Source organism: Mesorhizobium sp. C120A (genome assembly GCF_030323105.1).
Classification (GTDB): Bacteria; Pseudomonadota; Alphaproteobacteria; order Rhizobiales; family Rhizobiaceae; genus Mesorhizobium.
Map to the genome: position 1 here is coordinate 5,372,339 of NZ_CP100476.1, position 55,403 is coordinate 5,427,741.

Sequence of the window (55,403 nt, forward strand, 5' to 3'; positions counted from 1 at the left end):
GTCGCCGAAATGATGATAGAGCGCACCGCGCGTCAGCCCGGCCGAGGCGGTGAAGTCGTCCATCGACGCGTCGGCATAGCCGATCGTGCCGAAAGCGTGGCGGGCCGCCGTGATCAGCTTGGCGCGCGTTTCGGCAATCATCTCCTTGCGGGGTCTGTGCATGGTTCTGGCCTTATTCACATACGCTTCGTATGCCAATTGACATACGTGGCGTATCGACTACCTATATTCATACGCATCGTATGTAATTGTCGAATTGGCCTTTGTCGAGGAACCAGCCATGCAAAACCCATACTCGGAAATCTTTCGTGCCCCTGGAGCCAAGGGGTTTGCCGCCGCGGGCTTCCTCGCGCGGCTGCCGATCGCCATGGCGCCGATCGGCATCGTGGCCATGCTCTCGCAGACGCGTGGCGAATACTGGCTGGCGGGAGCTGTCTCGGCGACGTTCGCGCTGAGCAACGCTTTCGTGGCGCCGCAGATATCACGGCTGGTCGATCGCCTCGGCCAGACGCGGATCGTGATTCCGACCACCATCCTCACCGTGCTCGCCTTCGCGGTGCTGATTGCCGCAGCCAATCAGGACTGGCCGGTGTGGACGCTGTTTGTGTCGGCACTGGCGGCCGCCGCCATGCCCAGCATGCCGGCGATGGTGCGCGCGCGCTGGACCGAGATTTTTCGCGGCCGGCCGCAGATGAACACCGCATTCGCCTTCGAATCGGCGGCGGACGAACTCGTCTACATTGCAGGCGCATCGCTGTCGGTGGGCTTGAGTGCCGCTCTGTTCCCGGAAGCCGGTGTCCTGGTCAGCACGCTATTCCTCGCCCTTGGCTCGGCAGCCTTCATCCTGCAGCGTTCGACCGAACCACAAGTGCGGCCGGTGGACCATGTCTCGAGCGGCTCGGCAATCCGGCTCAGGCCGGTGCAGATCATCACCTTCGCCCTGATCTTCGTCGGCGCCACCTTCGCGACGACGGAAGTGACCACGGTGGCGATCACCAAGGAACTCGGCCAGCCGGGCGCCGCCAGCCTCGTCATCGGCGTCTATGCGCTGGGATCGTTCGTGCTCGGCCTCGTCGTCGGTGCGCTCAACCTGAAAGCGGCGCTGCAGCGCCAGTTGGCCCTCGCGGTCGCCCTCGTCGCGCTCGGCACGCTGCTGCCGCTCACCGCCGACACGGTGCCGCTGCTGGCGCTGACCGTTTTCATCAGCGGCGTGGCGATCTCGCCGACCTTCATCACCGCCTTCGGCCTGATCGAGCGGCACGTGCCGGAAGCGATGCTGACCGAAGGCATCACCTGGGTGATGACCGGCATCGGCATCGGCATGGCGCTCGGGTCGTTTGCCGCCGGCGCGGTGGTGGATGAGTTCGGCGCCAGGAACGGGTTCTGGGTCTCGGTGGCGGCCGGCGTCATCGCATTGGTCACGGTGTTGCTGGGCCAGCGCAGCCTGGCCACCCACACATGCGAGCTGGACGGATGCGACGCTGCCGCCGTTCCCGCGGAGTGAGGATAGGCCTGACGTTGGCTTTGGAGACCACCGCAAACGTTCGGAATTAGGTGAGGCCTCTGGCGTCGTCATCCACGGGCGAAGCGGGAGCGAAGCGGACGCGCAGACCCGAGGAGCCATTCCGTTACCGTAGGGTGCAGCGGAGCAGAATTCTGCACCGTTGCAACGCGTCGAAGTCGCGGCATGGATCCTATGGTCTGCGCCGCGTCGCTTCGCTCCTTGCTTCGCCATAGGATGACGAACGCGTGGAGGCTTCAGCAAATCGCAGAAGCAGGCGACCTGCCCGCGCAATTTTTTCGGCAGCGTCGCTCTTGCGCGACGAACTAGATAATCTCGGTCTTGGCGATATGTATGCCAAAGCCTTCAAGCCCGACATAGTGGCGCTCGCGCGAGGCGATCAGGTTGATCGAGGAAATGCCGAGGTCCTTCAGGATCTGGGCGCCGAGGCCGATTTCTCGCCACTCGTTCTCACGGCGGCGGGCCTCTTCGTGGTCCTCACGGTCGGCACTCATCGGCCGGTTGCGCTCCTGATGGGCGACGCCGACCGAACCCTCCCGGAGATAGACGATGACGCCGCGCTTGCGTTCGCCCATCGCCTTCATAATGGCGTCGAGCCGGTGGCTGGTGCCGAACACGTCGGTCACCACATCCTCCGAATGCAGCCGCACCGGCACGTCCTCGCCGTCACGGATGTCGCCGAAAACGACCGCGACATGGTGCATGGAATCCCAGGGCAGCGTGTAGGTGAAGACCTGTGCCTTGCCGCCGAGTGTGTCGATTTCGGAGCAGGCGACGCGTTCGACCAGCGTTTCCTTGCGCTGCCGGTAGGCGATGAGGTCGGCGACCGAAACCTGCTTGAGGCCATGTTCCTCGGCAAAGCTCGCCACCTGCGGGCCGCGCTTGACGGTGCCGTCGTCATTGACCAACTCCGAGATCACGCCAACCGGCGGCAGGCCGGCAAGTTTGCACAAATCAACCGCGGCTTCGGTATGGCCCGAACGCATCAGCACGCCGCCTTCCCTAGCGATCAGCGGGAAGATGTGGCCGGGCCGGACGAAATCCGAACCGCCGACATTGCCGTTGGCCAGGTTGCGCACGGTCAGCGTGCGGTCCTCGGCCGAAATGCCGGTGGTGGTGCCATGCTTGAAATCGACGCTGACGGTAAAGGCCGTGGTGTGGGCGGAATCATTGTCGGCGACCATCGGCTGCAGATTGAGCCGCTTGGCCTCCTCGCGCGGCATCGGCGTGCAGACGATGCCGGAGGTGTGACGGATGATGAAGGCCATTTTCTCCGGGCTGCAATGCACGGCGGCAACGATCAGGTCGCCCTCGTTCTCACGCCCGTCATCGTCCATGACGACGACGATCTCGCCGCGTTCGAAGGCGCGGATGGCTTCGACGATTTTCTTCTGATCGTATGGCATTGGCTCGCTTCGCTCGCAGGGAATAGGGGTTGGGCAGTAGGAGTTAGGGAAGGAAGGACGGGCTGGCCTATTGCCTAATCCCTACTGCCTAATCCCTGGCCTGTCTGTCCCCGGTGCCGCAGATAATGGTCCGCGATGGCGCAGGCAACCATGGCTTCGCCTATCGGCACGGCACGGATGCCGACGCAGGGATCGTGGCGGCCCTTGGTCATGACGTCGACGTCGTTGCCGTCCTTGTCGATGGATTTGCGCGGCGTCAGGATCGACGAGGTCGGCTTGACGGCGAACCGGGCGACGATCGCCTGGCCGGTCGAGATGCCGCCCAGAATGCCGCCGGCATTGTTGGACAGGAAGACCGGCTTGCCGTCATTGCCGATGCGCATCTCGTCGGCATTCTGTTCGCCGGTGATGCGCGCGGCCTCGAAGCCGTTGCCGATCTCGACGCCCTTGACGGCGTTGATCGACATCAGGCCGGACGCGATGTCCTGGTCGAGCTTGGCATAGATCGGCGCGCCAAGGCCGGCTGGCACGCCGTCGGCGATGATTTCAATAACCGCGCCCACCGAGGAGCCGGATTTGCGGATGCCGTCGAGATAGCTGGTGAAGACCGGAACCGAGGCCGGATCGGGGGTGAAGAACGGGTTTTCGGCGTCACCGATGAAATTCCAGTTCCAGTTGGCGCGGTCGATGGATTTCTCGCCCATCGAGACCAGTGCGCCGCGCACCACCATTCCGGGCACCACCTTGCGCGCCAAGGCGCCGGCCGCCACGCGAGCGGCGGTCTCACGGGCCGAAGAACGGCCGCCGCCGCGATGGTCGCGCAGACCGTATTTGACGTCATAGGTGTAGTCCGCATGGCCGGGGCGGTACTGGCGGGCGATCTCGCCATAGTCCTTGGAGCGCTGGTCGACATTCTCGATCAGCATCGAGACGGGCGTGCCGGTGGTGATCATCGTCTCGCCGTTCTCGTCGAGGATGAAGCCGGACAGCACCTTCACCTCGTCCGGTTCGCGGCGCTGCGTCACAAAACGTGACTGGCCGGGGCGGCGCTTGTCGAGTTCGGCCTGGATTTCGGCCCGTGTGAAGCGGATGCCGGGCGGGCAGCCGTCGACGACACAGCCGAGCGACGGGCCATGGCTTTCGCCCCAGGTGGTGACGCGGAAGAGATGGCCGAACGTGTTGTGAGACATGAATTTTAGCCCTGCCCGGCAGCGGACCGGATCAAAGGTGCGTTCTATTGGCGTTTTCCACAGCGGTCAAACTGTGATCCGGCGGTTTTAGTTTTGACACATTCGGTTGGTTTCTGCTCTCTTCCATCCGCCCGTTGAAAGCTCGCCGCCATCCGTGCAGGCGCAATGACAAAGAGGACGACGATGCGTACCCTGATTGGCGCTGCTGCCGCCATGTTGCTGATTTCCACCGCCGCCTATGCCGGCCAGACCGAAGGCCTGATCAAGAAGGTCGACAAGGACGCGCTGACGCTGACGCTGGAGGACGGCAAGTCCTTCAAGCTCAACGCCGAGACCGATCTCGATTCGCTGAAGCCGGGCATGGATATCGTCATTGCCTATGACGTGACGAATGGCGAGAACGTCGTCACCGATATGGAACTGCCCGACACCGAATAAGACCGACGCCGAACAGGGTCTTGCCGCTCGGCGGAGCCCTGCCCAGATAAACAGGACAGTCGTCCTGTTTATCTGCTCCAACCTAAAGCCAATCCAGACGCCCGTCCTGCAGCCTGAGCACCCGGTCCTGCCGCACTTCCAGGTTTGCCGCTTCGTGTTCGGAAACACCCTTGACCATCCGAAACAGGGTCCGCACGACGCCACCATGCGTGACGCAGACCGTCTGGCGGTCGAGCGCGTCGAACCACGGCTTCACCCGTTCGAGCAGCATCTGGTAGCTTTCGGCGCCCTCGCCCGGCGGCTGGAAATTCCATTTGTTGCGCCGTCGCGCCTTCGCCGAGCCCGGCATTCGCGCATCGAGTTCGGCATAGGTAAAGCCTTGCCAGTCGCCAAAGTGCACCTCGACCAGACGCGGGTCGATGCGGTAGGCATCGGGATCGAGCTGCATCGCCAAGCGCAGCCGCTGCATCGTCTCGCGCGTCCGCTTCATCGGGCTGGCGACAAAGTCGAAATCCTCAGGGTTCTGGATCAGTTCGGCCAGCCGCCGTCCATTGCGGGTCGCCTGCTCGCGGCCGAGCGCGTTGAGATCGGTGTCGGCCTGGCCCTGCAGCCGCGACTCGGCATTCCACTGCGTCTGGCCATGGCGCACGATGTAGACGAGCGGAACCATCAGGTCTTCCGGAAATCAGGACAGGCAGGCGGAAACCGCGGCAGAACTATTCCTTGACGGTCGAAATATCCGGCGCGTCGACCGCCTTCATGCCGACGACGTGATAGCCGGAATCGACATGGTGCACCTCGCCGGTGACGCCACGCGACAGGTCCGACAGGAAATAGACGGCGGAATCGCCGACTTCTTCCTGGGTGACGGTCTGCTTCAGCGGCGAATTGTATTCGTTCCACTTGAGGATGTAGCGGAAGTCGCCGATGCCCGAAGCAGCCAAGGTCTTGATCGGCCCGGCCGAGATGGCGTTGACGCGGATCTTCTTGCCGCCGAGGTCGACGGCGAGATAGCGCACGCTGGCTTCGAGCGCGGCCTTGGCGACACCCATGACGTTGTAATGCGGCATGACCTTTTCGGCGCCGTAATAGGTCAGCGTCAGCAGCGAGCCGCCGTCGGTCATCAGCGCTTCGGCGCGCTTGGCGATGGTGGTGAAGGAATAGACCGAAATGTCCATGGTGCGCAGGAAATTGTCGCGCGTCGTCTCGACATAGCGTCCGGTCAGCTCGTCCTTGTCGGAAAAAGCGATGGCATGGACGAGGAAGTCGAGCTTGCCGCCCCAATGCTTGGCGACATTGGCAAACACCTCGTCGAGGCTCGCCGGATCAGTGACATCGCAATGACCGGCGACAAAGGCGCCCAATTCCGCAGCCAGCGGCTCGACGCGCTTCTTGAACGCCTCGCCCTGATAGGTCAGCGCGATCTCGGCGCCATGGTCGACGCAGGCCTTGGCGATGCCGTAGGCAATCGATCTGTTGTTGGCGACGCCCAGTATAAGGCCGCGCTTGCCGGCCATAAGGCCCTGTCCACCCGCCATGTCAGCGCTCTCCGAAAGATTTTCTGCTTTGGAGTGCCTATCGCACAGGCAGAAAGGCGCATCAAGCGCAGACGGGGCGCGCGTTCAATTCAGACACTCGGCGTGACAACGAATGGGGGATAATAAGGTTGTTGTGAGATTTGAACGCCTCACTGCGGCCAGCGCGCCTTGATGGCCCAGGCCCGGCCGACCAGCCGAATCGGCTGGCCGGCAACGCATCGGCCCTATCCAGCCATTTTGCGCCAGGGAATGAGCATTCCCACCTGCTTGCGGTAGCTTCGGTACTGATCGCCGAACATCGCGACGAGATCGCGTTCCTCGAGGAAGATGCCGAGCAGGATGTAGCCGGTGCTGCCCACCGCGAACAGGAGATGGCCCCATGTCATGGACGGCGTCGCCCAGAAGGCCAGGAGGAAGCCGACATAGAGCGGGTGCCGGACCCATTTGTAGAACAGTGGCGTCCTGAACACGGGCGGCGCCGGTTCGTTCTTGCGCAAAGCGGCGAGAACCTGGCGCAGGCCGAACAGTTCGAAATGGTTGATCAGAAAGGTGCTGGTCAACAATACCGCCCAGCCGAGCCAGAACACGCCATGCATGACGGCGACCCAGACCGGGTTCTCGGCCGTCCAGACGAGACCGGGAATCGGCCGCCATTGCCAGTAGAGCAGCAGCAGGATGAGGCTGGCCAAAAGCACATAGGTGCTGCGTTCGGCCGCGTGCGGGACAATCCGTGTCCACCAGCGCTTGAAAACCGGCCGCGCCATGATGCTGTGCTGGGCGGCGAAAAGGCCGAGCAGCAGCGCATTGACGACGACGGCTTCGACCGGACTTCCAGCGACTCCGGAATCGATGGATTTCGGCACGACCAGGTTGCCGACGAAACCGACCGCATAGAGAAACGAACCGAGAAAAATCAGGTATGCGGCAACGCCGTAGATAAGGGTGATTACGCCCGCCATGACTGCCCCTCCATGCAAGCATCAGGATTCGGTCGGTCGACCGAATTCAGTGTCAAAAACCATAAATTCTCTGACGAGTCAACTTGATCGGTCGCTCGACCGAGATAGAGTGGAGGGACGTCCAGCCCCGGACAGGAGAAGCTATGATCCGCCCAGATTGCACCGCTAACAGCGGCAGCCACGCCGCATGACGGACGCTGCCGAAGCCGTTACCCCACCGCAGAACAAGCAAAAGCGCGACACGCGCGCCGAACTGATTTCGGCCGCCGAGTTATGCCTCCATCAAGGCGGTTATGCCGATCTGTCGACGCGCCGCGTTGCCGAGATCGCCGGCGTTCCGCTCAGCCAGATCCATTACCATTTCGGCTCCAAGGAACGGCTGTTCCTGGCCCTGCTCGACCATCTGAACGAGGGCCTGCTGAAACGCCAGGCGGAGACTTTTGCGGCACCGATGCCGCTGTGGCAGCGCTGGGAGCGCGCTTGCGATTTCCTCGACGATGATCTGGCGTCCGGCTATGTCCGGATCCTGCACGAGATGATCGCGGCAAGCCTGTCGAGCCCCGAAATCGCCAAGGCGGTGCGCCGCGACCTGCGCGGCTGGTTCGAACTGCTGGACGGACTGGCGCAAGAGGCGGAGCGTCGGTTCGGCGGCCTCGGGCCATTCTCCGCCGCCGAAGTGACCAGCCTGGTCAGCGCCGCATTCCTCGGCAGCGAGACGATGATCCTGCTGGAGATCGAGAGCCCGCATGTCCCGGTGCGGCAGGCGTTGCGCCGCTTCGGCGAGACCATCCGGCGGATGGAGGAAGCGGCGCCCGGCAGCTAGCCAGCCAAGTCGGGCCGCATCAGCCCTTGCGGCTGCGCATCAGCGCTTCGAGTTCGCTGTCGCCGCCTTCCGGCAGCATGATGCGGACATGGGCGTAGAGATCGCCATGGCCGCCGGCCTTTTCCGGCAAGCCCCTGCCCTTCAGGCGCAGCACCTTATCGGAGCTCGACCAGGCCGGAATGTTGACCGCCAGCCTGCCGGTCGGCGTGTCGACCGGTACCTTGGCGCCCAGCACCGCGTCGGCCAACGCTACCTCCAGATCGGCATGCAGGTCACGGCCCTCGATGCGGTAGCGCGGGTGCCTGCGGATACGGATCTTGACCAGTGCATCGCCCGGCTGTCCCGGCCCCTGCTCGCCCTGGCCCTTCAGCCGGATGGTCTGGCCATCCTCGACATAGACCGGCAGCTTGACCGCGATCTTGCGGCCGTCGGGGAACATCGCCGTCACCTTTTCGGCGGTCGCTATCTCCTCGATGGTGACGTCGAGCGTGACGTTGAGATCGGCGGCTGTCGCCTGCTGGCGGCGGTCGCCGGCGCCAGCGCCGCGCGCACCGGAAAAAGCGTCGCCAAAGATCTGGCTGAAGATGTCGCTGTTGCCGTCGAAAGGATCGCCGCCCGGGCGGCCCGAACGGAATTCGAAGCGCGAGCCGCCGGCGCCCTGCTGGCGGCGGAAGCCACCGAACGGATCGCCGCCACCGGCCGCGCCCTCGAAGCCCTGGAATTTCGGCTTGCCGTCGGCGTCGATCTCGCCGCGGTCGAAGGCCGCACGGTTCTTCTCGTCGCCGACGACCTCATAGGCCTGATTGGCGGCGGCAAAACGGTCCTTGGCCTTTGGATCATTCGGATTCTGGTCCGGATGATACTTCTTGGCGAGCTTGCGGTAGGCCGATTTTATGTCCTTGGCCGATGCGTTCTTGGCCACGCCCAGCACCTCATAGGGGTCGCGCATGCGTCCTGCCCTGGAAAATGAGTTAAATCCACGTTGGCCCTTATATGCGCTCCCATAGGAAGAAATTCCAGTGGCGCGCAGGCTTATCGAGGGTTGAAATTGCGGTGCCCGCAAACCTCGAAAATCAGAGCGGTTTGAAGTCCTGCATGTGCCAGCCGCCGGCCGCGGCGATGCACAATTGCCCCTTGAACAAAGCGACGCCGTCGAAGCTTTCGCGCGAGGCGGTAAAGCTGCGGCAGGCCTGGCCGTTGTCCTGCACTTCGGCGAGTTCAGTGATGGAGCCGCGCGAGCCGGTGTCGGCATTCGCCCAGGGCACGGCCTGGCCGCGAAGCTCCTCGATGTCGGCCGAAGACACCGCATTGCCGATCGTGGTCTGGTCGGAAGCGCTGTCGGCGTCCGTCGATGTCACCCTGGCCGGCGCGCTTGAGGTGACGATGGAACGATCGACCTCGGCCTTTTCCAGGCTGAAGCCGCCGGCGCCGCAGGCGGCAAGCGGCAGTGCGATAATCACGATCACGGCTTTCGAACTGGCCGAAGCGATAACGCTCCATTGCCCGCTGTCAAAAGCTTGCGCGATACGCGACAATCGGCAACCTCCTGAAGCTCGATACAATTTGAGAAAAACTATGAGTGACACTGAGTTAACAAGTAGTGACTTTACCGAAGCCGCCGAGCCGTTCCGGCTCTTTGCCGAGTGGCTGGAGGACGCCAAGAAAAGCGAAATCAACGACGCCAACGGCGTAGCACTTGCAACCGTCGATGCCGACGGCATGCCGGATGTGCGGATGGTGCTGCTCAAGGGTTTCGATGAAAGCGGCTTTGTCTTCTACACGAATTTCGAGAGCGCCAAGGGCCGCGAGATTCTTGGCAGCATGAAGGCGGCGATGTGCTTCCACTGGAAATCGCTGCGCCGCCAGGTGCGCATACGCGGTCCGGTGGAGATCGTCAGCGACGCTGAAGCCGACGCCTATTACGCGACGCGGCCGCGCGGCAGCCGGATCGGCGCATGGGCTTCGAAACAGTCGCGGCCGCTGGAAAGCCGCTTTGCCCTGGAGAAGGCGGTGGCCGAATACACGGCGCGCTACCCTATCGGCGAAATCCCGCGGCCAAAGCACTGGTCGGGCTTCCGCATCGTGCCGCAGGCGATCGAGTTCTGGCACGACCGGCCATTCCGGCTGCACGATCGGCTGGTCTTTTCGCGCAACGCCGAAGGCGGCTGGGACAAGACACGGCTTTATCCCTGAGGATAAGTTCAGGCCTTCTTGCGCGTCATGAAGGCCGTCAACGCGGCGCGCGCTTCGTCGGACTTCAGCCGCTCGGAGAAACGCTCGCTCTCCACCTTGATGCGGGCGACAAGCTCGTCGCGCGGGGCGCGCATCAGGTCACGAGCGATCTTCAGCGCCTGCGGCGGCTTGGCGGCGATCGCGCCGGCCGCGGCGAGTGCCGCGGCTTCTAGCCCGTCCTCCTCGACCACCTCATAGATCAGGCCGGCGGCCTTGGCGCGTTCGGCGGAAAAACCTTGGCCGAGTCCAAGCAGCGCAAAGGCGCCCTGCCTGCCGAGGATGAGCGGCGCCAGCAGGCTGGAGCCCGCCTCCGGCACCAGGCCGAGGTCGACGAAGGGTGTGCGGAACACCGTGCGCGGCGTGGCGAAAGTCAGGTCGCAATGCAAATTGAGCGTGGTGCCGATGCCGACCGCAATGCCGTCGACGCCGGAGACCATCGGCTTCTCCGTTTTGGCCAGCGCCATCAGGAAGTCCCAGACCTCGTTGCCGCCCTCACCGCCGGTGGCGATGACCAGGAAATCGGCGAGATCGTTGCCGGAAGAGAAGGCGCCAGGCACACCGAGGAAGACATGGACGCGAACCGCCGGGTCGGCATCGCCATCGGCCAGCGCCTTGGACATTGTCGCGTACATGGCGCGCGTCAGTGCGTTCTTCTTGTCGGGACGGTTCATGCGGATGATCTGGATGGCGCCCTGGCGCTCGACGAGAATATGGTCTGTCACGGTCATTCTTCCCTGGTGAGCGCTCTGGTATTCAGGCCGTTATCAGCGCCTTGCCGGCGGTAGCGAGGCTCTCGGCGCCATCGATGACGCGTTCCTTCAAGGCGCTGACTTCGCCGAGCAGGTTTTCGGCGAAAAAGCGGCAAAGGGCGATGCGGCTCTGCTGGGCAAGTCCGCCACGCGCCAGATAAGCGCCGCCGGCAGCAAGCGAGATCAGCCTGAGATAGGGGGTCGCACCGGCTTGCGCTTCGTCCAGACGGCCGTCGGCCAGCAGCTTCTGCAGGAAGCGCGTCGCCTCGGTGAGATCGTCGAACGCCTGGTCAAGCGCTTCGGCGGTGCGGCCGAAGCCCTGCAGGTTCGAGGTCCGCACCTCGTCGGCGATGGCCTTCAGTTCGGCGATATAGCCATGCACATGCTCGCCGCCGCCAAGCGGCAATTTGCGGGCTACAAGGTCGATCGCCTGGATGCCGTTGGTGCCTTCATAGATCGGCGCAATGCGGGAGTCGCGATAGAGCGCGGCCGCGCCCGTCTCCTCGATGAAGCCCATACCGCCGTGGACCTGGACGCCGAGCGATGCGACATCGACGCCGATATCGGTGGAAAAGGCCTTGGCCAGCGGCGTCAGCAGATTGGCGCGATCGCCCCAATGCGCGGCCTCCTCGCCTGTCGACACACGCGCAAAGTCGATGGCATAGGCGCAGGAATACGAGATGGCGCGGGCGATCTGGGTCAAAGCCTTCATGGTCAAGAGATTGCGCTGCACGTCGGGGTGATGGACGATCGGCGCCATCCCGGCGCCTGAAAAGTCCGATGCCTCGCCCTGGCGGCGCTCATTGGCATAGGCGATCGCCTTCTGCGTCGCGGCTTCGGCCACTGCCACGCCCTGCATGCCGACGCAAAGCCTCGCGTTGTTCATCATGGTGAACATGCAGGCGAGCCCCTTGTTCTCCTCGCCGATCAGCCAACCGACGGCGCCGGGCGCAGCACCCTGGAACCCGTCGCCATAGATCATGGTGCAAGTCGGCGAGGCATGGATGCCGAGCTTGTGCTCGAGGCCGGAACAGAAGACGTCGTTGCGGGCACCGAGCGAGCCGTCATCATTGACCAGGAATTTCGGCACCAAAAACAGCGAGATGCCGCGCGTGCCGGCCGGTGCGTCGGGCAGCCGCGCCAGCACCAGATGGATGATGTTGTCGGTGAAATCATGCTCGCCATAGGTGATGAAGATCTTCTGGCCGAAGATGCGGTAGGTGCCGTCGCCGGCAGGCTCGGCGCGACTGCGCAAGGCGGCGAGATCGGAACCGGCCTGCGGCTCGGTCAGGTTCATCGTCCCCATCCACTCGCCGGAGACGAGCTTTGCCAGATACTTTGCCTTCAGCGCTTCGGAGGCATGCTTGTCCAGCGCCTCGACGGCGCCCATGGTCAGCGTCGGGCCGATGCCGAAGGCCATGGCGGCGGAGTTCCACATTTCGAGCGCGGCAACGCCGAGCATGGTCGGCAGGCCCTGGCCACCGAATTCTTCCGGTCCGGACAGCGCGTTCCAGCCACCGCCGATCCAGCTGCGGTAAAGCGCCCTCCAGCCGGGCGGCATGGTCACGGCTGCATCCTTCAGCACCGCGCCGTGCTCGTCGCCGATCTTGTAGAGCGGCGCCACTTCCTCGCTGGCGAAGCGGCCGGCCTCGGCCAGGATGGCGTCGACAAGGTCTTCGCCGAGGTCGCCGAACGCGCCGCTGTCGAGCGCCGGTTTGAGCCCGGCGACATGCTTGAGCGTGAACGAAATGTCGTCGACCGGGGCCTTGTACATGCCGCTTTCTCCTCCGCTGCTCCGACTGCTCGATCCTAGGACCCAGGCCGATGCAAAACCATCCGCCTCTGGGCGGCCTCCGACCTTCTTTTTACGTAAACGTCAAACTTTGTCACGCGGATTTTCATCGAACTTCGTCGTCCACAGGTGGAGCGGGAGCGTAGCGGATGCCGAGTACCATGTCGCGACCTCGCGCCAGGGGCGCAACGGTGCAGAATTCCGCGCCGTGGCAACGCTTCGAAGTCGCGGAATGCATACTGTGGTCCGCGCCGCGTCGCTTCGCTCCTTGCTTCGCCATAGAATGACGAAATCGCGAGAGCGACAGGACTCCTGCCCGAAAGCACTTCCTTAACCATACCGGTCCACCATCGGTGTTTGGTCAGCGGGGATCCCCTGTTTGAAAACGCCGGCGCATCTTCTTCGCCGCTCAGCGATCGCTCTCGCGGCGATGATGGCGCTGACGTCAGCGGCTACAGCCTCGGACTTTTCCGAGCCTTGGCGGGATGGCGACCGCGCGCTGGTGGTCGACGCCTATGAATACAATTCCATCGACTGGGCGCAGCTTGCCACCGACAAGCGCATTGTCGGCTTCATCAACAAGGCCTCCGACGGGCTGCCGCCGCCCTATTTCTGCTACGGCGACGAGCCTACGGTCAAACTCTGCAAGACATTGTGGAAACGCTTTGCGGTGACGCGCGAGCTGTTTCAGACGCGCAAGGTGGTGGCCAAGGCGCTCGGCCTGAAATGGGGCGCCTATCATCTTGCCCGCCCCGGCAATCCGCTCGAGCAGGCCAACAGTTTCATCGATTTCGCCGAGCCAGCCCCTGACGATCTGCTCGCCCTCGATCTCGAAGGCAACGACCCCTCGCAATGGATGTCGCTCGAGGATGCCGAGGAATTCGTGCGCCAGGTGCACCGGCGGCTCGGCCGTTTCCCGATCCTCTACACCAACGGCAAGACCGCCCAGTACATCGCCGACAACCGCTACCAATACCGTCTGCTGTCGCGGCTGCCGCTCTGGTATGCGCGCTACAAGCCCGACATCGACGTGCATTTTCCGATGGGCAACTGGCAGGGCTATGCGCTGTGGCAGTTCTCGGCGCAGGCCAATTGCGGGCGCCTGCGCTGCCCCTACCGCGTCGCCGGCACGCCCAACGACATCGACGTCAACGTCGCGCCGATGGACGCGGCGGCACTGCGCCAGCAATGGCCCTTCGGCGGCCTGATCGACGTGCCGCCCGACTACCTCGCCTCGATACCGGTGCCGGTGTCGCGCGCGGCCGGGCTCGCCGGCAAAGTCACCATCACATACGCCGATGTGGCGACGCCACCGACGGTCGAGGAAATGGTGGCGGTGCTCGGCGCGCGCTGGCAGACATTCCGCGCCGCCTTCCGCATGCCGGTGGTCAAGACGGTGCCGCGCCGCGCGCGCTTCGGTATTGCCGAGTATGTCGCCTGGAAGCGGACCACGTATCGTTCGGAGGCTCTGCTCGAGGCCGCCTTCTCGCAGGCCGCCGACCCGGTCAGCACCGCTTCGACGGAACTGGTTCGCGAGCGCTGAGGCTTATGTGGCGGCGCTGGCCTTTTCCCGCGCCACCGCCTGCCAGCCTATGTCGCGGCGGCAGAAGCCTTGCGGCCAGTCGATACGGTCGAGCGCGGCGTAAGCGCGGCTTTGCGCTTCGCCCACCGTCTTGCCTGATGCCGTGACGTTCAGCACGCGGCCGCCATTGGCGACCAGCGCGCCGCCATTGATGGCAGTGCCGGCATGGAAAATCTCAACGCCTTCGCCAGCGGCTTCGTCGAGAGCCCGAATGACCGAGCCTTTTTCCGGCGTCCCGGGATAGCCCTGTGCCGCCATCACCACGGTCAGCGCGGCATCGTCGCGCCAGCGGATCGAACTGTGCGCCAACTGGCCGTCGACGGCGGCGTTGAGCAGCACCAGCAGATCGTCCTTCAGCCGCATCATCAGCACCTGACACTCGGGATCGCCGAAGCGGGTATTGTATTCGATCAGCTTCGGCCCCTTGTCGGTGATCATCAGCCCGGCAAACAGAATACCGGCGAACGGCGCGCCAAGCTCGGCCATGCCGCGCATGGTCGGCTCGACGATCTCGCGCATGGTGCGCTCGACAATTTCGGGGCTCATCACCGGCGCCGGCGAATAGGCGCCCATGCCGCCGGTGTTGGGGCCGGTATCGCCATCGCCGACGCGCTTGTGGTCCTGCGCGGTGCCAAAGGGAAGTGCGGTCGTGCCGTCGCACAGGCAGAAGAAACTCGCCTCCTCGCCGGTCATGAATTCCTCGACCACGACCTCAGCGCCGGCGTCACCGAATGCGCCGTCGAAACAAGCATCGAGGGCGGCGCGCGCCTCGTCCAGCGTCATGGCGATGGTGACGCCCTTGCCGGCAGCGAGCCCATCGGCCTTGATGACGATCGGCGCTCCCATCTTTTCGACGTAGGCCTTTGCCGCGGTCAGATCGGTGAAGCGGCCATAGGCAGCGGTCGGGATATCGTATTTGGCGCAGAGGTCCTTGGTAAAACCTTTCGAGCCTTCGAGCCTTGCGGCGCGCTTCGACGGTCCGAAGACGCGGATGCCTTCGCCGCGCAGGTCATCGGCAATGCCGGCGACCAGCGGGCCTTCCGGCCCGACGACGACGAGGTCGATCGCGTTGTCCTTGCAGAAGCTGGCAACAGCGGCATGGTCGGCGATGTCGAGCTTGACCAGTTCGGCCTCGTGGGCGATGCCCGGATTGCCGGGCGCGGCATAGAGCCTGGTCAAAAGCGGCGAGGCCGCGATCTTCCAGGCCAGGGCATGTTCGCGGCCGCCGGAGCCGATCAACAAAACGCGCATGCCGATGTCCCTTGTCATTTCACGACAGGGACTGCGCTATTGCCCCGGGCGGCGCGGGTCAAGAGTTTTACCTTGCGCCATACCGGTTGCGCACGGGAACGTCGCGCCGAGAGCACGGCGTCCCCGGCCGGTATCAGCTCTGGAAGACGACCGGGAACCAGTCCTCGCGCAGTTTCTGGCCGGGCTTCATGTCATGGCCGGGATAGGGCGGCGAGGTACGGCCGGGGCGCTCGACATAGCGCGCATCGTCGCCGACCCAGCGCAGCGACAGCGCCCGGCGACGCGCCGCGGTCGGATTGCCGCGCGCACCATGCGCGGTGCGGAAGTCGAACAGGATGGCGTCGCCCGGCTCCATCTCCCATTCGAGCACCTTCAGCGACGGGTCCTTGTCTGGATCCGGCACGGGCAGATAATCGCCCTCGCCGGCATAGAAATTGCTGTCATCGAGCCAGCGCACCGGCAGGATCATCTTGTCCCATTTGTGCGAGCCGGCGATCAGCCGCAGCGTCGCTTCCTTGACCGGATCGATCGGAATCCAGAAGCTGACGGTCTGGGTGCCATCGACGAAGTAATACGGGATGTCCTGGTGCCAAGGCGTCGGCTTTTGCGTGCCCGGTTCCTTGACCAGCACATGGTCGTGGAAGAACTGGGCGCTGCGCGACTGCATCGCCGCTGCCGCGAGTTCCGCGGCCGGGGAATTGCGCACCACGTCGACGAATTCGGGAATGCGCTCCCAATTGCAGTAATCGTCGAAGAAGCTGCCCTTGCCGTTGGCGATGTCCGACGCCGTGGCGCTGCGGTTTTGCATGTTGCGCTCGATGCCGGCGCCGATGGTGCCGACCCAGTCCTTGAAAGCGCCGCGTATGCAGACCGCGCCGTCGCGCTGGTAGTCGGCAATCGCTGCGGCATCGATATGTCTGGCGGCCATCTCATGTTTTCCCTGTTTCGATGACCGACTATCGCAGCCGCCGTACATCGCGTAAAATAATAACTTCTCATCTCTCTTATAGTTTTAGACTATGAATCTGACCCTCACCCAGCTGCGTTACCTCGTCGCCGTCGCACGGCATGGCAGCGTCACCGCGGCCGCGCGGATGCTGAACGTCTCGCAGCCCTCGATCTCGGTGGCGATCGACAATGTCGAAGCGACGCTCGGCCAGAAACTGTTCGTGCGCCAGCGCGGCAGCGGCATCGCGCTGACCTCGTTCGGCCGCAGCGCGGTGGCGAAGGCAAAGCAGGTGCTGGCCGAAGCGGACGAACTGGTTGGGCTCGGGACGCGCGACGCCGATGTCGGGGGCGAACTTGTGCTCGGCTGTTTCGAGGATCTGGCGCCTTATTTCGCGCCGGCGCTGATCCGCGCTTTTTCGCAACGCTGCCCGGCGGTCACCGTGGTGGTCCGCGACGAGACCTTCGAGACGCTGGGCCGGCGGCTCGGCGATGCGGCAATCGATCTCGGCCTGACCTACGATCTCGGCCTGCCCTCGCACTTCGCCCGCATCCTGCTGCATGAGCTGCGGCCACACGCGCTTCTGCCGCAAGGCCACGCGCTGGCCAGCCAGGCCAGCGTCAGCCTGGCGGAGCTGGCGACCCATCCCTTGATCACCACCGACCAGCCGCACAGCTGGCAGCATATGCTGGACCTGTTCCTCAGCCGCGGCCTGTCGCCGGTCTCGCAATCGACGGCGAGTTCGTTCGAACTGCAGCGCAGCATGGTCGCCAACGGCTTCGGCGTCGCGGTGAGCTACACCAGGCCTTATGGCGACAGGAGTTATGACGGGCTGCCGCTGGTCTGCAAGCCGCTGTCCGATCCGCTGCCGATGCAGCGCATCATCCTCACCCATGACACAAGGCAAAGGCTGTCGAAGGCGGCGCTGGCCTTCACGGAGGTGGCGAAGGAATGGTTTGCCAGCCACGATATTTTCACCGCCTGAGCGACAATGCGGCCGCTTGACGGGGCACGCCGCTGCTGCCACTCCAGCACGATGGAAACCATCCAGTCGAAAGCCGCACAGGGCCGCGTCGCCGACGCGCCGAGCGGCCATTGGGTCTACAAGATATTGCCGCGCTGGCTGTGGCCTTACGCGCAGCTTGCGCGCTGGGACCGGCCGATCGGCTGGCAATTGCTGATGTGGCCCTGCTGGTGGTCGGCAGCGCTTGCGGCCAGCGCCTATCCGCGCGCAAGCGACCCGTTGCTCACATTGCTGCCGTCGCCGTGGTTCCTGTTCCTGTTCTTTGTCGGCGCCGTCGCCATGCGTGGCGCCGGCTGCACCTATAACGACATTGTCGACCAGGACATCGACAACAAGGTCGAGCGCACGCGCTCGCGGCCATTGCCGGCCGGCAAGGTGACGCGCCGCCAAGCCTGGGCGTTCCTGGTCATCCAGGCCTTGCTGGGCCTCGTCGTGCTGCTGCAGTTCAACGACTTCGCCATTCCGCTCGGCATCGTCTCGCTGGTCATCGTTGCCGTCTATCCCTTCATGAAGCGCTTCACCAACTGGCCGCAATTGGTGCTCGGGCTCGCCTTCTCCTGGGGTGCACTGATGGGCTGGGCGGTCGAGTTCGGCGATCTCGATGGCCCGGCCATCATGCTCTATATCGGCTCGATCCTGTGGGTGATCGGCTACGACACCATCTATGCACATCAGGACAAGGAAGACGACGCAATCGTCGGCGTGCGCTCGACGGCGCGGCTGTTCGGCGACAACACCAAGACCTGGCTGGTCGGGCTTTATGGCGGCACGCTGGTCTGCTTCGCCATCGCCTTCGCCTCGGCGCAGGTGCCGGTGGTGGCGCTGGCCGGGCTGATCGCCGCCGGCGCCCATATGGCGCGGCAGATAGCGGTTCTGGATATCGACGATCCCGATCAATGCCTGCGGCTGTTCAAATCCAACAACCAGGTCGGCTGGTTGATCTTCATCGGCCTGATCGGCGGTGCGCTGTGGGTGGCGCTAAAGCCGCTGGTTTAATCTCCTTCTCCCCGTCACTACACGGGGAGAAGGTGCCGGCAGCCGGATGAGGGGCAGCGCCAATCTTTGCAGTTGAGGTGAGATGCACAGCGGCGATATTGCGAGAAATGCCTCGGTCAGCGCCGCCCCTCATCGCCCTGCCGGGCGTTGGTCACTCGAAAAGCCAAGCAATTGGCTTTTCGTCCGCTACGCGGACCGCTCCTCAACCCCGTATAGTGACGGGGAGAAGAAGGCTGTCGTCGGCGGTTTCGCCAATCGCCGGTCAAGCTACTCTCTCGAAATAATCTCCTGGCCGTCGATCACCAGCCTCAGCCCGAGATTGCCGGCCCTGCGGCGGGCGAGGAAGCGCGGGCGGCGCGTGGTCGAGACCCGGCCCTTGCGGCGATCCTTGGCCGGCAGCGCCTTGATGGCGGCGCCGAGCGATTCCTCAAGCGTGCGGGCAATGCCGTCGGATTCGATCAGCAGCATCTGCAGCCGGTAGGCGTCGGCCCAGGCGCGCCAGTCGGCGGCGACGTCGTCGAGATCGTCGGCCACCAGCAGCGGCACCGACAGCATCGGGTCGTTGTGCAGGAGTTCGAGGGTTACCGTGACATTGCCTTGCGCATCCTCCATCGCGCGGGCGGCAACGCCGCGAAACGCGTTGGCGGGCAGCGCGATGATCGCCGGCACGCCGCTCATCTCGAGCGTGCGGCGGATGACGGCGCCGCGCTGGTCGATGGTGAAGGTAACGTCGCCATAGTCGTCGCGCGTGGCATAGCTCACCACTTGCGGCAGGCGGAATGGGTCGAGGCGCATGTTGCGCCCGGCCCAGACGGGCTTCAATACACTGTTCATCTGCTGCCTTCCTGTGTTTCTCCTGAGAGCCGCTTTCACGGATCCCACCGGGCCAGTTTTCCCGGCCTCGTTGTGTGAAACATTAGCGCGAGCTTCTGCCGCGCGGCTTAAGAAAGTCAGTTAAATTTTGCTGATCTCAGGCGATGGTTATCGGAATGAAACCAGCCACAAAATGTTGAAAGGATCAGATAACCTTACCGGGATTCATGATGCCGGCCGGATCGAAGACGGCCTTCACCCGGCGCATCAGTTCGATCGCCATTGGCGGCGCGGTGGCGATCAGTTCGTCGCGCTTCAACTGGCCGATGCCATGCTCGGCCGAGATCGAACCGTGGAAGGAGCGCACGACATCGTGCACGGCATGGTTCATGGCGTGGTAGAGGCCGAGAAACGCTTCGTCGTCACCGCCCTCCGGCCGGGAGATGTTGTAGTGCAGATTGCCGTCGCCCATATGACCGAAGCAGACCACGCGCGCCTGCGGACTGACCGAAGCCACTGCACCGGCCGCCTTTTCGATAAACGCCGGGATGGATGCCACCGGCACCGAAATATCATGCTTGATCGAAGCACCTTCGGGCTTTTGCGAATCCGGCAGCACCTCGCGGAAGTTCCAGAACGCGTCGCCCTGCGCCAGGCTGGCCGCGATCACCGCGTCGCCGACGATGCCTTGCTGGAGGCCTGCCGACAGCACTTCTTCGATCAGCCCCCTGGCGTCCTCGGCTGAACGGCCCGACGACACCTGCATCAACACATACCATGGCCAATCCTGCGCCAGCGGCCGCGTGACGCCCTGCGCATGGCGCAGCGTGAAATCATACGGACGCCGGCCGATCAGCTCGAAGGCGGTGAGTGCCGCCCCTGCCCGGTCCATCGCCAGGCTGAACAGCGAAAGCGCTGCTTCCGGCGACGACAGGCCGGCAAAGGCCACTTCGCGCCCCTTGGGCTTGGGAAACAGTTTCAGCACCGCTGCGGTGATGATGCCGAGCGTGCCTTCGGCGCCGACGAACAGGTTCTTCAGATCGTAGCCGGTGTTGTCCTTCTTCAATTTGCGCAGATCGTCGAAGACCTCGCCGGTCGGCAGCACCACTTCGACGCCGAGGCAGAGTTCGCGCGCATTGCCATAGGCAAGCACGCCGGTGCCGCCGGCATTGGACGAGAGATTGCCGCCGATCTGGCAGGACCCTTGCGCGGCGAGCGACAGCGGAAACAGCCGGTCGGCGGCATCGGCCGCTTCCTGCAGCGTCTGCAGGATAACGCCGGCCTCGACTGTTACCGTGTTGGAGAAGACGTCGATCTCGCGAATGCGGTTCAGCCGCGACAAAGAAAGCACGATCTCGCGGCCGGATGCGTCAGGCACCTGGGCGCCGACCAGCCCGGTGTTGCCGCTTTGCGGCACGACCGGCGTTCCCGTCTCGCTCGCCAGGCGCATGATCCGGCTGATCTCGTCGACGCTGCCGGGGCGCAGCACCAAGGCGGTCCTGCCGTGCCATAGGCCGCGCCGCTCGGTCAGATACGGCGCAATATCGGCCTGGTCGCGCAGCGCATATTTGTCGCCGACGATTGCCGCGAAGCGGGCGATGAGAGCGGGATCGAGGTCGAAGGGTGCGTCGTTCATGGGCGCAAACTATGGCGCTCAATCGAGCTTGTCACGGGGGGCAGCGGCACGAAACAGCCGATCGTTGATCGCCTCGCCGAGCCCATCGAACGGGATCGGCTCGACGGCGATCGTCGCCGCACCGCTGCGGTCGAGTTCCTGCAAATACGCGAACAGATTGCTTGCGGCTTCGCGCAAATCGCCTGACGCGGACAGGTTGCGCAAGGCGGCCGCCGCCTGCCAGCCTTCGGCGCGGTCGCCACCAAAGGCCAGCAAGGCCTCGCCTTCAGCCACACTCTGTGCATCGAGCCGCACCGATGCGCGCGGCGCATAATGCGACGCCAGCATGCCGGGCGCCTCGATGCCGGCTGTCGCGCCGCGCTGCAGCTTAATGCCGGTGACGGCCTCGATATCGGCGGCAGCGATGCCGCCTGGCCTCAGCAGCCGCACGCTGTTGCCTTCGACCTTGACGATGGTCGATTCCAGCCCGACCGGGGTGGCGCCGCCATCGACCACCAGCTGGATTTTGGCGCCGAGATCGGCCGCGACGGCTTGCGCCGTCGTGGCGCTGATCTTGCCCGAAGAGTTCGCGCTGGGCGCGGCCAACGGCCGGCCGAGTCTGGCGATCAGCTCGCCGCCGAACCCCCTCGGCATGCGCAGCGCGATCGTATCGAGCCCGGCGGTGACCAGCGGATGGATGCCGTTGCCGGGTCGGAGCGGCAGCACCAGCGTCAGCGGCCCCGGCCAGAACGCCTCGGCCAGCCGCTTCGAAAGCGGGTCGAAGATCGCAATGCGCTCGGCCATCGCCAGATCGGCGACATGGGCGATCAGCGGGTTGAAGCGCGGCCGGCCCTTGGCTTCGAAAATGCGGGCGACGCCGACGCCATTGGTCGCGTCGCTGGCCAGTCCATAGACGGTCTCCGTCGGGATGGCGACGACGTCGCCGCCCTCAAGCAGCGCCAACGCCTGCTCCATCGCTTCGCCGACGGATAGTATCTCAGCCACTCGCTTCACCTCACAGGCACCGGACCTAAAGCGCGTCGCGCTGAACCGGATTCATGCGACGCGCTTTAGGTCTTTGTTTTGATGCATGTCGTTCTCTCAAAACCGGGGCCACTTTTGAGCGACATGCATTAGAGCGGTTCAGCGGTTCGCTGAAACGCTCTAAGTATTTGTTTTTGCGCAATTCCGGACGGAAAACCGCTACTCACTTTTCCTGGAATTGCTCTAATACGGCAGTGGTTTTCGGGCAAGCCGGCGTTGGCGAATTATCAATGCCTAAAATGCTACGTTTCCCTGCAAGCCGGCATCAATCCACTGGGGTTAAGGCTATTTGCGGTTAGGGCTGGCGGCTTGTCGGGCAAGGGGACGGTTTCGATGTCGATGCGTGTGCTTGGAGCGCTTGGTTTCACCCTGGCGGCGATGACCGGTGGGGCGCACGCCTCGTCGATCGTCTTTCTCGGCGTCTCGACCTCGACGCCATCGGTCATCAAGGTTGGCGGATCCGAACCGGTCAGGATCGCCTCGTCGCCATCGATCGTCGCACTCGGCGATGCCCAGCCCGATGTGACTTATGAAAAGGTCGCGGCGATCCCCGAAAAGCCTAGGCACGGCCAGGACCCGATGATCATTCGCGGCGGCATCGTCGGCGGCGCCTTCGCCGCGCCGGCTCCGGCCAGGGCGAGCGCCGCGGCGCCGGCGACTGAGCCGACGGCAGAGACCGCACCAGCCGGAACTGCAACGGCATCGAACGGCAAGCCCGAGTCGCAACCGGCAGCGCCGCAGCCGGCAGCAACACCGCAGCAGCCGATCGAGGGCGTCGGCAAAGCCGAGTAGGCCATTCAGCCAAAACAGTCGGCCAAGACAGTCGGCCGATCCATGCCGCTTGACGCCGATCGACGCCCCGGCGCAGGATCGGCTTGGCGGCGGCGGCCCCAATTTCGCCAATCGGGTTTGGCATGAGCGCGCCGGGTTCTAGGAGAGCGAGGGGTTATCATGAACATGACGAAATCTTTGACTATTGCCGGCCTGTTGCTGGCGTCACCTATAGGTGTCGGCGGCGCGCAGGCCGGTGACGAGCTAGGGTCCTACGTCGCGCGCATTTCCGATCGCGACCACCATGCCAGCGACGGCTATGAGCTGAGCAGCGCAGCACAGATGGTGCGGCAGGACCGTGCCAACTGGCACAAGTTCCACCGGCGCGATGCCGACGACCAGGGCGATGACTGGTTCCGCAGCAACGATGATCGCGCGTATCTGGAACGCATGCTGAAGCGCGGTGGCGCGATGAGCTCCTCGACACGGAACGCCATCGTCAATGGCGAGCCGCTGATCCAGGTCGACGTCTATTCAGACAGCGTGCATGTCAGCATTTTGGAGGACTGACGGAGTCAGCCTCGGGAGGACTGAAAACAAGACGGGCGGCGTGTGAACGCCGCCCGTGTTCGGGCTTGTCCGTCCCTTAGCCAGCTATTCTGGAAAAATCCGCGACCTGATCGGTGGCCGTGCGGATGCGAGCCAGCAGCGCCAGGCGGTTGGCGCGCACGGCCTGGTCCTCATCATTCACGAGAACGCGTTCAAAGAATGAATCAACCGGTTCACGCAACAAGCTAAGCGCCAGCATGGCGGCGGAAAAGTCTTCGTTTTGAATCGCTTCGCCGGCTTCTCTCTCCGCCTGATTCACCGCCGCAAACAGCGATTTCTCGGCCTCCTCGCGAAACAGCGCCGGCTCAACAGTCGCGGCGACGCGCGTTTTCTTCTTCTCCTCGGCAGCCAGAATGTTGGCCGCGCGCTTGGCGCCGGCGAGCAGGTTCTTGCCGTCCTCGGTGTCGAGGAAGGACCCTAGCGCCTCGACGCGGCGCACGATCTGCAGGAGGTCATCCGAGTGCGATTGGCCGATCTCCCCCCTTGTGAGGGAGATGCCCGGCAGGGCAGAGGGGGGCGCGCCAGAATGAGAGGTCGGCGGGACAGCGCCCCCCTTTGTCGGCTTCGCCGCCCCCACAATGGGGGAGATTGGCGCGCTTCCACCACCTGCCAGCACGGCGTCAATGAGATCATGCCGAGCGCCCTGGTCGCGGAGATAGACTTTCAGGCGGTCGTGGAAGAAGGCGAGGAGGTCGGAGCCAAAGGCCCGTCCAGCCTTAGACGCGAGATAACTCGCCGTTTGATAGGCACTATCGAAGAGCGATCTCAGCGGCAGTGAGATCCCATTCTCGATCAGGATCCTCACCACACCCAGTGCTGCCCTTCTCAGCGCGTAAGGATCCTTCGAGCCCGTCGGCTTTTCATCAATGGCCCAGAAGCCGACCAGCGTATCGATTTTGTCGGCCAGCGCGACGGCAATCGACACCGGATTGGTCGGCACGCTATCCGACGGACCTTGAGGTTTGTAGTGCTCCTCGATCGCCGCAGCCACGGACGGATGCTCGCCCTGCAGCAGCGCGTATTTGCGCCCCATGGCGCCTTGCAGTTCCGGAAACTCGCCCACTGCTTCGGTCGTAAGATCGGCCTTGGCCAGCACCGCGGCGCGGGCCGCGAGCGCGGTAATCTCCCCCCTTGAGGGGGAGATGTCGCCGAAGGCGACAGAGGGGGTCGTCTCGCGTGGAGCGCCAACTCCCTCTTTCTTCGAGAGACCGGACGGCGTCGCGGCAGCCGAAGCGACCCCCTCTGGCCTGCCGGCGATCTCCCCCTCAAGGGGGGAGATCGACTGCGCCACTGTTGGCGCCAGCTCTTCCGCCAGCCGCTTGATCCGCTCCACCCGCTCGCCTTGCGTGCCGAGCTTGGCGTGGAAAGTCACCCCGAGATGGTCGAGGCGGGCCATGCGTTGGTCGAGCGGCTTTTTCAGATCGAGCCCGAACTTTTTTGCCGATGCCTCGAGCTCTCCCAGATCGGGCAGATCGCCCTGGTCGGTCCGCCAGAAGTACAGCGCATCCGACAGGCGCGCGCGCACCACCTTGCCGTTGCCGTGCGCGATCTCCTTGCCGCCATCCTTCGCCTCGATGTTGGCAGTGAGGATGAAGCGGTTGGAAAGGTTTTCGCCGTCGCCTTGCGGACGGGTGACAAAGCATTTCTGATTGGCGCGAATGGTCAGCCGCACCACCTCGGGCGGAATGGCAAGAAAGGCCTGCTCGAATTCGCCCATCAGCACCACCGGCCATTCGACCAGGCCCGACACTTCCTCCAGCAGCCCTTCGTCCTCGACCAGATCGAGCCCGTTGGCGAAGGCGAGGTTGCGGGCGTCGGCAAGGATGATCTCCTTGCGCCGGTCGCCGTCGAGCACGACCTTGGCTGCTTCCAGCTTGGTCACGTAATCGTCGAAGCGACGCACGGTGATTTCACCCGGCGCCATGAAACGATGGCCGTAGGTGATATTGCCCGAGCGGATGCCATCGATCTCGAAATCGACCACCACCGGCTCCTCGGTCTCCGGGCCGAAGGTGCACAGAATCGTCTGCAGCGGCCGCACCCAGCGCAGCGAACCGGGCTTGGCTGAAGCCGGCCCCCAGCGCATCGATGTCGGCCAGGGGAAGCCGCGAATGATGGCCGGCACCAGTTCGGCGATGATTTCTTCCGCCGCCCTGCCCGGCTTCGAAATATGGGCGACGTAGAAATCGCCCTTCTTCGGATCGGAATGAACATGCGCCTCGGCAACCGAGGCAAGGCCTGCCTTGCGCAGAAAACCCTGCACCGCCTGTTCCGGCGCCGTCGTCGACGGCCCCTTGATCTCCTCGTGGATGTCCTTCGAGCGCGCGGTCAGGCCCCTGACATCGAGCGCCAGGCGCCGCGGCGTCCAGTATTCGCGCGCGGCGTCATAGGTCAGACCCGCCTCGACCAGACCGTCGGTCAGCATCTTCCTGAGATCGCCCGCCGCCTTGCGCTGCATGCGGGCGGGGATTTCCTCGGAGCGAAGTTCTAAGAGCAGGTCTGGCATGGTTAAGCTCCCACCCTCCCCTTGATGGGGAGGGTCGGCGCGTAGCGCCGGGGTGGGGTGGCGACCTCTCAGCCGCCGATACCTTCGGCACCATCGCGCAAACGCAGGTGTGATTTTCGTTCTTCCACCGCCGCATAGATCGTATCGAGCACGGAATCCAGTTCGTTTTTGATTTCATGGTTCCAGAAGCGAATGACGCGGTAGCCTTGGCTCTCGAACCATTTCGTTCGACGCTCGTCATGGCGCAGCTGGTCATCGAAGCTGTGATGGGCACCGTCCACCTCAATGATCAGCTTCAGCCGGTGGGAGATGAAATCAGGGAAGTAAACGCCTACCGACGCCTGCCTGCGAAAATGAGTGCCTTCTACTGGAATGCGCCACAGATGCCGCCACAGGATGCGTTCCTCGTCGGTCATCGCCGCGCGAAGCCTTTGCGCAGACTGCAGCTTGAATCGATCGAGTTTTGGCATGGAACGTCGCGCTGTCACCCCCACCCGCCGCTTCGCGGCGACCTCCCCCATCTAGGGGGAGGTAAGAGGGCATGGCAACTCGGCTGACCGCTGTTTCCAGGAATTTTGACCGCCCCTGTCGGGCCGCAACCAGCCCGCCCGTCCTTTGATCAAAGATTTCCATGAACCAAACGCAGCGCTGAAGCGACCAACGCTCAGGCAGGGACCTATTGGCTGAACGACCATGAAAACGGCATCGAGACTTCTCCAGATCATCGCGCTCAGCGCCTGTTTCGCCGCGCAGGTGCATGGCGCCTTCTCGATGCCGGGCGTACGGCAGGCTATGCGGACCATGGCGGGGTCGACTGGCCCGATGTTGGCCCCAATCAACATTTCCCTCGAAATGATGAAGTGAGCCTCAGGCGGCGAGCCCGCCGGCCTGGGTCTGCAAAAATGCCTCGCCGCAGGCTTTCGCCAGATTGCGCACCCGCAGGATGTAGCTCTGCCGCTCGGTCACCGAAATCACGCCGCGCGCGTCGAGCAGGTTGAAGACGTGGCTGGCCTTGATGCACTGGTCATAGGCCGGGAAGACCATGCGGTGCATCGGCAGATTGTCGTTCGAAGCCGGGGCGCCGGCCGCGAGCAGCGCCTTGCATTCGGCTTCGGCGTCCTCGAAATGCCTGAGCAGCATGGCGGTGTTGGCATATTCGAAATTGTGCCTGGAATATTCCTGCTCGGCCTGCAGGAAGACATCGCCATAGGTGACTTTTTCGGCGCCTTCTCGGCCATTGAAGTTGAGGTCGTAGACATTGTCGACGCCCTGCACATACATGGCCAGCCGCTCCAGGCCGTAGGTCAGTTCTCCCGCCACCGGCGCGCATTCGATGCCGCAGACCTGCTGGAAATAGGTGAACTGCGACACTTCCATGCCGTCGCACCAGCACTCCCAGCCGAGCCCCCAGGCGCCAAGCGTCGGGCTTGCCCAGTCGTCCTCGACGAAGCGAATGTCGTGCAGCAACGGATCGACGCCGATCGCCTTGAGCGAGCCGAGATAGAGCTCCTGCAGGTTCGGCGGGTTGGGCTTCAGGATCACCTGGTACTGGTAATAATGCTGCAGCCGGTTGGGGTTTTCGCCGTAGCGGCCGTCCTTGGGCCGGCGCGAGGGCTGGACATAGGCGGCGTTCCAGCCCTTGGGCCCGAGCGCGCGCAGCGTGGTGGCCGGATGGAAGGTGCCGGCGCCGACTTCCATGTCGTAAGGCTGCAGGATGACGCAGCCATAGGCGGCCCAGTAATTGTGCAGGGTCAGGATCAGCCCCTGGAACGAGCGGCTGGGATGTATATGGGCTGGACTGTCTGACGTCACGGCGGCCTCGGAAAGCGCTGAAATGATGCCATTCCCTAGTTGCCGGGCCGGCTAGCGTCAAGGCAGCGCCTATCGCCGCCTTGATGAGAGGTTGAACGCTTTGCTTCGGACTGGCCCATTGCCGGACGGTGCCGGTGGCCGTTTGCTCGCCCAGCTTCAACGACAGAGGTTCAGCCATGCAAGGCCAGCTCACCGTACGCCCCGTCACCCGAGAGGATTACGAGCAATGGCTGCCGCTGTGGGACGGCTACAATGCGTTTTACGGCCGCTCGGGCGAGACCGCCCTGCCCGGTGACATCACTGCAATGACATGGTCGCGCTTCTTCGATGCCTATGAGCCTATGCATGCGCTGGTCGCGGAGAGCGAAGGCAAGCTTCTCGGTCTTGTCCACTATCTCTATCACCGCACCACGACGGCGATTTCGCCGAACTGCTATCTGCAGGACCTCTTCACCAATGAGGCGTCGCGCGGCAAGGGCGTCGGCCGGGCACTGATCGAAGACGTCTATACCAGGGCGCAAACCGCAGGCTCCAGCCGCGTCTACTGGCTGACACACGAAACCAACCACACGGCGATGAAGCTCTACGACAAGATCGGCGATCTCTCGGGCTTCGTCGTCTACCGAAAGCTGTTCTAGAATGAGCGCCAACGCTGGGTCTGCGCCGCGTCGCTTCGCTCCTTGCTCCGCCATAGAATGACGATCGCGATAGGGCGTCTCTATCTCTTTGTTTCTGTCGCAATTCCGAGCGGAAAACCGCGCACACTTTTCCTGGAATTGCTCTAAGACGCCAAGCCGAAACAAAAACGGGGCTCAGCGAGCCCCGTTTCATCAGAAGTATGGCCCGATCACCCCTTCGGCGCTGGCGGGGTGGCCGGCTTGACCTTCGGGGTTTCCTGCGCCGTGTTGGATTCGATCGGCGGCAGGCCCTTCATCAGCTTCTGCTGCAAAATGGCAAGCACATCGGGATCCGGCTTCAGGTCGCGCGCCTGATTCCACTGGAAAGTGGCTTCGAGCTTGCGGCCGACGCGCCAATAGGCATCGCCGAGATGGTCGTTGAGCACCGGATCTTCCGGCTTGAGCGACACGGCGCGCTCCATTTCGCGCACGGCGTCGTCGAACCGGCCCATGCGGAAATAGGCCCAGCCCAGCGAATCGACGATGTAGCCGTCGCTCGGTCTGAGGTCGACGGCCTTCTGGATCATCGCCAGGCCTTCCTTGAGGTTCATGTTCATGTCGACCCAGGAATAGCCGAGATAGTTCAGCACCTGCGGCTGGTCGGGGAACAGTTCCAGCGCCTTGAGGAAGTTCGGTTCGGCCTTGGGCCATTCCTTCAGCCGCTCATAGGCGATGCCGCGCTGATAGTAGATGTTCCAGTTGGCATTGGTCGGCGTCTTCAGCACCGCGACCGCCTTGTCGTAGAGAGTGGCGGCGGAGCGGAAATCCTCCTTCGAGGCATAGACCCCGCCCAGCGCCAGATAGGCGCGCATGTCATCGGGGTGAGCTTCGACGAATGCCTTGAGATGGGCGATCGCCTCGTCGTGACGGTTGAGATCGGCAAGGTTGAGGCCGAGCTGCAGGTCGGAAAGCTCCTTCAGCGGCGAGGAGGCTGGAATGCGGCTATAGAGCGCAATGGCGCCTTCGCCGTCCTTCAGCTGCTCCGCAACGGCGGCAAGCTGCACCAAAGCGGCGTCGCTGTCTGGCTTGAGCGCGAGCGCATATTGCAGATAGAGGCGCACGAACGGCTCGCCGCCGCCGCGATTGAGCGCGATGGCGAGGTCGAGCAGGATTTCAGCGGCGCCTTCGGAGGGACTGGCGACGAAGGGCTCGATCTTGTCGCCCTTGCTGATCCTGTCGCGAAGCGCCTGGATGTCGAGCTTGCCGGGCGCGAACGCCTCGGCCTTGTCGAGCACGTAGAGCGCCTTGTTCTTGTTGCCCTTGCGCGCCAGGAAAGACGCGTAGGCCTGGGCGTTGCGCATCCATGTCTCGGGCGCGGCACCGCCGGCCGTGACGTCGGTCAGGGTCGCGTCATAAAGCGCGTCGGCCTTGTCCGATAGGCCTGCGGCATCGGCGATCAGCGCGCGGTGGAAGGACTTGAACAGGCCGAACCAGTCAGGCCCCTGCAGTTTGTCGATCGAGGCCATCGCCCCGGTGGGGTCGCCGGCGCCCTCTTGTGCCCAGCCGGACATGACGCCGGAAATCAGTCGGTCGAGATCGGATTCGAGCGACAGCTTGAGCCAGTACTGCGCCTTGGTGAAATCCTTCTTGTGGAAGGAATCGACCGCCAGAGCCAGACGCGAGAAGCGCTCGACGTCGGGAACTCCCTTGAGCTTGTCGGCATAGACCAGCGATTCCTCGAAGCGGCCTTGCGCGATCAGCGACAGCATCAGGCTTTGCTGCAGTGAGGTGTCGCCGGGATTGAAGGCGAGCGCCTGCTTGTAATAAGCGATGGCATTGTCGAGGTCGTTGTCGCCTTCGGCGATGCGGGCGGCGAGATAGGCGCCCGAGAAGGAGGTGATCTTGACCGGGTCGGTCGATTCCTTGGCGTAGGCAGGAAGCGGAGAAATCGCCATCCCTGCCACAATTGCCAGCCCCGCGAGCCAGCGCGCACGTCCTTGCCGCATCGTATCCCTTTCAGCCAAGCGCCATCCCGCGTCGGCGCGGAGAAGCCATAGACTCGATGTTTCCTGACAAAGCATGGCCTTTTTGGGGTCAGGCTTCAATCCGGGCCGAATTCACAATCGGGTCACCCGATTAACAAACCATGGCGACGCAGACACTATCGGTTCCGACAATAGCAGATCGGGGTTGGGAGCTACAGCCTGACATCGCGATATCCGCCTGCCGCGACAGTGCTGCACAGGCCGGCCCACTCGCAACCCTGGCAGGCCTCACGCGTCACGCCGGCTGCAAAGGCGGCGCGCAAGCCGGCAAGCGTTGCCGCGTCGAGGCTGAAGCGGACGCCGGCCCGGATCGGCCGGGTCAGCAGCTTGCCGACATCGCGTGCTGCCAGCTCGTCCCGGCCGGCGGCGCTTTCGCGCAAGCAGTGGGGCTGCGCCCCGCCGAGCAGCGGCTGGCAGATGTCGTCGGGGCCGGAGACGATCAGAATATCCTCGCCCCGGCCCAGACGTTTCGCGATCACGTCATAGTTGGCGACGAAGGCTGCGCTGTACCCTTCGCCGATATAGGTCAGCAGGCAAAGAAGATGGTGGGAGCGCAGCCGGACGGTCATCGGTCAGGACGCACCAGCGGAGCCTGTTCCATCCCGATGGTATCGGGATGGGGCTCCATCTCTTTGTTTGAGCATGATCTCTTCCGAAAACCGGACTCCACTTTTCGGGATCATGCTCCTGCCGGGTCCGCCTTGTTGCTCCAAAACAGCTTGAGCGTCGCGGCGCCGAGCGCCGATTTCAGCAGGCCGCCGACGAGGAAGGGCAAGAAGCCGAAGGCGATGGCATGTTCGAGGCCGATCATGAGGGCGAGCCAGGCCGTGCCGAGAACCAGGCAGGCGAGGTTGCCGAGGACCATGCCGGCGAAGGCGAGCAGCACGCGGTTGCCGTTCCAGCCGCGCTCGGCCAGCCAGCCGACGAGCGCGCCGACAAGCGGGAAGGCGAAGAGATAACCGGCGGTCGGCCCGGCAAAATGCTGGATGCCGGCAGCTCCGCCCGACAGCACCGGCAAACCCACAGCGCCCTCGACGAGCCATGCGGCGATGGTGATCGCGCCGAGCCGCCAGCCGTAGAGCGCGCCCACCAGCGTCACCGCAAAGGTCTGCATGTTCATTGGAACCGGCAGCATCGGCACTTCCATGTAGGAGGCGAGCGCAATGGACAGCGTGCCGATGACGATGGCCGCGGCTTGCCAGGCATACGAGCGGGTTTGCAGGCGCAACGGGCTGAAGGAGGGCTTGGAGGGCGAAAAGGCGATGTCGGTCATGGCGGCTTCCCTGGCTGGTTTGAATTATAGATAATTTTGTTGTTCGATCTATTATCGAATCCATATTTGCGCGGGAATGGCAACCCTCGCCCCTAAAAAGGCTTGGGCTTGCGTGTCGAATAAAGGACATTTGGAAAGGCTGGCGGGACAGCACCCCCCTCTGGCCTGCCGGCCATCTCCCCCGCAAGTGGGGAGATCGGATGTCGCCTTTGCTTTCGCCAATGGCCGACGTTGCAGGACTAACGCAACGGCAAAGCTGTTGATCTCCCCCCTTGCGGGGGAGATGTCCGGCAGGACAGAGGGGGGTGTGAAGGATCGCTACGCGCGGAATCCGACGACTTGTCCCTTCGTCCCTACCCGACGATGGCAAACGCTTCGCGCATCTTGCCCGACGCGGTCTTGACCGGTTTCTGGCCGATCCACTGAACGTGCCGGCCAAGCGTGGCGGCGGCCGATTCGGTATTGCCCTGTCGCAGCGCGCTCAGGATCGCGCGATGATCCTGGTCGGTGCGGATTTCCCATTCCGAGCGCCATGCGGCGAACAGGAAGCGGGCGCTTGCGGCGTGCAAATCGTCGATGGTGGCGATGAGCCGCGGCATGCCGCAGGGCGCCAGGATCAGCCGGTGGAAGGTGCGGTTGGCCTCCTCCCAAGAGCGGACATCGCGGGATTTGTCGCCGGCCTTTGTGGCTTCTTCGGCAAGGTTGAGAATGGAAGCCGTCAGATGCGGCGCGGCATGGCGCAGCGCCAGCACTTCGAGGGCTGCCCGCATTTCGGCGACTTCCCTTACCTCGCCGAGATCGAAAGCGGCGACGCGCACGCCCCGCCTGGGCTCACTGACCGCCAGCCCTTGCGCCTCCAGGCGCCGGAAGGCTTCGCGCACCGGGACATGGCTGGTCTGGAATTCCTCGGCGATGTGATCCTGCCGCAGCCGGGCGCCGGGTTCGATCGCGCCCGATATGATGCGATCCGCCAGCACCTTGCTGATGCGCACGGCAATGGTGTCGTCTGCGGTCTTTGCCATGTTTTATAGATAATTTGCACTGCTGCCGATTGTCGAGCGGTGATTGCCCGATTTTGCGTGCAAACTTGCTTTGGCGCCAGGCGCGGGTCAGTTCACCCGGCTGATGCAGAAGTCGATGACGTCGATGAGCGCCGATTTCTGCGGCGTCGCCTCCAGCGGTGCCAGCGCATCGCGGGCGATCTCGCCGAAATGGCGGGCCCGTCCGATGGTGTCGGCAATGGCGCCATGGCGGGTCATCAGGCCGATCGCCTTTTCCAGGCCGGCATCGTCGGTGACATTGTCCTCGATGGCGCGCTTCCAGAAGGTGCGCTCGGCCTTGGTGCCGCGCCGGTAGGCGAGGATGACCGGCAGTGTAACCTTGCCTTCGCGGAAATCGTCGCCGACATTCTTGCCCAGCTCCTGGCTGGAGCCGCCATAATCCAGCGCATCGTCGATGAGCTGGAAGGCAAGGCCGAGATTCATGCCGTAGGAGCGCAAGGCGGCGCGATCGTTGCGCGTCGCCGATGCGATGACCGGGCCGACCTCGGCGGCAGCCGAGAACAGCGCCGCGGTCTTGGCCTTGATGACGGCGAAATGCTCGTCCTCGGTGGTATCCAGGTTCTTGGCTGCCGCCAGCTGCATCACCTCGCCCTCGGCGATGATCGAGGCGGCGCTGGACAGGATGTCGAGCGCTTCCAGCGAACCGACATCGACCATCATGCGAAAAGCCTGGCCGAGCAGGAAATCGCCGACCAGCACGCTCGCCTGGTTGCCCCAGATCATGCGGGCAGTCTTTTTGCCGCGCCGCATGCCGCTCTCGTCGACGACGTCGTCATGGAGCAGCGTGGCGGTGTGCATGAACTCGACCGCGGTGGCGAGCTTGACGTGGCCCTCGCCAGAATAGCCGAACATCTGGGCCGCCGCGAGCGTCAGCATGGGACGCAGCCTTTTGCCGCCCGACGAGATCAGATGATTGGCGACCTCCGGGATCATCTCGACGTCGGAGCCGGCCTTGGACAGGATCAGTTTGTTGACGCGCCCCATATCGGCTGCTGTCAGGTCGATGAGATCCTTGATGGACGCGGGTTCCCGCTTCCCGTTTTCGATGTTGAGAACGACACCCACCAACAAACACTCCCGTCTTTGATCACGCGTGCGACGGCACCCTGGTCCCACCTGGGACTCTAGGGCGGCACATACGGGCACGGCAAGAGGCGAATTGGCGCGGCTGCGGTGACGGCGTGTCAACCTTAGCGACCGCATGCCGTTGCCCGGAAACCGCTCCACACTTTTCGGCGCCATGCTCCGGCGTTTACATCAACGCTGCAACCTGCGAACTTCGTCCGATGATAGAACTCGTGCGCACCAACGATGCCGTGATCATCTCCTTCGTCGAATCGCTGATGCGCGATGCCGGGATCGCCTGCTTCGTCGCCGACCAGAACATGAGCATTCTCGAAGGGTCGATCGGTCTTTTGCAGAAGCGCGTGATGGTCGATGCCGACCAGGCCGATCAGGCGCGGCGCATCTTGAAAGACGCCGGCATCGAGAACGAAATCCGCCAGACATAATGGCTGAAGCGAGCGCGCTTACCAGCGATACGCCGGCCCATACGGTCGATGCCTTCCATCGCGGCCGCTTCTGGCTGGTCCAGCCCAGGACAGGGCATCGCGCCGGGATGGATGCCATGATGCTGGCGGCAGCAGTTTCATCCGGTTTTTCTGGACGCCTCGCCGATTTCGGCGCCGGCGCCGGTGCGGCGGGTCTCGCCGTGCTGTCGCGCTGCCCAGAGGCGCAGGTCGTGCTCGTCGAACGGTCGGCCGAGATGGCAGGCTTCGCCACAACCACGCTCGCCCATCCCGGCAATGCGCATCTCGGCAATCGCGCCTCGGTGCTGACCGCCGACGTCACGCTGTCAGGCCGGGCGCGGACGCAAGCCGGCCTCGCCGACAATTCCTTCGATTTCGTCATCATGAACCCGCCCTTCAACGCGGCGCAAGACCGCGCCACGCCAGATCCGCTGCGGCGGCAGGCGCATGTCATGGACGACGGGCTGTTCGAAAGCTGGATCCGGAGTGCGGCTGCCGTCGCCAAGCCGCGCGGGGGCCTGGCCGTCATTGCGCGGCCGGAACAGCTTGGCGACCTCCTCGATGCGCTGTCGGGCCGCTTCGGCGACGCCGAGATGCTGGCCGTGCATCCGCGCCCGGAAGCAGCCGCAATCCGCATTGTGGTCAGGGCAGCGCTCGGCGCGCGCGGCAAGCTGTCGATCCGCCCGCCTTTGATGCTGCATGGGCAAACGGGCGACGGCCCGTCGGAACGAACCGAGATGATCAACAACGGACTGGCGTCGCTGTTTGGCGATTGATTTAGGCCCGTCAGTGTCGTTGCCGCAAAACCGGCACACAGTTGGCTGAGATGGATTGCAGCATTGCCGTTGACCGGCAAATCCCTACATGCGTTGAAGCCATTTGGAGACAGCCACCTCGTGAAACGCCTTTTCAACCGCCTGCTGCCGAAATCCTGGCGATCCAGCGTCGTCACCATTCCCGTCATCAGGCTGCATGGCACCATCATGGCCGGCGGCGGCCCGTTCCGGCCGAGCCTGTCCTTGGCGTCCACCGCCGCCCTCATCGAAAAGGCGTTCCTGTTCGATGCGCCCGCCGTCGCCATTTCGATCAATTCGCCTGGCGGCTCGCCGGTGCAGTCGCGGCTGATCTTCAAGCGCATCCGCGACCTCGCGGTCGAGAAGAACAAAAAGGTGCTGGTCTTTGTCGAGGATGTGGCGGCCTCGGGCGGCTACATGATCGCGGTCGCCGGCGACGAGATCTTTGCCGATCCGTCCTCCATCGTCGGTTCGATTGGTGTCGTCTCGGCCTCGTTCGGCTTTCCCGAACTGATGAAGAAGATCGGTGTCGAGCGTCGCATCCACACCGCCGGCCAGAACAAGGCGGTGCTCGACCCGTTCAAGCCGGAGAAGAGGGAAGACGTCGAGCGCCTGAAGGCGCTGCAGCTGGAAGTGCACGAGACCTTCATCGACCTGGTCAGGGAACGCCGTGGCACCAAGCTGAAGGACGATCCGGACCTGTTCACCGGCCTGTTCTGGACCGGCAAGAAAGGGCTGGAGCTTGGCCTCGTCGATGCGTTGAGCGACATGCGCACGGTACTGAAAACCCGCTTCGGCGCGAAAACCCAGCTCAGGCTGGTCACCGCGCCGCGTGGCCTGTTTGGCCGCATCGGCCTGTTCGGCTCGAACTTTTCAGCGCCCGATATTGCCGCCGCCGCCGCAAGCGGCGTGATCGATGCGGCGGAAGAGCGCGCATTGTGGGCGCGCTTCGGGCTTTGAAAAAGCAGGGAAAGCGTCTAGCATGAGGGCTTGACAGTCTGCCTTGCCGCCTTGCGAGGGAGGAGCTTTGAAATGCCACAGATCATTTTCTTCGCAGTTGTCGGCGCAGCCGCTTATTTCGGCTACCGCACCTTCGTCCGCGAGGCCGAACGTGTGACCGCCAAGGTGCGGCGCACCGAAAAGCAGGCAGCCAACGGCACCAACGGCACGCTGGTCCAGGATCCCAAGACCGGCGAATACCGCCTGGCCAAGGACTGAGCATCATCCCGTCAGCAGCCGACAGTTTGGATGCCGCAGCCCGGACGTGGCTTGCGCCCGCCAAGATAAATCTGGCCCTGCACGTCACCGGCAGGCGCGCCGACGGTTATCATCTGCTTGAGAGCCTGGTCGTTTTCACCCGCTTCGGCGACAGGGTCGAGATCGAGCCTGCCGACGCCGACCGGTTCTCCGTATCGGGCCGTTACGCGACCTCCGTACCGATCGACGACAGCAATCTGGTGGTGAAGGCGCGCGAGGCGCTGCGCAGGCAGGCCGGCCAGCAGCGCACGCCGCCGGTTGCCATCCGACTTGAAAAGAACCTGCCGGTCGCCTCCGGCGTCGGCGGCGGCTCAAGCGACGCGGCGGCGGTATTGCAGGGTCTTGTGCGGACCTGGGGGCTCGACATCGGCGAGGCCGAACTGAGCCGGATCGGTCTCACGCTCGGCGCCGACGTGCCGATGTGTCTTGCGGCAAAACCGCTGGTTGCGCGTGGCGTCGGCGACGAGCTGTCGCTGGTGCCGGATTTTCCGGCGCTCGCTTTGGTGCTGGTCAATCCCGGCGTCGCCGTCTCAACGCCTGATGTGTTCAACGCACTTGAGAAACGCGACAATGAGGGATTGCCGCCGCTGCCGCGTGCATTTGACTTCCACAGCGTCCGCAACTGGCTGGAGATCACCCGCAACGATCTCGAATCGGCGGCGCAGGCGATCCAGCCGCCCATCGGCCGAGCGGTTTCCCTGCTGAACCGGGCCGGATCGGGATTTTCGCGCATGTCGGGCTCCGGCGCCACATGCTTCGGGCTGTTCGAGACCGGCAATGTCGCCAAGCGCGCCGCCGCCGAGATTCGCAGCCGCGAACCGGAGTGGTTTGTCGCCGCGACACGAAGCATCGCTTCAGAGGGGGCCGATGACCAAAATTGACGAAAGCCGCCCCTTCATCCCGGTGCGCATCGCGGTGCTGACGGTGTCCGATACGCGCAGCCTTGCCGACGACAAATCAGGGCGGACGCTGGCCGATCGCATCGTCGAGGCCGGCCATGTCCTGGCCGCGCGCGACATCGTCACCGACGACCGGGAGAAAATCCGCGACAAGGTGCTGGGCTGGTCGCGCGACGAAGACATCGATGTCGTCATCACCACCGGCGGCACCGGTTTTACCGGCCGCGACGTGACGCCGGAGGCGCTGGAGCCGATCTTCGAGAAGCGCATGGATGGCTTTTCCGAAGTGTTCCACCGCATTTCCTACGACAAGATCGGCACCTCGACAGTGCAGAGTCGGGCGACGGGCGGCGTCGTCAACGCCACCTTCGTCTTCGTGCTGCCGGGCTCGCCCGGCGCCTGCAGGGACGCCTGGGACGGCATCCTGAAACCGCAGCTCGACTACCGCCACATGCCCTGCAACTTCGTCGAGATCATGCCGCGCCTGGACGAGCATTTGCGGCGCGGCAAGGCCGCCTCGTAAACCAAGGCAAAGCCGGCCAAGTGCTGCCTTTGTCAGGCAGAATGGCGGCTGCGCCTTCGAGAGGTCATTTCCTCCGGGTCGTCGGGCGGATAGTCTGTCGCCAAGTCAAGACGGAAGAGATCCAATGAGCGCGCACCGCGGCGGCTGCCATTGCGGCAACATCCACCTGACGTTCGAAACGGGAATCGAGCCGGCCGAGGTGGAGATCCGCGCCTGCCAGTGCGCGTTCTGTGTCCGGCATGGTTCGCGCGCCGCTGCCGATCCGCAGGGCCGATTGATCGTCTCGGTCGAGGACGAGGCGCGGCTGCACCGATACCGGTTCGGATTGCGCACCGCCGATTATCTCATCTGCCGGGACTGCGGCGTCTATGTCGCTGCTGTGACCACCGACGGCGAACCGAGAGCGATCGTCATCGTCAATGCGCTGGATGACCGGCCGCGGTTCAACCGCGAGCCGGTCCCAATGGACTATGATGCCGAGAACAAAGAGGGTCGCATTGCCCGGCGGCAAGCGCGCTGGATGCCGGTCGAGATCCGCTCCGGCGTCAGCGGATGACCGGCTCGCCGTGGAAGCGGCGGCGCGAGGGCGGCGAGACGCCGAAGCCGACCTCCATCATCAGCCGTGGCGTGGTGGACGGCACGGTGCCCATGTGGAAGCCGAACGGGTCCTCGACGAAGCCGAGGCCGGCCTCGCCGGTCAGCGTGACCGGGCTGTCGTCGCCATAGACCTTGAGCACGTCTTGCGCCGGATGGCCGACCAGCAGCGTCAGCTGGTGCTTGAGGCTGCGCCTGTTGTGGCTGGCTTTGACATAGACATGCGGGCCGGTGCCGGCATCGCAGGGCTTGAGATAGAAGAAGAATTTCAGCATCCGCCAGTCGTCGAGATCGAAATGATATTTGCCGAGCGAGGCAAGGTTCTTGTCGGCGTCGGAAGCCTCGCCGGTCGGAAAGCTCCACCAGACACGCGTGGTGATCAGCTTTGCCTGCCCGCCCAGATAGTGCTGGGCGATGTCGAGCAGCAGCGGGTCGTTCTGGATGGCGAGTGCCGCCTTGCAGCCGAGGATGCGCTCGAAATAGTGTCCGCTGAGCAAAGAGCGGCCGAACCGCTTCTCGGCTTCTGCGTGTTCTCCGGGCATGAATTCGAGCCGGCGGTCGAAATTGCCGAAGCACGGCGTGCTCTGAGCAAAGCTGGCGATCTCTTCGTGGATTGCCTGCGGAAGGACCAGTCCGGAGAACAGGCCATCGGTGCGCAGCGCCGCGACGATCGACTTGAGGTCGACGCCCCTGAACATCGTCGCTCCGGCACTCTGCGCGGGGCGCGCGGCTTTGGCGCCAAGCCAGTGCAGCTTGCGCGCCGGCATGGTGCGGGCAAGCACGAACATCGGCAGCCATGCGGGATTTTCGCGCAGGTCGGACAGATAGGTCGGGATACGCACCGCAATGCGGCGGAGCAGGCTGCCGTTGCGGGCAATGGCTTCCAGACTGGGGGCGCCGGATTTGTCAGGGGACGAAAGGTTCATCGGGGTCCTCAGATATGAACGGCAGCAACGACGACGCGGCGCTTGCTTACCGCTCCGGCACTACCCAAACCCCGATATCCCGCATCAACGGAATGCTAATCCCGCGTCAGCTTTTGTGCAATGCACAATAGCTTTTTGCGGCGAAAAAGAGGGATGGTGCTGCGACCGTGCCAATGCGGATGAGACGCCGACGCTGCTCCTCATCCGCCCTTCGGGCACCCTTCTCCCTGGGAACGGGAAAAGGGAGAAACATCACTTCTTCGGCGCCAGCCAGATTTCGGCGTCGAGCCGCCTGGTGGCGAGACCGCGCGCAAGGGCTTCGGCGCTGTGCGCGTTCTTCGACAGGGCAGCGGCCTGGCGCTTGCTGATGACCAGCCCTTCGGCCAGCGCCCGGTTGCCCGAAAACACCCGTGACAGGAACGGCGTGCGGCTGCCGCGCGCACGGCAAAAGCGCGCCGGCATGGTTTGCCGCGCCGTGTGAGCGACAACGTCGTCGATCCAGCCCTCCGCCAGCCTTGCGCCGGGTTCCAGAAACAGCAGCCAGTCACCCTTCGCCTGCCTGATTCCCGCGGCAATGCCGCCGGCCACGAAGTGGCAGCCGGCATGATCGGCAACCCGATGCGTCTGGTCGGTCGAGCCGGTGTCGCAGACGATGACATCGCGCACCACGCCCTCGACCGCGCCGCCGATCAACGAGGCGAGCGTGCGGGCAAGGCCTTCTTCGTCATCCCGGGTTTCGATGAGAACGCTGAGCATTTTTAGCCGAATAGCGGAAAGCCCGGCGCAGCGCCAGTTTTGCATGGCCCAACGAAAAAGTTCTTGCTTTGTTCTCATCAGCGAAATAGGATTATTTTCATGAACAGAGCGATTCGACAGCCAGCCGACAGTCCTTGGGAAAGGGCCAAAATGGAACATATCGTGCGTGCGGACATTGCTGCTTTCGGAGCAGGGCGAGCCGAGATGGCCAATGCGATGATCGAACAGAGCGGCATGCGCGTCCGTCCGGATCGCAACCGCGGCCGTTCCGCGGGCATCAACCCGTCCGGCCGGTTCGAGCCGGTCAGCCGGCATGTGTTCGACGACGGCTGGAATTCGCTGGAGGAATTGCCGCCGTTCAAGACCGAAGTGCAGGTCGAGAAGCCGCGCACCATCATCACCCGCAACGAATCGCCCGACATTTCCTTCGACCGCTCGATCAACCCCTATCGCGGCTGCGAGCATGGCTGCGTCTATTGTTTCGCCCGGCCGACGCATTCCTTCATGGGCCTGTCGCCGGGGCTGGATTTCGAAGCGAAGCTGTTTGCCAAGCCGGATGCGGCGCGGCTGCTCGACAAGGAACTGTCGAAGGATGGCTATCAGCCGCGCACCATCGCGATCGGCACCAACACCGATCCCTACCAGCCGATCGAGAAACAATACCGGATCATGCGCGAGATCCTCGAAGTGCTGGAGGCGCGCGGCCATCCGGTCGGCATCGTCACCAAATCCCATCTGGTGACGCGCGACATCGACATCTTGTCGCGCATGGCCGAACGGGGCTTGGCCAAGGTGGCGCTGTCGGTGACGACGATGGACCGCATGCTGGCGCGCACCATGGAGCCACGCGCGTCGACGCCGACCAAGCGGCTTGAGGCGATCCGGCAGCTTTCCGATGCCGGCATCCCGGCCTCTGTCATGGTGGCGCCGATCATTCCCGGCCTGACCGACCAGGAGATGGAGCGCATCCTCGATTCGGCACGCGCCGCAGGCGCCCGCGAGGCCGGCTATGTCATCCTGCGCCTGCCGCTCGAGGTGGCGCCGATCTTCAAGGACTGGCTGCTGCGCCATTATCCCGACCGCTACCGGCACGTGATGTCGCTGATCCGTTCGATGCGCGACGGCAAGGACTATGATTCGGAATGGGGCAAGCGGATGAAAGGCGCCGGCCCCTATGCCTGGCAGATCGGCCGGCGCTTCGAGATCACGGCCAAGCGGCTCGGCCTCAACGCCGAGCGGCGCACGCTCCGAACCGACCAGTTTGTCGCCGCCGCCAAGGCGACCGAGCAGCTGATGCTGCTCTGAGAGTAGCGCTTGCCCTGCCCTCGTGGCTGTCAGGCGACCCAAGAATCCCGTCCGGCCTGTCCCCCGGCCTGCAGACGGTGCCCTCCCGGTCTTGCCCCACTCGACCCTGGAGGGACTTGCGGAGAATCGGAGCCGATGCGAACCTCGCCGCAACATGGCTCGCGCACGTTCCGATTCTCCGCTTCTTTTCGAAATCGTCGAAAAGCCCGATTTCTCCTTCGAGACGAAGGCGATGGCCGAAGGCCTGTGGCCGGTGGCAGGCATGGACGAGGCCGGCCGCGGTCCGCTGGCGGGGCCGGTGGTGGCGGCGGCCGTGATCCTCGATCCCGCCAACATTCCCGACGGGCTCGACGATTCCAAACGGCTCAACCATTTGCAGCGCGAGGCGCTGTTCCTGAAAATCCTGGGGTCAGCGCTCGGCGTGTCGATGGCCTCGGTCAGCGCCGAAGGCATTGACGGCAGCAACATCCTCAAGGCCAGCCTGGAAGCCATGCGCCGCGCCCTTGCCGGCCTGCCGATCCAGGCGAAGCTGGCGCTGGCCGATGGCCGCGATGTGCCGCCGGGCCTCCTCTGCGAAGGCCGCGCGCTGATCAAGGGCGACCAGCGCTCGCAATCGATCGCCGCCGCCTCGATCGTCGCCAAGGTGATGCGCGACCGCATGATGTGCGGCTGCGGCAGCCATCACGAGCGCTACGGGTTCGAGGTCCATATGGGCTACGCCACCGTGCGGCACCGCACCGCGATCGAAGCGCATGGGCCGGTGGCAAGGCTGCACCGGGCATCATTCGCGCCGTTCAGGCTGGGTGGGGTTGAGGTGGTGGAAGAAGAAGGGTTTGTCGGGTTGGACAGCTAATCTCCCCCCTTGAGGGGGAGATGGCCGGCAGGCCAGAGGGGGGCGCGAAGGAACGCGACCTTTCAGTAAACCTGCCGATGCAAGGAATCCGTAACACGAAATAGAAAATCTGGAAACGCCGGCGGGACAGCGCCCCCCTCTGCCCTGCCGGGCATCTCCCCCACAAGGGGGAGATTGGCGGCTTCGACGCCTCGCCAAACAAAAAAGCCGCCAGGTCACCCAAGCGGCTCGATGTCAGCGAGCTAATCCCGCTCAGTTCAGCCTGGCCTTCACGTCCTGCAGCGCGGACTTGAACAGGTCGGCGCCGGCCTTGGCGTCGATCTTGCCGGCAAGCAGCGTGCGGGCCGCCTCGACAGCGATGTCGACGGCGCTGGCGCGCACTTCGGCGACGGCTTCGCGCTCGGCCTGGCCGATCTTCTGCTCGGCAAGCGCGGTGCGGCGGGTGACATAGTCTTCGGTCTTCTTGTGCGCCTCGGCGGCAAGCATGTCGGCTTCGCGCTTGGCGGCAGCGACGATGGCTGCGGCCTCCTGCTCGGCTTCCTTGCGCTTCTTCTGGTATTGGCCGAGCAGTTGCTGGGCCTCTTCGCGCAACCGGCGGGCTTCCGCAAGCTCGTCGCTGATCTTGGTCGCGCGGGCGTCGAGCGACTTGGCGATCAGGCCCGGCACCTTGATGTAAACGGCAACGCCGAGGAAAATGACGAGGGCAACCGTTGCCCAGAGCGTTGCGAGAGATGTGGCGTCCATAATGTGCTCCTCACCGGGCCACGGATTTGACCGCAGCCGAGATCTCGGCCTTGCTGGTCTTGCCGCCGACAAGCGCATCGACGATGGCTGAAGCGGTGTCCTCGGCAATCGTGCCGACTTCCTTCATGGCGTTGGCCTTGATGGAAGCAATGCTGGCCTCCGCCTCGCCGAGCTTCTTGTCGAGGGCGGCCTCGACCTTCTTGCGGGCAGCCTCGGCTTCAGCCTTGGCAGCGTCGTTGGCCTGCTGGCCGATCGCGTTGGCCTTGGCCTTGGCTTCCGCCAGTTCCTGCTCGTAAGCGGCAACGGCGGCGTCCGCCTCGCCCTTCAGCTTGGCGGCCTGGTCGAGGTCCTGCGTGATGCGATCGCTGCGGACGTCGATGATGCCGCCAAGGCGCGGCATCACCACCTTCTTCAGGAACAAATAGAACAGCCCGAACGTGATCGCCAGCCACAGAAGCTGGGACGGAAACGTCGCCGGATCGAATGGCGGGAACGTGCCGTGCGCCTCGGCAGGCACGCCGGTGCCGGAATGCGTGTCGCCTTCCGTACCGGTATGGGCGCCTTCAGCGGCGGGTGCGGACTCTTGCGCAAACGCAGATGTCACGAACATGGACTATCCCCTGATATCAGGCATGGCCGCAGGAATGCGGCCAGCCAATTCTTCCCAATGCTCGTCCGACCAATAATTGGCCGAACAGGGGCTCAGCCGAACAGGGCGAGAAGCGCGATGAGAAGCGAGAAAATGCCCAGAGCTTCGGTCACGGCGAAGCCGAAAATCAGGCGGCCGAACTGGCCATCGGCGGCCGACGGATTGCGCAGGGCGCCCGCCAGGTAGCTGCCGAAGATGTTGCCGAGGCCAATGCCCGCGCCGCCCATGCCCAGGCAAGCGATACCGGCGCCGATGTACTTTGCTGCTTCTGCGTCCATTTTAAACTCCTTTGGATCTGTAATTCGTTGCAATTCCATCCGGCGAAAGATGCCGGAAATTCTAGGTCAGTGCCCGGGATGCAGGGCGTCGTTCAGATACATGCAGGTCAGCACCGCAAAGACGTAGGCCTGCAGGAAAGCGACCAGCAATTCCAGCGCGGTCAGCGCGACTGCCATGGCCAGCGGCAACACCGAACCGGCAACGCCGACGGCGCCGAGCGCGCTCAGGCTGACGACGAAGCCCGAAAACACCTTCAGTGTGATGTGGCCGGCCAGCATGTTGGCGAACAGACGAACCGAGAGGCTGACCGGGCGCGACACGAAGGAGATCACTTCGATCAGCACCACCAGTGGCAGCAGGAACACCGGAACGCCATGCGGCACGAAGAGCTTGAGGAAACCCAGACCGTGCTTCGTGAAGCCGTAGACAACGACGGTTCCGATCACCAGGGCTGCGAGGCCGAAGGTGACGATGATGTGGCTGGTGACGGTGAAGAAGTACGGGAAAAGGCCAAGCAGGTTGGCGACCAGTACGAACATGAACAACGAGAACACGAAGGGGAAGAACTTCATGCCCTGCGTTCCGGCGGCGTCGCGCAGCATGTTGGAGACGAACTCGTAGCCCATTTCCGAAACCGACTGCAGGCGCCCGGGAACAAGGCTGCGGCTCGAGGTCGAGAGGTACAGAAACGCCGATGCGACGAGGACGGTCGCGACCATGAACAGGGACGAATTGGTGAAGGACAGGTCATAGCCTCCGATGTTGATCGGAATCAGCTTGACGATATGGAACTGGTGGATCGGATCGACCTTGTCAGCAGCCATTTACATCCCCGTCAAAGCCGCGAACGGCCTTAAGTGTCCTTGTGCGCCGTTGGCGGCGCCATTTCATTCTTTCGGATCGTGCGACTTCTCGCTTTTTCCGAATTCCGCCACAACACCTGACGAACGCAGGACATTGAGCACGCCGGCGCCAAAGCCCAGCAACAAGCCGACGACCAGACCCCATGGCGAGGTTCCCGCCACACGATCCAGAAACCAGCCAAGGCCCACACCCACCACTATCCCGGCGATGAACTCGCTGGACAGCTTGAGCGCCTGGCCATATCCGGCCGTCGCTTTCGCGCCGTCATTCCCCTCGAGCTGATCCGGCCGTCTTGTCGCAAGCGATGCTCCAAGCTCACGCCGGCGGCGTTCGAGATCTTCGTCGCGGATGTCGGCCTCGTGCTTGCTGCCGCGGCCGGTTTCTCCGGTTCCGTCTGGCCCGTTCTTGTCGGCCATCGTAACCCCCCTGCCCGGTCAGACCGTCACCGTCCGTCCGCTTCTAAAGTCGCCGGCAACATAGTTAGAGGGTTTGCGCCCGTCAAGCCACGGGCGGGACTTCAAAGCCATGTATTTTTTCTATTGGAATCAATTACTTGGCGAGGTGCGACATCGTGCCCGGCACTATCGGGTCGGCACATGCCCCGAATCCGTCCGGCGACCGCTGTCCGATTTCGGCTTCCAGGGCCTTTGCGGTTCGTTTGCGACAGGCAAGCCGAAGGGCTCAGCTCCAGCCGCCGCCATAGGTGCGGTAGAAGATATGCAGGCCGATCTTGGTCATCTTCTGCATCGTGCGCGCCCAGCCCGGATGGACGTAGTTGGCGTAGTAGTGGGTCGATGAGCCGACTTCGGGAATGAATATCTTGCCGGCGGTGACCGCCATCGCGACGTCCTGCGCGGTCTTGTAATGGGCGGGGCTCTCGATGCGCTTCTTGCGGCCGTCGCAGGCGAAGGAGAACTGGCAGCGGTTCAGCCAGTTGTCGTTCTGGTAGACGACGCCGCAAATCGAGTTCGGATAGGCCGGATTGCGGACGCGGTTGAGAATGACCTGCGCGACGGCGGCCTGGCCGCGCACGGATTCGCCGCGCGCCTCGAAATAGATGCCGTTGGCGAGGCAGGCCTGCTCCTTCGTGGAGAAGACGCTGGCCGGCAGCGGGTTCTGGATCCACGAGTGGTCACCCTTGGCCATCGGCGGAATGAAGCGCCCGCTGCTCGGCTCCTCGTCCTGCAGCAGCGCTTCGAAGGGTGAGGCCTTGGCGTAATCGGGTTCGGCCTGGGCATAGGCGGTGGCCAGCACGTCCGGTCTGTCATTGTTGACCAACGCGGCAAGCATGGCCGGCACGCCGGGATCGGGCTTCTTGTCCACGTTGGTGTGGAAGGCCTGGGCGATCTGGATTTCCTTGCCCTTGATGCCGGGCTTGGCGAAGGCGAGCTTCAGGCCGCTGTCCATGCTCGGCCGCAGCAGCGAGGACGTGCGCTGAAAGATCGAGCCGGCATTGAAGTTCTTCGGCGGCGCCACCGGCGAGACCTGGATGATGCGGCCCTTCTTGTCGGCGCGCATGATGCGGTCCTCGTCGGGCGTGATGCCGGCGACATTGCCCTTGCCGCGAAACGAGACCTTGCCGACGCCGGGCAGGCGCACGCCCGAACCCGAGAGCGAACCGGTGGTGACGGAATCGATGAAAGGCATTTCGGCGGCATGAACCGAGCCGGCGACGGAGCGCTCGACATAAGAGTTCCAGCGGGTGCCCGAGGCTTCGAGGCCGGAAATCAAGCTGCCCATGTCCTGGTAGGCGACGACAGTTGGAAAGCCGATCCAGATGCCGAGCCCGATGACCAATGGCGATACGAAGGAACGTTTTTTCTCACCGGCGGCGGCGGCCAGCCGCTTCAGGACACGTCGATGCACGGGGAACTCTCCAGAAACGCCACTGAGCCACTGGAGAGCCAAAGTGAAGCATTAACCTTGATGCGGGGTTAACGCGGTCGATCGTGTTTTTCCGAAGCGGCCCGAAATGGGACGCCGCTTGCCGGCCGGCAACCCGTCAGTTCGGCCTCAGGAAAATTGGCCATGCAATCATGGCGCAGAGCGCGCCCACCAGCCAGACGCCAGGCCACGACCAGACAAGCAGCAAAGCCGGAATGGCGGTCGGCACCACGGAGAAGGCGATGAAGACGAAGCTGTTGGCAAGACCGAGCGCGGTTCCGGCGCGGCTGGCACCGGCAAGCGTGGCGAGTTCGGTGTAGGCGACGCCATGCCAGGCGGAGACCGAAATGCCGGCGAGGACCAGCAGCACGGCGATCGCCGGGATCAACGCGGCATGGGCGTCTGGCGTGGCTCCTGCCGCCAGGACCAGCAGGCCGACGGCCGCGAAGCCAAACGCGCTTGTCACGCTGCAGAGCCGCAGGAATGAGCGGCGGTTGCCGTGGCGGTCGGTGTAGCGGCCGCTCCAGACGCGCATCACCATCGCGCCGGTCTGCACCGCGGCAAGGCTGGCGCTGATCGTGAGCGTGGCCATGCCGGCGAAATCGTGCAGGAAAACGGAGGCGAAGGTGAGCACCGCCACTTGCGGAAAGCAGAGCAGGCCGATGGCGGTGGCGATGCGCCAGACCTCGACATTGCGCAGCGGCGCGGGACCGCCCGACTTTGCCATGGCCATGCTGCCGGCATTGTCCAGTTCCGGCGGCTGGTGCAGCCATCGCCAGGCAAACAGCGCAGAGACGGCGTTCATGGCGGCCAGCAGCCCGAAGACCGCCGCGAAACCGTGCACCGATGCCAGCGACGGCAGGACCAGCGCGCCGAGCCCGCCGCCGAGCGGCACCGCGGTCTGCCTGATGCTCATGGCAAAGCCACGTTCGCCTTCGTGGAACCAGGCCATGATGGCGCGGCCGCTGGAACCGTTGACGCTGCCGCCGAGCAGGCCGGCGACCAGAAGGCATGCGGCCAGCATTGCGACGCCAGGCACATAGGTCACTGAGGGCACGATGAACAACGCCATCAGGGCGAGCCACGCCGCGGTCGCACCAAGGCCGGTCAACAGCACGCCGCGATCTCCCCACCGGTCGGTGAGCAGGCCCCAGGGCAGTTCGCTCAAGGCAACGCCCAGTCCGAGAAGGCCGAGGACCAGGCCGAGATTGCCATTGCTCAAGTGATAGCCCGACCGCAGAAACACCGCCGCCGCCGGTATGCCGGCGAAGGTGGCGGAGAAACCGGCATTGGCGGCAACGCCGATGCCAAGCACCTTCCAGCGATGATTGGCGGGAAATCGTTCAGCCTTCGACGTGACGGCGGCGGCTCGGCCAACCCGGCCTGGCTCACGATTTGCGTCGGCAATCGACATGGCGGGACTCCTGTTGATGCCCTTTCGGGACCTTGACGCCTCGCCTTTACCGCCATAACTTCATCCCGAATATCGGGAATTTTTTGACAATTGTTCCCGAACAACAGGACCGTTTTGATGCGCCGCGTAACCTTCGACCTTGATGTCCTCCGAAGCTTCGTCACCGGGATGGAACTCGGCAGCTTCGCCAAGGCCGCCGACCGGCTTGGACGCTCGACTTCGGCGGTGAGCGCGCAATTGAAGAAGCTGGAGGACCAGGCGGCGACGCCGATCTTCCGCAAGTCGGGCCGCGGACTGGCGTTGACCGAAGCCGGCGAAACCATGCTCGGCTATGCCAGGCGGCTGCTCGAGTTGAACGACGAGGCGGCCTCGGCCATCCACGACGTGGAACTGGAAGGCTGGGTCAGGCTCGGCCTGCAGGAGGATTTCGGCGAGGCGGTGCTGCCGGAGGTGCTCGGACGCTTCGCCCGCGCGCACCCCAAGGTCAAGATCGAGGCGCGGATCGGGCGCAGCTATGAACTTGCCGAGCGGATCACATCAGGCAATCTCGACATTGCGCTGGCCTGGGACAGCGGCCAGGCGCTGCCTTACAGCCGGCATGTCGGCGACGCGCAATTGCGCTGGATCGGGCCGGCCAAGCTGATCGAGACCAGGCTGCGCGAGGGCGAGGCGCTGCCGCTGGTGGCGCTGGAAGCGCCGTGCCTGCTGCGCACGGTGACGACGGAAACACTCGACCGCGCCGGCCTGCCATGGCGGATGGCCTTCTCCAGCCCCAGCCTTGGCGGCATCTGGGCGGCGGTCGCCGCCGGCCTCGGCCTGACCATCCGCACGGATATCGGCCTGCCGGCCAATGTCAGGGCGATGGCGCCGCAAACGCTGGGCTTACCCGCGCTGCCGACCATGGCGCTGGTGCTGCACCAGAAAGACGCCGAACTGGACCCGGTGGCGGCGCGGCTGGCGGATATATTGTGGCACGCGGCGGTGGCGGCGCTGCCGCAGGACGAGCGGTTGAGAGAGGTCGCTTAGACGGAAGCGGCTGTCCAGCGTAGCGTTCCGTCACACCCCCTCTGTCCTGCCGGACATCTCCCCCGCAAGGGGGGAGATTGGATCTCGCGAATGCTTTCGCCAATTTTCAACGTTGCAAGAGAGGCTCCAAGGACGAAACGACTGATCTCCCCCCTTGCGGGGGAGATGCCCGGCAGGCAGAGGGGGGTGCTGTCCCGCCAATCTTGCGGAGAATTTCGCAACCGTCACCGCTCACTTGCGCTTGTTCGCTCTCCCCGCGAACGGGTTGTCCGAAGTCCGCAGCGCTATCCTGATCGGCACGCCGGGCATGTCGAAGGCTTCGCGCAGGCTGTTGGAGAGGTAGCGGACATAGGATTGCGGCATCGCGTCGGGCCGCGAGCACTGGACGACGAAACCCGGCGGCCGGGTCTTGGCCTGGGTGACATATTTGACCTTGAGCCGGCGGCCGGCGACAGCGGGCGGCGGGTGATGCGCCAGAATGCTTTCCAGCCAGCGGTTGAGCTTGCCGGTGGAAACGCGGCTGTTCCACACCTTGTGCGTCTTGATGACGGCATCCATCAGCTTGTCGAGGCCGCGCCCGGTCTCGGCCGAAACGGTCACCGCCTGGATGCCGCGCACCTGCGGCAAAAGCCGTGTGGTCTTTTCGCGCAACTCGGCCAGCAGTTCCTGCGGATTGTCGATCAGGTCCCATTTGTTGAAGGCGATGACCGGCGCCCTGCCCTCCCGGATGATCAGGTCGGCGATCTGCAAATCCTGCTTCTCGAAAGGGATGGTGGCGTCGAGCACGATGATGACGATCTCGGCAAAGCGGATGGCGCGCAAGCCGTCCTGCACCGACATCACTTCCAGCTTCTCGTGGATCCTGGCCTTGCGGCGCATGCCGGCAGTGTCGAACAGTTTTAGCCGGCGGCCATGCCAGTCCCAGTCGACGGAGATGGAATCGCGGGTGATGCCGGCTTCCGGGCCGGTCAGCAGCCGCTCCTCGCCGATCAACGCGTTGATCAGCGTCGACTTGCCGGCATTGGGCCGGCCGACGACGGCGATGCGCATCGGCTTGGTGTCGTCATAGGCGGGTTCGGCGTCGGGATCGGTGATGTCCTCGCCGATCAGCACCTCGCTGGCGGCGACGTCCTCGGCCTCGTCTTCTTCCTCGCCGAAGGCGCGGTCTTTGCCCAGCGCCTCGATCACCGCGTCGCGCAGATCGGGCATGCCCTGGCCGTGCTCGGCCGAGACCGGGATCGGCTCGCCCAAGCCCAGTTCCCAGGCTTCCAGCATGCCGCCCTGGGCGCCCTTGGCCTCGGCCTTGTTGGCGACCAGCACGACCGGCTTGCCGGACTTGCGCACGATCTCGGCAAAGGTGCGGTCGTCGGGCAAAAGCCCGGACTTGGCGTCGATGGTGAAGAAGATCAGGTCGGCTTCGCGGATCGCGATCTCGGTCTGCGCGCGCATGCGGCCGGGCAGCGTCGAGGCGGCGGCGTCTTCGAAACCGGCGGTGTCGATGACATCGAAATGCAGATCGTAGAGTTTGGCCGCGTGGACGCGACGGTCGCGGGTGACGCCCGGCGTGTCGTCGACAAGCGCCAGCTTCCGTCCCACCAATCGGTTGAAAAGCGTCGATTTGCCGACATTGGGCCGGCCGATAATGGCGACTTTGAAGCTCATCCGGCTATCCATATCATCGCCCAAACCGCAGCGCGCCCTTGGGTCAGGCCCGAGGGCAGGCTTTGGGCGATGCGTATCATGACGCGCCCGAGCCGCGGATCAATTCCGACATCAGCGTCGCCCGCTGGCGCGCGTTGCGCGGGGCGCCGTCATCGGCGGCGATCTGGTCGAACAGTTTCAGCGCATCCTGGGTCTTGCCTTCCTTCCAGGCGGCAAGGCCGAGCGCTTCGCGCGCTGTGTGGCGCAGCGTGTTGTTGTCGGCGGTCAGCGCCTCGACGCGGCTGGAGACGTCGGCGAAGGAGCCGTGATCGACGAGCAGCAGGGCGGCCCGCAGGCGCGCCATGTCGCGAATGCCCTGGGGAATGGCGTTGTCGGCGGCGACGCCATCGAAATCGGCGACGGCGGCGGCAAAGTCGCCCTTGTCGGCCTTGACGGTTGCCGCGCGCATGCGGGCGAGCAGCGGATAGGCGCCGTAGCCATCCTTTTCCAGCTGTTCGAGGGCGGTCAGCGCCTCGTCGCTCTTGCCGTCATTGGCAAGCTTCAGCGCCTGCGAGAAGGCATCGCCGGAGCGGTTGGCGCGGGTCTCGTCCCAATAGCGGTAGCCGACGAAGGCGGCGGTGCCAAGCACCACCAGGATGGCGAGGCCAAGGATCGCCGGACCAAAGCGGTCCCATAGCGCCTGCGCCTGCTCGCGACGGATCTCGTCGTTGACTTCGCGGATAAAACTGTCGTCGGACATCAATCAAAACCATTGCTGCCCTAACAGGGGCGCTTCTTGAGCCCGCGTTTTAGCGAAATTTCGCGGGCATGGAAGGGGCTCGGCAGGAAAATCGGCTAATCGCCGGGCGCATAGCTGCCGACGTTGATCGCACCCACGCCACATTTTGCCGATAGCCGGCTTGGACTGCCTCCAGATCAAGCCCAGATTGCCGATGCCACGTTTGTCCCGCGTTGTTGCGTTTTCCTCAGCCGTGCTTGCCATGGCTGGTGCGGCTTTCGCCGACCCGCCGGCGCCGCCTGCCCCGGCAAAGCCGAAGCAGATCGTCATCATCTCGTTCGATAGCGCCCGGGAGATCTCGCAATGGCAGCGCAGCCGGGCGCTGGCCAAGCGCACCGGCGCGCATTTCACCTACTTTTTGTCCTGCGTCTTCCTGCTGTCGCCGCAGACGCGGGCCGACTACACAGCTCCGGCCAAGTCCGCGGGCAAATCCAACATCGGCTTTGCCGCTTCGAAGCAGGACGTCGCCGATCGGCTCGATCAGATCGGGCTCGCCGCTTCGGAAGGCCACGACATCGCCAGCCATGGCTGCGGCCATTTCGACGGCAAGGACTGGAGCAAGGCCGACTGGCTGAAGGAATTCGCCTCGTTCGAGCGCATTCTGGAAAACGCCTATGCGATCAACGGTATTGAACCCGAGCCCAAGGGATGGCGCGATATTGCCCATGCCGTTGTCGGCTTTCGCGCGCCGTACCTCTCGACCAGCAAAGGGCTCTATGAGGCCCTGCCTGAAGCCGGCTACCACTATGATGCCAGCGGCGTTTCGAAAGGCCCGGTCGAGCCGCCGACCGGCGGCGGCTTGACCCGCTTTTCGCTGCCGCAGATCCCGGAAGGCCCTGATGGTAGGCTGGTGATCGCCATGGACTACAATCTCTATGTCAGGCATTCCGGCGGCTTCGAGCGGCCGAGCCAGGCAGCCGAGTTCAGCGATCGGACCTACCAGGCCTTCCGCGCCGCCTTCGACAAGCAATATCAGGGCAAGCGCATCCCACTGGTGCTGAGCTTCCACTTCACGCCGATGAACAACGGCGCCTACTGGAACGCGCTGGAGCGCTTTGCCGACGAGACTTGCGTGAAAGCCGACGTCGAATGCATCAGTTTTCGCGATTATGTGCAGCGGCAACGTGGTAGCGAGAGGCAGGCGGCGGTGGGCGGCTGAGCCGCCAACCGTCTATGCAGATAGGATCAAGCTGGGTCGGGTTCCTTTGCCTGTTCCTGACGCTCCATGAAGTGGCGGTCAATGTCGGGCAGCGGCTCGCCGCGAATCGTCGCCTCGAAGGCGCGAAGGCGCTTGTGAACTGACAGAAGCTCGACAATCGTCGACCAAGAATTGACGAGATACTGGAATGAGTTGGTTACCTGACTGAAGGCTGAACTGACCTGGTTGATGAGACCCAGCGTCAGCGTTCCAGCGATCATGGAAGGCACCATCAGGAAGTAGGAGAAGACGTTGTTGGTCTGAAGATAAAGATAGCGGACCACGTTGAAATACACATAGTGGAAATACAGGCGAAAGTAGTTTTGCCGCACACTCGCAAACAGCTCCGCGACGGTCGGCGGCTGCGCCCGGGCCGGATCGTCCTCACCGTAGACGAGTTCCTTGCGATATGCTGCCTCGACGCGCTGGTTACGAAACTGCAAGCCAGGAAGCTTGATGCCTGCGGTCGCAATGATGACTGTACCGAAGACTGCCCAGAAGATCGCAGCCAAAACCAGCGGCTGAGGAACATGACCGATCAATGGCAACTCTGTGACATGCTTAGAATAACTGAGCAGGATCGGCATGAAAGCGATAAGCGTCATGATGGAATCGACGAAGCTAGTGCCAAGGTCTTCCATTATCTTGGAAAACCGCATCGTGTCTTCCTGCACACGCTGTGCAGCGCCCTCAATATGGCGCAGCTTCGGCCAATAGGACATGTAGTAATTGTTCATCGCAGTGCGCCAGCGAAACACCCAGTGGCTGACGAAGAAGTTTGTCAAAACGAACACGGTAACCGCGACAAGAGCGATACCGAGGAAAGTGATTATTTGAGCGTAAAGATCAGCCTCGGTTGCCTTGACCGTTTTGCTAACGATGCCCTGAATGAGGTCCCAGAATGGTCCATACCATGCGTTGATCGCCACGCTTACCTGCACCTGAAAGTAGGTCGTGAACAGGAGCAGCGAACTGCCGAGGATAGACCATTGGTCCCACGGGTGCGGAGAATACCAGTGCCAGAAGCCATAGAATATCAAAACGCCAAGCGCATAGTAGATGTAGAACCAGAGGAACGGAGGCGACCAGAACACCGAGACGCCTATGATGGGCGGCGCGTCGGCAAGAGCCGGAGGCAAGCCGAGAAACGCGCCAAGCTGGTCAGCACCGAGGAACCAGGCTGCCACGAGAACCGCAGTCCAGACGACGGCCGAGATGAAAAACAGCTTCGGCTGCGGGAAGAAGGATACGAACACTGTGGTGAAATCCTCGGTCGGTGCGCAAATCAGCGGGGTTCGGCGGGCATAAAGTCACACATTAGGTGGAAAGCAAATGCCCGTACCCGATGCCCGGCATCGAGCAAGACCACAATCATGGCGATTTTGGCGCGGCCGACCAGGTGATCCCAGCAGATACCAGCAATACGCCAGCAGCGACGATCGAGGCCAGGAAGAAGTTGCCCGAGGCTTGCGCCAGCAGTCCGGCGACGATCGGGCCGACGATCTGGCCGATGCCGAAGGAAGCGGTCATCAGCGCAAAAATCCGGCGCGGCGCCTCCGGCACGAGCTGCCTTGCCGTCTGCAGGCCGAGCGCGGTGATGGCGATGAAGGTGCCGCCGAGCAGGACGCCCGCCAGCAGCGGCCCGGCGGTGCCGCCGATGGCGACGCTGGCGGTGACGCCGACCACCTCGACCAGGCAGCCCACGGCATAGGCGGTATAAAGCCCGATCCGTGCCGCTACCTTCTGCCACAGCCAGACCGAGGGAAAGCCGGCAAGGCCGGTGACCATCCAGACGCTTGCCTCGAAGACGCGGCCGCCGCCGCCCTGGCGCACGATGGCGACCAGGAAGGTCGCCGTCACCACATAGCCGAAGCCGAACAGGCCGTAGGCAACGATGACTTTTGCCAACGACCGGTCCCTCGGCAGTGCCGGTTCGCGGTCGGCCACGCCGCGGCCAGGTGCGGTGCCGCCGGCGAGCAAGGCGACCATCGCAAGGCCGCCGGCGGAAATCGCTGCCGACCACAGCCAGCCCGAAGCCCAGCCGGCATGTTCGGTGACCAGAACCGCCATCAGCGCTGAGGATGCCGCGATGCCGAGGCCGACGCCGCCGAAATGCAGCGCCTGCAGGTCGCTTCTGTTGGCGGCTGCCAGGTGACCGAAGACGATCGAGGCCATGAACACCATGACGAAGGCGCTGGCGAGACCGGCAAGGAAGCGGAGGACGACAAAGGCGGTCATCGTCTCGCTCAGCCCCATCAGGGCGGCGAGCGCAGCACTGGCGGCAAGGCCGCCAAACATCAGCAGGCGCTCGCGCCCATGCGCCCAGCCGCCTGCCGCCGCAAGCGCGCCGACGAGGTAGCCGAGATAATTGGCCGACGCGATCCAGCCGGCATCGGCCGGCGACAGATGCAGTTCTTCCATCATGCCGGGCAGGATCGGGGTGTAGACGAAGCGGCCAATGCCCATGGCAACGGCCATGGCGATCATGCCGGCTACGGCTAGACGCAAGGGTGATGGCGCAGCGTTCATTGCAGCGCACAATAGATTTGGCGGCCGCCGAAACAATCCGCTTTGTGTTGGGCCAGTAGGCTCGCGACTAATGTCTAAGAATCTCAACCACAGCCGATTGCGCCGGTCTCGTAGGCGGTGCGGCGCGCCGTCAGCCGGAACGGCATGTCGCCAAGCTCGCGCTCAGACATGGTGTCGAACACCGGATGCGACAGGGGATCGATCACCCAATTGACGGCGTCGCCGGCATGGCGCGGGCCTTGCCGCGCGCCAACAGCCGCAAAGATCTTGAGCAATGATAAGATCGTCACCATCCTTGCCTCCTCGGCCCACTCGCCGGTCTGACT

General features: G+C 63.9%; 58 protein-coding genes (1 of these 58 cut by a window edge). 21 read left to right on the forward strand and 37 right to left on the reverse strand.

The genetic code is table 11. From position 1 onward, the window contains the following. Positions 1-162 carry the 5' portion of a TetR/AcrR family transcriptional regulator gene (locus tag NL532_RS26405; RefSeq protein ID WP_023747550.1) on the reverse strand. It extends 447 nt beyond the left edge of the window, so the window shows 162 of its 609 coding nt (coding positions 1-162); its start codon is at positions 160-162; its stop codon lies off the left edge, out of view. 118 nt (positions 163-280) lie between these two features. Between NL532_RS26405 and NL532_RS26410 the strand changes: the two genes are divergently transcribed. After that, complete coding sequence (locus NL532_RS26410; protein ID WP_023747551.1) at positions 281-1,504, forward strand: MFS transporter; 1,224 nt, start codon at positions 281-283, stop codon at positions 1,502-1,504. 323 nt (positions 1,505-1,827) lie between these two features. Here NL532_RS26410 and ribB read toward each other — a convergent pair whose 3' ends face one another. Then, a complete protein-coding gene (gene ribB, locus NL532_RS26415) occupies positions 1,828-2,928 on the reverse strand; it encodes a 3,4-dihydroxy-2-butanone-4-phosphate synthase (protein ID WP_023668438.1) in 1,101 nt (366 codons plus the stop codon). Between the two features lie 74 nt (positions 2,929-3,002). Then, positions 3,003-4,118, reverse strand: coding sequence for a chorismate synthase (gene aroC, locus NL532_RS26420; protein ID WP_023830036.1), 1,116 nt, complete (start codon positions 4,116-4,118; stop codon positions 3,003-3,005). A 183-nt stretch (positions 4,119-4,301) separates the two neighbouring features. Between aroC and NL532_RS26425 the strand changes: the two genes are divergently transcribed. Further along, complete coding sequence (locus NL532_RS26425; protein ID WP_023685405.1) at positions 4,302-4,556, forward strand: DUF1344 domain-containing protein; 255 nt, start codon at positions 4,302-4,304, stop codon at positions 4,554-4,556. An 82-nt stretch (positions 4,557-4,638) separates the two neighbouring features. On the opposite strand, the gene NL532_RS26430 is transcribed toward NL532_RS26425, so the two are convergent. The 3 genes from NL532_RS26430 to mddA all read right to left on the reverse strand — a co-directional run bounded on the left by NL532_RS26430 (position 4,639) and on the right by mddA (position 7,053). Then, positions 4,639-5,226 (reverse strand): histidine phosphatase family protein, encoded by a 588-nt coding sequence (locus tag NL532_RS26430; RefSeq protein ID WP_023668442.1) that lies wholly within the window; start codon positions 5,224-5,226, stop codon positions 4,639-4,641. Between the two features lie 46 nt (positions 5,227-5,272). Further along, positions 5,273-6,094 (reverse strand): enoyl-ACP reductase FabI, encoded by an 822-nt coding sequence (gene fabI, locus NL532_RS26435; protein WP_023727494.1) that lies wholly within the window; start codon positions 6,092-6,094, stop codon positions 5,273-5,275. 224 nt (positions 6,095-6,318) lie between these two features. After that, positions 6,319-7,053: a methanethiol S-methyltransferase gene (mddA, locus tag NL532_RS26440; protein WP_023830035.1), complete on the reverse strand. Its 735-nt coding sequence runs from the start codon at positions 7,051-7,053 to the stop codon at positions 6,319-6,321. Positions 7,054-7,240: 187 nt separating this feature from the next. Here mddA and NL532_RS26445 point away from each other — a divergent pair, with 187 nt between their 5' ends. After that, complete coding sequence (locus NL532_RS26445; protein WP_023706649.1) at positions 7,241-7,876, forward strand: TetR/AcrR family transcriptional regulator; 636 nt, start codon at positions 7,241-7,243, stop codon at positions 7,874-7,876. Positions 7,877-7,895: 19 nt separating this feature from the next. Here the strand turns inward: NL532_RS26445 and NL532_RS26450 are convergent, their stop codons facing one another. Continuing rightward, positions 7,896-8,825: a DnaJ C-terminal domain-containing protein gene (locus NL532_RS26450; protein ID WP_023687130.1), complete on the reverse strand. Its 930-nt coding sequence runs from the start codon at positions 8,823-8,825 to the stop codon at positions 7,896-7,898. A 124-nt stretch (positions 8,826-8,949) separates the two neighbouring features. Further along, on the reverse strand, positions 8,950-9,411 hold the full coding sequence (locus NL532_RS26455) for an RT0821/Lpp0805 family surface protein (RefSeq protein ID WP_023687129.1): 462 nt from the start codon (positions 9,409-9,411) through the stop codon (positions 8,950-8,952). Positions 9,412-9,451: 40 nt separating this feature from the next. Between NL532_RS26455 and pdxH the strand changes: the two genes are divergently transcribed. Next, the gene (pdxH, locus tag NL532_RS26460) at positions 9,452-10,069 is read left to right on the forward strand and encodes a pyridoxamine 5'-phosphate oxidase (protein WP_023668448.1); all 618 of its coding nucleotides are present in this window, start codon (positions 9,452-9,454) and stop codon (positions 10,067-10,069) included. A gap of 8 nt (positions 10,070-10,077) precedes the next feature. On the opposite strand, the gene NL532_RS26465 is transcribed toward pdxH, so the two are convergent. Together NL532_RS26465 and NL532_RS26470 are read right to left on the reverse strand one after the other, a co-directional pair. After that, complete coding sequence (locus NL532_RS26465) at positions 10,078-10,830, reverse strand: crotonase/enoyl-CoA hydratase family protein (protein WP_031203548.1); 753 nt, start codon at positions 10,828-10,830, stop codon at positions 10,078-10,080. Between the two features lie 31 nt (positions 10,831-10,861). Continuing rightward, entirely contained in the window at positions 10,862-12,631 is a 1,770-nt protein-coding gene (locus tag NL532_RS26470) for an acyl-CoA dehydrogenase family protein (RefSeq protein ID WP_023830033.1), read from the reverse strand. 448 nt (positions 12,632-13,079) lie between these two features. On the opposite strand from NL532_RS26470, the gene NL532_RS26475 reads away from it, so the two are divergent. Then, positions 13,080-14,192, forward strand: coding sequence for a glycoside hydrolase family 25 protein (locus NL532_RS26475; RefSeq protein WP_023723281.1), 1,113 nt, complete (start codon positions 13,080-13,082; stop codon positions 14,190-14,192). A 3-nt stretch (positions 14,193-14,195) separates the two neighbouring features. Here NL532_RS26475 and purD read toward each other — a convergent pair whose 3' ends face one another. Further along, positions 14,196-15,482 (reverse strand): phosphoribosylamine--glycine ligase, encoded by a 1,287-nt coding sequence (gene purD, locus NL532_RS26480; protein WP_023727498.1) that lies wholly within the window; start codon positions 15,480-15,482, stop codon positions 14,196-14,198. A gap of 133 nt (positions 15,483-15,615) precedes the next feature. Beyond that, positions 15,616-16,410, reverse strand: coding sequence for a phytanoyl-CoA dioxygenase family protein (locus NL532_RS26485; protein WP_023752609.1), 795 nt, complete (start codon positions 16,408-16,410; stop codon positions 15,616-15,618). Between the two features lie 91 nt (positions 16,411-16,501). Between NL532_RS26485 and NL532_RS26490 the strand changes: the two genes are divergently transcribed. Then, on the forward strand, positions 16,502-17,413 hold the full coding sequence (locus NL532_RS26490) for a LysR family transcriptional regulator (protein WP_023668455.1): 912 nt from the start codon (positions 16,502-16,504) through the stop codon (positions 17,411-17,413). Between the two features lie 51 nt (positions 17,414-17,464). Continuing rightward, the gene (ubiA, locus tag NL532_RS26495; RefSeq protein ID WP_023830030.1) at positions 17,465-18,448 is read left to right on the forward strand and encodes a 4-hydroxybenzoate octaprenyltransferase; all 984 of its coding nucleotides are present in this window, start codon (positions 17,465-17,467) and stop codon (positions 18,446-18,448) included. Positions 18,449-18,715: 267 nt separating this feature from the next. Here ubiA and NL532_RS26500 read toward each other — a convergent pair whose 3' ends face one another. The 3 genes from NL532_RS26500 to NL532_RS26510 form a co-directional block, all read right to left on the reverse strand. Beyond that, positions 18,716-19,282, reverse strand: a complete 567-nt coding sequence (locus tag NL532_RS26500) for a DUF6101 family protein (RefSeq protein WP_023668457.1) — start codon at positions 19,280-19,282, stop codon at positions 18,716-18,718. A 184-nt stretch (positions 19,283-19,466) separates the two neighbouring features. Beyond that, a complete protein-coding gene (locus NL532_RS26505; RefSeq protein ID WP_023687121.1) occupies positions 19,467-20,897 on the reverse strand; it encodes an FAD-binding oxidoreductase in 1,431 nt (476 codons plus the stop codon). An 18-nt stretch (positions 20,898-20,915) separates the two neighbouring features. Continuing rightward, a complete protein-coding gene (locus NL532_RS26510; protein WP_023709889.1) occupies positions 20,916-21,881 on the reverse strand; it encodes an L-threonylcarbamoyladenylate synthase in 966 nt (321 codons plus the stop codon). A 372-nt stretch (positions 21,882-22,253) separates the two neighbouring features. Between NL532_RS26510 and NL532_RS26515 the strand changes: the two genes are divergently transcribed. Together NL532_RS26515 and NL532_RS26520 are read left to right on the forward strand one after the other, a co-directional pair. Beyond that, the gene (locus NL532_RS26515; protein ID WP_023706636.1) at positions 22,254-22,712 is read left to right on the forward strand and encodes a hypothetical protein; all 459 of its coding nucleotides are present in this window, start codon (positions 22,254-22,256) and stop codon (positions 22,710-22,712) included. A 165-nt stretch (positions 22,713-22,877) separates the two neighbouring features. Then, entirely contained in the window at positions 22,878-23,261 is a 384-nt protein-coding gene (locus tag NL532_RS26520; protein ID WP_081732299.1) for a hypothetical protein, read from the forward strand. Between the two features lie 76 nt (positions 23,262-23,337). Here NL532_RS26520 and glyS read toward each other — a convergent pair whose 3' ends face one another. The 3 genes from glyS to NL532_RS26535 form a co-directional block, all read right to left on the reverse strand. After that, the gene (gene glyS, locus NL532_RS26525; RefSeq protein WP_023828034.1) at positions 23,338-25,806 is read right to left on the reverse strand and encodes a glycine--tRNA ligase subunit beta; all 2,469 of its coding nucleotides are present in this window, start codon (positions 25,804-25,806) and stop codon (positions 23,338-23,340) included. A gap of 68 nt (positions 25,807-25,874) precedes the next feature. Further along, entirely contained in the window at positions 25,875-26,276 is a 402-nt protein-coding gene (locus NL532_RS26530) for an endonuclease domain-containing protein (RefSeq protein WP_023692101.1), read from the reverse strand. Positions 26,277-26,673: 397 nt separating this feature from the next. Further along, positions 26,674-27,618 carry a glycine--tRNA ligase subunit alpha gene (locus NL532_RS26535; protein ID WP_023684365.1) on the reverse strand — a complete coding sequence of 315 codons (945 nt, stop codon included), beginning with the start codon at positions 27,616-27,618 and terminating at the stop codon, positions 26,674-26,676. Between the two features lie 176 nt (positions 27,619-27,794). Here NL532_RS26535 and NL532_RS26540 point away from each other — a divergent pair, with 176 nt between their 5' ends. Next, a complete protein-coding gene (locus NL532_RS26540; RefSeq protein ID WP_023684366.1) occupies positions 27,795-28,256 on the forward strand; it encodes a GNAT family N-acetyltransferase in 462 nt (153 codons plus the stop codon). Positions 28,257-28,465: 209 nt separating this feature from the next. On the opposite strand, the gene NL532_RS26545 is transcribed toward NL532_RS26540, so the two are convergent. The 5 genes from NL532_RS26545 to NL532_RS26565 form a co-directional block, all read right to left on the reverse strand. Further along, positions 28,466-30,241 carry a tetratricopeptide repeat protein gene (locus NL532_RS26545; protein ID WP_023828033.1) on the reverse strand — a complete coding sequence of 592 codons (1,776 nt, stop codon included), beginning with the start codon at positions 30,239-30,241 and terminating at the stop codon, positions 28,466-28,468. Between the two features lie 191 nt (positions 30,242-30,432). Continuing rightward, positions 30,433-30,849 carry a DUF1284 domain-containing protein gene (locus NL532_RS26550; protein ID WP_023684368.1) on the reverse strand — a complete coding sequence of 139 codons (417 nt, stop codon included), beginning with the start codon at positions 30,847-30,849 and terminating at the stop codon, positions 30,433-30,435. 110 nt (positions 30,850-30,959) lie between these two features. After that, positions 30,960-31,553, reverse strand: a complete 594-nt coding sequence (locus NL532_RS26555; protein ID WP_023828032.1) for a biotin transporter BioY — start codon at positions 31,551-31,553, stop codon at positions 30,960-30,962. Between the two features lie 353 nt (positions 31,554-31,906). After that, on the reverse strand, positions 31,907-32,575 hold the full coding sequence (locus tag NL532_RS26560) for a GntR family transcriptional regulator (protein WP_023687112.1): 669 nt from the start codon (positions 32,573-32,575) through the stop codon (positions 31,907-31,909). An 87-nt stretch (positions 32,576-32,662) separates the two neighbouring features. Then, on the reverse strand, positions 32,663-33,679 hold the full coding sequence (locus NL532_RS26565) for a polyprenyl synthetase family protein (protein WP_023668471.1): 1,017 nt from the start codon (positions 33,677-33,679) through the stop codon (positions 32,663-32,665). Between the two features lie 221 nt (positions 33,680-33,900). Here NL532_RS26565 and NL532_RS26570 point away from each other — a divergent pair, with 221 nt between their 5' ends. The 7 genes from NL532_RS26570 to NL532_RS26600 all read left to right on the forward strand — a co-directional run bounded on the left by NL532_RS26570 (position 33,901) and on the right by NL532_RS26600 (position 38,172). After that, a complete protein-coding gene (locus tag NL532_RS26570) occupies positions 33,901-34,125 on the forward strand; it encodes a putative signal transducing protein (protein WP_023692106.1) in 225 nt (74 codons plus the stop codon). Beyond that, positions 34,125-34,919, forward strand: a complete 795-nt coding sequence (locus NL532_RS26575; protein WP_023696580.1) for a tRNA1(Val) (adenine(37)-N6)-methyltransferase — start codon at positions 34,125-34,127, stop codon at positions 34,917-34,919. The genes NL532_RS26570 and NL532_RS26575 overlap by 1 nt, the downstream gene beginning before the upstream one ends. Before the next feature lie 120 nt (positions 34,920-35,039). Beyond that, positions 35,040-35,897: a S49 family peptidase gene (locus tag NL532_RS26580; RefSeq protein WP_023828031.1), complete on the forward strand. Its 858-nt coding sequence runs from the start codon at positions 35,040-35,042 to the stop codon at positions 35,895-35,897. Between the two features lie 72 nt (positions 35,898-35,969). Beyond that, on the forward strand, positions 35,970-36,155 hold the full coding sequence (locus tag NL532_RS26585; protein ID WP_023668475.1) for a membrane protein: 186 nt from the start codon (positions 35,970-35,972) through the stop codon (positions 36,153-36,155). Positions 36,156-36,181: 26 nt separating this feature from the next. Further along, positions 36,182-37,075, forward strand: a complete 894-nt coding sequence (locus NL532_RS26590; RefSeq protein ID WP_023828030.1) for a 4-(cytidine 5'-diphospho)-2-C-methyl-D-erythritol kinase — start codon at positions 36,182-36,184, stop codon at positions 37,073-37,075. After that, positions 37,062-37,616 carry a molybdenum cofactor biosynthesis protein B gene (gene moaB / locus NL532_RS26595; RefSeq protein WP_023732120.1) on the forward strand — a complete coding sequence of 185 codons (555 nt, stop codon included), beginning with the start codon at positions 37,062-37,064 and terminating at the stop codon, positions 37,614-37,616. The genes NL532_RS26590 and moaB overlap by 14 nt, the downstream gene beginning before the upstream one ends. 124 nt (positions 37,617-37,740) lie before the next feature. Then, positions 37,741-38,172, forward strand: a complete 432-nt coding sequence (locus tag NL532_RS26600) for a GFA family protein (RefSeq protein ID WP_023709898.1) — start codon at positions 37,741-37,743, stop codon at positions 38,170-38,172. Here NL532_RS26600 and NL532_RS26605 read toward each other — a convergent pair. Further along, positions 38,162-39,136: a hypothetical protein gene (locus NL532_RS26605; protein ID WP_023806763.1), complete on the reverse strand. Its 975-nt coding sequence runs from the start codon at positions 39,134-39,136 to the stop codon at positions 38,162-38,164. The genes NL532_RS26600 and NL532_RS26605 overlap by 11 nt on opposite strands. Before the next feature lie 252 nt (positions 39,137-39,388). After that, a complete protein-coding gene (locus NL532_RS26610; RefSeq protein ID WP_023687105.1) occupies positions 39,389-39,892 on the reverse strand; it encodes a glycosyltransferase in 504 nt (167 codons plus the stop codon). A gap of 150 nt (positions 39,893-40,042) precedes the next feature. On the opposite strand from NL532_RS26610, the gene NL532_RS26615 reads away from it, so the two are divergent. Continuing rightward, a complete protein-coding gene (locus NL532_RS26615) occupies positions 40,043-41,197 on the forward strand; it encodes a PA0069 family radical SAM protein (protein WP_023684378.1) in 1,155 nt (384 codons plus the stop codon). A gap of 154 nt (positions 41,198-41,351) precedes the next feature. Next, positions 41,352-42,050 carry a ribonuclease HII gene (rnhB, locus tag NL532_RS26620; protein WP_023726390.1) on the forward strand — a complete coding sequence of 233 codons (699 nt, stop codon included), beginning with the start codon at positions 41,352-41,354 and terminating at the stop codon, positions 42,048-42,050. Between the two features lie 252 nt (positions 42,051-42,302). Here rnhB and NL532_RS26625 read toward each other — a convergent pair whose 3' ends face one another. From NL532_RS26625 to NL532_RS26655, 7 genes are all read right to left on the reverse strand, one after another. Continuing rightward, positions 42,303-42,794 carry a F0F1 ATP synthase subunit B gene (locus tag NL532_RS26625; protein ID WP_023668483.1) on the reverse strand — a complete coding sequence of 164 codons (492 nt, stop codon included), beginning with the start codon at positions 42,792-42,794 and terminating at the stop codon, positions 42,303-42,305. 10 nt (positions 42,795-42,804) lie between these two features. Continuing rightward, positions 42,805-43,404 (reverse strand): F0F1 ATP synthase subunit B, encoded by a 600-nt coding sequence (locus tag NL532_RS26630; RefSeq protein WP_023684380.1) that lies wholly within the window; start codon positions 43,402-43,404, stop codon positions 42,805-42,807. A 92-nt stretch (positions 43,405-43,496) separates the two neighbouring features. Next, the gene (locus NL532_RS26635) at positions 43,497-43,721 is read right to left on the reverse strand and encodes a F0F1 ATP synthase subunit C (RefSeq protein WP_006206606.1); all 225 of its coding nucleotides are present in this window, start codon (positions 43,719-43,721) and stop codon (positions 43,497-43,499) included. Between the two features lie 66 nt (positions 43,722-43,787). Next, positions 43,788-44,546, reverse strand: a complete 759-nt coding sequence (locus NL532_RS26640) for a F0F1 ATP synthase subunit A (protein WP_023668485.1) — start codon at positions 44,544-44,546, stop codon at positions 43,788-43,790. A gap of 63 nt (positions 44,547-44,609) precedes the next feature. Further along, a complete protein-coding gene (locus NL532_RS26645) occupies positions 44,610-45,002 on the reverse strand; it encodes an AtpZ/AtpI family protein (RefSeq protein WP_023668486.1) in 393 nt (130 codons plus the stop codon). Positions 45,003-45,267: 265 nt separating this feature from the next. Continuing rightward, positions 45,268-46,452, reverse strand: a complete 1,185-nt coding sequence (locus NL532_RS26650; protein ID WP_023668487.1) for a cell wall hydrolase — start codon at positions 46,450-46,452, stop codon at positions 45,268-45,270. A gap of 136 nt (positions 46,453-46,588) precedes the next feature. After that, positions 46,589-47,884, reverse strand: a complete 1,296-nt coding sequence (locus NL532_RS26655; protein WP_023729306.1) for an MFS transporter — start codon at positions 47,882-47,884, stop codon at positions 46,589-46,591. A gap of 117 nt (positions 47,885-48,001) precedes the next feature. Between NL532_RS26655 and NL532_RS26660 the strand changes: the two genes are divergently transcribed. After that, positions 48,002-48,910: a LysR substrate-binding domain-containing protein gene (locus NL532_RS26660; protein ID WP_023668489.1), complete on the forward strand. Its 909-nt coding sequence runs from the start codon at positions 48,002-48,004 to the stop codon at positions 48,908-48,910. A 231-nt stretch (positions 48,911-49,141) separates the two neighbouring features. On the opposite strand, the gene der is transcribed toward NL532_RS26660, so the two are convergent. After that, positions 49,142-50,572, reverse strand: a complete 1,431-nt coding sequence (gene der / locus NL532_RS26665; RefSeq protein ID WP_023729305.1) for a ribosome biogenesis GTPase Der — start codon at positions 50,570-50,572, stop codon at positions 49,142-49,144. Positions 50,573-50,648: 76 nt separating this feature from the next. After that, complete coding sequence (locus tag NL532_RS26670) at positions 50,649-51,311, reverse strand: tetratricopeptide repeat protein (RefSeq protein WP_023729304.1); 663 nt, start codon at positions 51,309-51,311, stop codon at positions 50,649-50,651. Between the two features lie 193 nt (positions 51,312-51,504). Between NL532_RS26670 and NL532_RS26675 the strand changes: the two genes are divergently transcribed. Beyond that, positions 51,505-52,509 (forward strand): polysaccharide deacetylase family protein, encoded by a 1,005-nt coding sequence (locus NL532_RS26675; protein ID WP_023729303.1) that lies wholly within the window; start codon positions 51,505-51,507, stop codon positions 52,507-52,509. Between the two features lie 26 nt (positions 52,510-52,535). Here NL532_RS26675 and sbmA read toward each other — a convergent pair whose 3' ends face one another. The 3 genes from sbmA to NL532_RS26690 all read right to left on the reverse strand — a co-directional run bounded on the left by sbmA (position 52,536) and on the right by NL532_RS26690 (position 55,370). Beyond that, complete coding sequence (gene sbmA, locus NL532_RS26680) at positions 52,536-53,804, reverse strand: peptide antibiotic transporter SbmA (RefSeq protein ID WP_023704870.1); 1,269 nt, start codon at positions 53,802-53,804, stop codon at positions 52,536-52,538. 115 nt (positions 53,805-53,919) lie between these two features. Next, positions 53,920-55,077, reverse strand: a complete 1,158-nt coding sequence (locus NL532_RS26685) for a YbfB/YjiJ family MFS transporter (RefSeq protein WP_023828029.1) — start codon at positions 55,075-55,077, stop codon at positions 53,920-53,922. A gap of 83 nt (positions 55,078-55,160) precedes the next feature. After that, on the reverse strand, positions 55,161-55,370 hold the full coding sequence (locus tag NL532_RS26690; protein WP_023732136.1) for a hypothetical protein: 210 nt from the start codon (positions 55,368-55,370) through the stop codon (positions 55,161-55,163). Positions 55,371-55,403 lie beyond the last annotated feature (33 nt).

Excerpts from the sequence above, each read along its gene's own strand:
- NL532_RS26500 (WP_023668457.1), bottom strand. The coding sequence starts at position 19,282 with ATGAACAGTGTATTGAAGCCCGTCTGGGCCGGGCGCAACATGCGCCTC.
- NL532_RS26670 (WP_023729304.1), bottom strand. The coding sequence starts at position 51,311 with ATGTCCGACGACAGTTTTATCCGCGAAGTCAACGACGAGATCCGTCGC.
- NL532_RS26610 (WP_023687105.1), bottom strand. The coding sequence starts at position 39,892 with ATGCTCAGCGTTCTCATCGAAACCCGGGATGACGAAGAAGGCCTTGCC.
- NL532_RS26410 (WP_023747551.1), top strand. The coding sequence starts at position 281 with ATGCAAAACCCATACTCGGAAATCTTTCGTGCCCCTGGAGCCAAGGGG.
- NL532_RS26545 (WP_023828033.1), bottom strand. The coding sequence starts at position 30,241 with ATGCGGCAAGGACGTGCGCGCTGGCTCGCGGGGCTGGCAATTGTGGCA.
- NL532_RS26635 (WP_006206606.1), bottom strand. The coding sequence starts at position 43,721 with ATGGACGCAGAAGCAGCAAAGTACATCGGCGCCGGTATCGCTTGCCTG.
- NL532_RS26585 (WP_023668475.1), top strand. The coding sequence starts at position 35,970 with ATGCCACAGATCATTTTCTTCGCAGTTGTCGGCGCAGCCGCTTATTTC.
- pdxH (WP_023668448.1), top strand. The coding sequence starts at position 9,452 with ATGAGTGACACTGAGTTAACAAGTAGTGACTTTACCGAAGCCGCCGAG.
- NL532_RS26555 (WP_023828032.1), bottom strand. The coding sequence starts at position 31,553 with ATGACCGACATCGCCTTTTCGCCCTCCAAGCCCTCCTTCAGCCCGTTG.
- NL532_RS26570 (WP_023692106.1), top strand. The coding sequence starts at position 33,901 with ATGATAGAACTCGTGCGCACCAACGATGCCGTGATCATCTCCTTCGTC.
- NL532_RS26485 (WP_023752609.1), bottom strand. The coding sequence starts at position 16,410 with ATGGCCGCCAGACATATCGATGCCGCAGCGATTGCCGACTACCAGCGC.
- NL532_RS26550 (WP_023684368.1), bottom strand. The coding sequence starts at position 30,849 with ATGACCGTCCGGCTGCGCTCCCACCATCTTCTTTGCCTGCTGACCTAT.
- NL532_RS26655 (WP_023729306.1), bottom strand. The coding sequence starts at position 47,884 with ATGTCGATTGCCGACGCAAATCGTGAGCCAGGCCGGGTTGGCCGAGCC.
- NL532_RS26625 (WP_023668483.1), bottom strand. The coding sequence starts at position 42,794 with ATGGACGCCACATCTCTCGCAACGCTCTGGGCAACGGTTGCCCTCGTC.
- NL532_RS26560 (WP_023687112.1), bottom strand. The coding sequence starts at position 32,575 with ATGGCAAAGACCGCAGACGACACCATTGCCGTGCGCATCAGCAAGGTG.
- NL532_RS26445 (WP_023706649.1), top strand. The coding sequence starts at position 7,241 with ATGACGGACGCTGCCGAAGCCGTTACCCCACCGCAGAACAAGCAAAAG.
- NL532_RS26630 (WP_023684380.1), bottom strand. The coding sequence starts at position 43,404 with ATGTTCGTGACATCTGCGTTTGCGCAAGAGTCCGCACCCGCCGCTGAA.
- NL532_RS26615 (WP_023684378.1), top strand. The coding sequence starts at position 40,043 with ATGGAACATATCGTGCGTGCGGACATTGCTGCTTTCGGAGCAGGGCGA.
- NL532_RS26515 (WP_023706636.1), top strand. The coding sequence starts at position 22,254 with ATGTCGATGCGTGTGCTTGGAGCGCTTGGTTTCACCCTGGCGGCGATG.
- der (WP_023729305.1), bottom strand. The coding sequence starts at position 50,572 with ATGAGCTTCAAAGTCGCCATTATCGGCCGGCCCAATGTCGGCAAATCG.
- NL532_RS26675 (WP_023729303.1), top strand. The coding sequence starts at position 51,505 with ATGCCACGTTTGTCCCGCGTTGTTGCGTTTTCCTCAGCCGTGCTTGCC.
- purD (WP_023727498.1), bottom strand. The coding sequence starts at position 15,482 with ATGCGCGTTTTGTTGATCGGCTCCGGCGGCCGCGAACATGCCCTGGCC.
- NL532_RS26685 (WP_023828029.1), bottom strand. The coding sequence starts at position 55,077 with ATGAACGCTGCGCCATCACCCTTGCGTCTAGCCGTAGCCGGCATGATC.
- NL532_RS26575 (WP_023696580.1), top strand. The coding sequence starts at position 34,125 with ATGGCTGAAGCGAGCGCGCTTACCAGCGATACGCCGGCCCATACGGTC.
- NL532_RS26645 (WP_023668486.1), bottom strand. The coding sequence starts at position 45,002 with ATGGCCGACAAGAACGGGCCAGACGGAACCGGAGAAACCGGCCGCGGC.
- NL532_RS26540 (WP_023684366.1), top strand. The coding sequence starts at position 27,795 with ATGCAAGGCCAGCTCACCGTACGCCCCGTCACCCGAGAGGATTACGAG.
- NL532_RS26520 (WP_081732299.1), top strand. The coding sequence starts at position 22,878 with ATGACGAAATCTTTGACTATTGCCGGCCTGTTGCTGGCGTCACCTATA.
- NL532_RS26450 (WP_023687130.1), bottom strand. The coding sequence starts at position 8,825 with ATGCGCGACCCCTATGAGGTGCTGGGCGTGGCCAAGAACGCATCGGCC.
- NL532_RS26530 (WP_023692101.1), bottom strand. The coding sequence starts at position 26,276 with ATGCCAAAACTCGATCGATTCAAGCTGCAGTCTGCGCAAAGGCTTCGC.
- NL532_RS26660 (WP_023668489.1), top strand. The coding sequence starts at position 48,002 with ATGCGCCGCGTAACCTTCGACCTTGATGTCCTCCGAAGCTTCGTCACC.
- NL532_RS26425 (WP_023685405.1), top strand. The coding sequence starts at position 4,302 with ATGCGTACCCTGATTGGCGCTGCTGCCGCCATGTTGCTGATTTCCACC.
- ribB (WP_023668438.1), bottom strand. The coding sequence starts at position 2,928 with ATGCCATACGATCAGAAGAAAATCGTCGAAGCCATCCGCGCCTTCGAA.
- ubiA (WP_023830030.1), top strand. The coding sequence starts at position 17,465 with ATGGAAACCATCCAGTCGAAAGCCGCACAGGGCCGCGTCGCCGACGCG.
- NL532_RS26490 (WP_023668455.1), top strand. The coding sequence starts at position 16,502 with ATGAATCTGACCCTCACCCAGCTGCGTTACCTCGTCGCCGTCGCACGG.
- rnhB (WP_023726390.1), top strand. The coding sequence starts at position 41,352 with ATGGCTCGCGCACGTTCCGATTCTCCGCTTCTTTTCGAAATCGTCGAA.
- NL532_RS26505 (WP_023687121.1), bottom strand. The coding sequence starts at position 20,897 with ATGAACGACGCACCCTTCGACCTCGATCCCGCTCTCATCGCCCGCTTC.
- aroC (WP_023830036.1), bottom strand. The coding sequence starts at position 4,118 with ATGTCTCACAACACGTTCGGCCATCTCTTCCGCGTCACCACCTGGGGC.
- NL532_RS26475 (WP_023723281.1), top strand. The coding sequence starts at position 13,080 with ATGATGGCGCTGACGTCAGCGGCTACAGCCTCGGACTTTTCCGAGCCT.
- NL532_RS26640 (WP_023668485.1), bottom strand. The coding sequence starts at position 44,546 with ATGGCTGCTGACAAGGTCGATCCGATCCACCAGTTCCATATCGTCAAG.
- NL532_RS26690 (WP_023732136.1), bottom strand. The coding sequence starts at position 55,370 with ATGGTGACGATCTTATCATTGCTCAAGATCTTTGCGGCTGTTGGCGCG.
- NL532_RS26600 (WP_023709898.1), top strand. The coding sequence starts at position 37,741 with ATGAGCGCGCACCGCGGCGGCTGCCATTGCGGCAACATCCACCTGACG.
- NL532_RS26430 (WP_023668442.1), bottom strand. The coding sequence starts at position 5,226 with ATGGTTCCGCTCGTCTACATCGTGCGCCATGGCCAGACGCAGTGGAAT.
- NL532_RS26605 (WP_023806763.1), bottom strand. The coding sequence starts at position 39,136 with ATGAACCTTTCGTCCCCTGACAAATCCGGCGCCCCCAGTCTGGAAGCC.
- NL532_RS26470 (WP_023830033.1), bottom strand. The coding sequence starts at position 12,631 with ATGTACAAGGCCCCGGTCGACGACATTTCGTTCACGCTCAAGCATGTC.
- glyS (WP_023828034.1), bottom strand. The coding sequence starts at position 25,806 with ATGCCAGACCTGCTCTTAGAACTTCGCTCCGAGGAAATCCCCGCCCGC.
- mddA (WP_023830035.1), bottom strand. The coding sequence starts at position 7,053 with ATGGCGGGCGTAATCACCCTTATCTACGGCGTTGCCGCATACCTGATT.
- moaB (WP_023732120.1), top strand. The coding sequence starts at position 37,062 with ATGACCAAAATTGACGAAAGCCGCCCCTTCATCCCGGTGCGCATCGCG.
- fabI (WP_023727494.1), bottom strand. The coding sequence starts at position 6,094 with ATGGCGGGTGGACAGGGCCTTATGGCCGGCAAGCGCGGCCTTATACTG.